This is a genomic window from Flavobacterium sp. LHD-85 (assembly GCF_030929595.1).
Classification (GTDB): Bacteria; Bacteroidota; Bacteroidia; order Flavobacteriales; family Flavobacteriaceae; genus Flavobacterium.
In genome coordinates, this window is sequence record NZ_JAVFVR010000006.1 from 1 (window position 1) to 57,671 (window position 57,671).

The window sequence follows — 57,671 nt, forward strand, 5'->3', positions numbered from 1 at the left end:
GAAACGCTAACCTCAGCCGTTTTTACACCGGCTACAGGAATCCTGACTTACACAGATGAGGATGGTGCTGCAACAGATATGGACCTATCGGTTATGATTCCCAATTTTGAGACCCTGACCTCCATTTCGCAGGACACAGCAGCTGGAACCATTACCTACATTGATGAAAAAGGGGTTTCCACTGTTTTGAATATAGCAGGCCTAATCGCCCAGCATGAAACGCTAACCTCTGCCGTTTTTGTGCCAACGACAGGAATCCTGACTTACACAGATGAGGATGGTGCTGCAACAGATATGGACCTATCGGTTATGATTCCCAATTTTGAGACCCTGACTTCCATTTCTCAGGACACTGCAGCTGGAACCATTACCTACATTGATGAAAAAGGGGTTTCCACTGTTTTGAATATAGCAAGCCTAATCGCACAGCACGAAACGCTAACCTCAGCCGTTTTTACACCGGCTACAGGAATCCTGACTTACACAGATGAGGATGGTGCTGCAACAGATATGGACCTATCGGTTATGATTCCCAATTTTGAGACCCTGACTTCCATTTCTCAGGACACTGCAGCTGGAACCATTACCTACATTGATGAAAAAGGGGTTTCCACTGTTTTGAATATAGCAGGCCTAATCGCCCAGCATGAAACGCTAACCTCTGCCGTTTTTACACCGGCTACAGGAATCCTGACTTACACAGATGAGGATGGTGCTGCAACAGATATGGACCTATCGGTTATGATTCCCAATTTTGAGACCCTGACTTCCATTTCTCAGGACACTGCAGCTGGAACCATTACCTACATTGATGAAAAAGGGGTTTCCACTGTTTTGAATATAGCAAGCCTAATCGCCCAGCATGAAACACTAACCTCTGCCGTTTTTGTGCCAACGACAGGAATCCTGACTTACACAGATGAGGATGGTGCTGCAACAGATATGGACCTATCGGTTATGATTCCCAATTTTGAGACCCTGACTTCCATTTCGCAGGACACTACAGCAGGAACCATTACCTACATTGATGAAAAAGGGGTTTCCACTATTTTGAATATCAGAACATTAATACTAAACACAACTGTTTCAAATGCCTCTCAAGTAAATACAGCCACAGTGACTGTTAACGGAATAACAAGCAGCGGCGCCCCTATTGTAAATTCAAACACATTAACGATAAATAACGGGAATTTATTATCTACAGTAAATGGAATTTCATCAAATCCCGCAGTAGTTATTTTGACTTCTGCAGACAACGGATTAACAGCTGAAGATGGAAATGTCCAATTGGGAGGAAGTTTGCTAAAACCCACTACTATTGGTACTGATAACGTCAATACATTAGCAATAACTGGTTTGCAGACTGGAGCAGTTACCGATAAACTATTAGTTACCGATACGAACGGAATTTTAAAAAACGTTTCCGGAGCTATGCCGAGATTTTTTTATATGCCAGCTGTGACATTTGATACTTCAATCATTTCAACGGGACTGACAAAAAACTTACATCAAGAATACATCAATCAATTTACAAACATTACTGTTAAAAGCGCAGGTGCTCCAGTTGATATCCCTAACGTTCCTTTAAATACAGATCTTTATTATTATGTGACTTATTATGATCCAGCAGTTTTTGCTAATTTAATTATTGATGCACAAGGTATACTAACATACGACATCATCGGATCTGGCACTCCTGTTTCATATATAAATATTGTATTTGTTTTAAAGTAGGTTATAATTCTATGGTTTAATTAAAAAAATAATCGCATTGTTGAATAGAAAAAGTTAGTTATGAACTTTCTATTTTAAATTGACATTAGCATTGTTACATCTTTTTTGGAAATAAGAGAATCACTTATAGTTGAATAATGTTTAAATCTACAAGAATGGTAAATAAAATAAACATCGGAAGAAAAAAAGTGATCAAGTTATTGATGATGCATATCATGATGTTGATTTTCAGTAATGGTGTAAGAGGACAATTTACTTACAAGGATGATTTTAAAAACAGTACAGCTCCAGATCTTATCATGGGTGGTCCAGGCGGAGCTTCGGGGCAGGCATATCTTACATCAGGTATAAATGATCCTAAAGGAGCAGGATGGCTAAGGCTTACTAAGTCTATTGCAAACCAAAGAGGTTATGCCTATATCAATAAATCATTTCCTTCAACTCTCGGTGTATTACTCGATTTTGAATATGCAATGTGGCGGGATGCAACTGATAGTTATAATGGAGCAGATGGTATTGGTGTATTTCTTTTTGATGCGCAGGAAGTAGCTGCAAATGGATTTAGATTAGGCGGATATGGAGGGTCTTTGGGATATGCTCCACATCAAGCAAATGGAACGCCTTTAGGTTTAAGAGGCGGGTATATAGGAATTGGACTGGATGCATATGGTAATTTTTCACAGCCTACAGATGGACCAAAAGCAGGAGGGCCTGGTTTTAGGCCCAATTCGATAGCTCTTAGAGGTCCTACAGATGATTCTACTATTTCTAATAGCAATGTCTTTTTGGCAGGAAAAACAATTTTATCCGCACAAGATATTGTTGATATTAATCAAGTTGGAGATCCTGTAGTCGATGGCGTTGATTATAATATTGTTACTGCTCAAAGACCCACAGATAATTTGTTTTACAGAAGAGTGCAGGTTGAAATTATTCCAGCTTCAACTGGGGGTGTTTATGATATTGTTGCGAGGTGGAAAACGGCTCCGAATGGTGATTTTCAAGAAATATTTCGTTATACGACTACTGAAATTCCGCCCGCCTTATTAGCCGTTGGTTTTGCAGGATCTACAGGAGGAGGGTTTAATTATCATGAGGTTAGAAATGTTTTAATGACAACGCCGGGAAACCTTAGAATAAGCAAACAAGCCAGTAAAGATTATTTGAGAGCCATTACTGGCAGTGGTCTTAATGAGATTACTTATAATATTGAAGTGGTAAATGATACAAATGCTGATTTATCCAATATAACTTTCGAAGATAAAATTACCGATGCACAAGGTAATATTATTGATTCTTCGATGTTTGCAATAACAAGTATTACTAATTCAGGTTTTCTTTCGGGTACAGTATTGCCAACAACATCTTCTTTAAATGAATTTTCGGGGAGTTTAAATCTGGCTGCAAATTCAACAGGGAAAATTATGGTAACTGGACAACTGTCAGCAAATCAGATACCAATTGGGAACATTTTAGTTAACACTGCCACTGCCAATCCACAGGATATAACAGATGAAGATCTTACTAATAATACCTCTTCTGTCTCTACTCCGGTTTTAGCTGAAAATGTAGATCTTATACCTGTAACGATCACACAAAATAAATGCATTGATACATCTAATTCTTTTGAGCTGAATATTGCTAATATTGGCACCCAGAATGCGATTTACAGACGTATTGGGACTACAGGTCAAAGAATGGTTATTACTAAGGTTATCGATCCGGGCTTTATTTATGATGATAGTACTACACCTGGCGGATTTGGTAGCGGAACAGCCAGGTGGACTAGGTACATGCTTACAAATACGCCTGCTGCAGGACAAACAACATACAATTATGTTGCTCGTAATCCAACAGGAAATGCTGATCAGACCCTGAATGGACTTGGAACAGTTTATGAACCTGATTATCCCATACGTTATACCATAACACCTCCTGCAGGAACAAACAGTTATACCGATGTTTCAACAGTAGCATATAGAGCCGCATGCTCTGGTGCTGGATCAGCTAATTGTTATACAGGCAATAATATCGAAATATTAACCCCTACCGATAATACAGCCAATAATACCGTTTCGACAACTTTAAAGCTAACACCAATTGCCCCAACTGTAGTAAGTCCACTAGAATATTGCATGAATGATACTGCTATAGCTCTTAGCGCTACAGCTGATACTGGAAATTCGTTACGCTGGTATACCAATATAGGAGGAATAGCTTCAGACGATGCCTTTATTCCGCTTACGAATGTTTCAGGAGTATATACCTATTATGTAAGTCAAGTTAACGGATCATGTGAAGGTCCCATGGCAGAAATAAGCGTAACAATTCTGCCAACACCAGTCTCCGGTACAATATCAGGCCCGCAGACAGTATGCAGTGGTATTAGTCCCGGACTTATCAGTTCATCAGCTGATGGAACGGGAACGGGAACCATAACTTATCGCTGGGAATCTTCCATAGACAATGCAGCTACATGGCAGACCATTGCAGGTGCAAGTATTGCAACCTACCAGCCACCTCCGCAAACAAAGACTACACAGTATCGCCGTATTACAATTGCCTCCACAACTGCAGGAACAATATGTGAATCGGTCCCAACCACCCCCGCAATTATCACAACAAAAGATTGCAAGGTCGTTTCAAATCCTATGATAAGACAAAGGGTAAAATAAATTTAAAAGAAAAGAAAATGAAACAGATTCAACTCATATTTATTCTCCTAATTATTACCAAACCTCTTTTTGCACAAGATTTGAAAACCGTAAATAAAGGTGTTTTATATGTAAGCCCGAATACACTTATGACTGTTTTGGGTAGTTTTGATAATAAAAATATGGCTCAATATGAAAACAATGGAGAGGTTCTTTTTAAAGGAAACTTCAACAATGACTGGATAACAACTTTTAACACTTCCCTTGAAGGATATACACGTTTTGAAGGTTCAACATCTCAGGAAATAAAAGGCAGTAAAATTATTGATTTAAAAAAAGTAAAGTTTGCTAACAGTAGTACACAGCCTGCCTTTAGACTCTACGGTACAGCAGTTTTTAATGATCAGGTTGATTTTAGCAAAGGAATTCTGAATTCAGATGATTATGGAGGAATGGTTGTTTTTACTCAAAATGCCGCCCACATCAACACATCAAATGACAGTCATGTAGATGGACAGGTATATAAGGACGGAAGTACTGCCTTTTTGTTTCCGGTAGGTGATAAGAATTTTTTCAGGTTTGCCTCCATGTCAGATTCCGGACAGACTACAGCCAGTTATGCCGCTAAATATTACTTTGAAAACTCAGACCCGCTATTTCCACACAGCAGCAAAGCGTCCAATATCGATCTAATAGACAATACGGAATATTGGACTTTTGACAAAATCAACGGAACCGATGTGCTTCTCACTTTAAGCTGGGATGAAAATACAACCCCGTCTTTAATATTAACACAACCATTGGAACTCATACACATTGTAAGATGGGATTCAACACAGCAACAATGGATTGATGAGGGTGGTGCCGTAGACATCAATCAAAAAACAGTAACAACATCTGTTAATGTCTCTGGGTACGGAACTTTTACTTTAGCAAGGATAAAAGACAACAATACTGGTGATTTAATTATATACAATGCCGTTTCTCCTAATGGAGATAATTATAATGAGTACTTTTTTATTGACGGCATTACAAAGTATCCAAACAACAAGGTGACTATTTACAACCGCTGGGGAATTAAAGTTTTTGAAACCGAAAATTACGATTCAAAAGGAAATATTTTTAATGGATACTCACAGGGAAGAGCCACAATAGCTAAGGATAACTCTCTTCCGGATGGTACTTATTTTTATACCCTCGAATATGAAATTCCAAATCTCTCCGGGAACTCTCAATTTATTAAAACTGCAGGATATTTATATTTAACTAAACAGTAGATACTTTATAAAAACTATTTATGTGGCAGACATCTTTTCCATTCTGAACAATGGTCATTACCTGTCAATAAATGTAAAAGTATTGAACAAATTAAGAAACTATGGGAACAAAATTACTACTTTATATTGTACTGCTTGCCGCAATGCAAAGTTATGCTCAGCAGGACGCCCAGTATACGCAGTATATGTATAATACAATCAGTATTAATCCTGCTTATGCAGGATCACGTGGAGCGCTAAGTTTTTTTGGATTGTACCGCACACAATGGGTGGGACTCGATGGTGCGCCGGAAACCAGTAGTTTCTCAATAAACACTCCCATAAACAACAGCAATTTAGGAGTCGGGCTTTCGCTTGTAAATGATAAAATTGGCCCCACTAATGAGAACAATATATCTGCAGATATCTCTTATACCATTCAGGCTTCCGCTGATTCTAAACTGTCATTTGGGATAAAAGGAACCGCCAATATATTTAATCTGGACATCAACAAGCTAAATCCTGCAGACCAGGGAGATCCGCAGTTTCAGGATTTAAACAATAAGTTTTCTCCTAATGTGGGAGCTGGTATTTACTGGCATTCAGACAAAGCCTACATTGGGCTTTCGGTTCCTAATTTTATCGAAACCAACCGATACGATGACAATGATGTGGCAATCTATAAAGACAAAATCAATTATTATTTAATGGGAGGTTACGTTTTTAATCTGGATAAATACCAGTATTATAAATTTAAACCGGCCGTGCTTGCAAAAATGGTCGAAGGAGCACCGCTTCAGATTGACATTTCTGCCAACTTTATGTTCGTTGACAGATTTGTAGTAGGAGTTGCTTACAGATGGAGCGCTTCTGTAAGTGCTATGGCTGGTTTTCAGATCACAGACGGACTTTATTTAGGATACGGTTACGATCGTGAAACCACCAACCTGAACAATTATAATTCAGGATCTCATGAGATATTCCTGCGGTATGAATTCTTCAAAAACAATGGTAAAATGACAACACCCCGTTTCTTCTAAAAACAAGTATTATGAAAAATCACAGACTTTTCTGCTTAATAATTCTAAATGTTTTTTACGGCTATTCACAAGAATCAAAAGTGAAATTGGGTGATAAAAAATACGATGACTATGCCTATATCGACGCCATAAAAACGTACGAAAGAGTGGCCAATAAAGGATACAAGTCTGAAGATTTGTTTAAAAAACTTGGAAACTCTTATTATTTCAATTCTGAGTTTGAAGGAGCTGCCAAATGGTACGGTGAGTTATTTGCCATCAATACCACTCCCGAAGCCGAATACTATTACAGATATGCACAGTCTTTAAAATCAGCAGGGCAGACTGATAAGGCTGCTAAAATTTTGGATGAATTCAGCATCAAATATAAAAACGATTCCAGAGGAAAACTTTACAAGAAAGATATCAATTATCTCGATGGAATTAAAACTAATTCAGGACGTTACAAAATTGAAGATGCCGGCATTAATTCTAAATATTCTGATTACGGAAGTTTTGTTTACGACAACAAAATCTATTTTGCATCTGCCAGAGATACAGGGAATTTTTCTCAAAGGAAACACAAATGGACAGGCGAATATTTTACCAATATTTACAATGCCGATCTTGATACTCAAAGCAACAGCGTATCAAAAGTAAACAAAATAAAATCTGAGATCAATAGGCGTTTTCATGAATCATCACCAGTTTTTACCAAAGACGGAAAAACGGTTTATTTTACAAGAAATAATTATGTGGACGGTAAAAAAGGAAAAGATGCTGATAAAATTACGCTGATAAAAATTTATCAGGCCAGTCTTGAAAACGAAAAATGGACAAAAGTTACTGCCCTTCCTTTTACAAGTGACAACTACAGTACGGGACATCCTGCGTTGAGTCCGGATGAAAAAACTTTATACTTTGCATCTGACATGCCAGGAACCATCGGTCAGTCTGATATCTATAAAGTCATCATCAATGCTGATGGCAGTTTTGGGACTCCGCAAAATCTTGGTGCATCAATTAATACGGAAGGAAAAGAAACTTTCCCCTACATAACTAGTGAAAACGAAATTTATTTTGCCTCAGATGGTTATCCCGGACTTGGCGGACTTGATGTTTTCGTGGGACGGATCCAAGATAACGGAACCATCAGCAGTATTCAGAATTTAGGAAATGACATTAATTCTCCCAAAGACGATTTTGCTTATATCATCGACCCGGTTTCCAGACAAGGTTATTTCAGTTCAAATAAAGACGGTGGACTGGGTTCTGATGATATCTACAAATTTTTAGAAACCAGAAAATTAGAATGTCTACAGGAACTAAACGGAATAATAACAGATTCTGAAACCGGTGTTGTGCTTCCTGGAACAAAAGTTGCTTTATACGAAAATCAAAAAATTAAAAATTCAACAGTTTCCAACAAAACCGGAGAGTATAGTTTTGATGTTGACTGTGGTAAAACCTATAGAGTTAGAGCTGAAAAAACAGGATATGCAACAACAGAAGTTGATATTATTATTGGAAAAGTAACAGGTAAAACCAATCTTCCTATTGGATTGGATAAATCCGTTTGCCAGGTTGCTGTTGGAGATGATTTAGGAAAGTGTTTTGGCATTAAAATGATTTATTTTGATCTGGATAAATCCAACATCCGCACCGAAGCCGCTTTAGATTTAGAAAAAATACTAGATGTTTTAAACCAGCATCCCAATATGAAACTTGATATTCGCTCGTATACTGACTCCAGAGCATCACATCCATACAATCAGGTATTATCTGATCGAAGATCCAAATCAACCATAAACTGGCTTATTAAAAACGGAATCGCAAAAAATCGCTTGACCGGAAAAGGATACGGTGAAAACCAATTGATAAACCTATGTTCTGACGGGGTAAACTGCACTGAAGAGGAACACCAAATGAACCGAAGAAGTCAATTTATAATTATTCATATATAGACATACATTAAAGGAAAATTCTTTGTTTTCACTTCATGATCAACATTTACACTGACATTTTCATAAAGACTTTATCTGCTTATAAAACTATTATTTTATATTGAAAATTTCAAATTCACCTAAAATATCTTTATGATAGATTCTAATAAAAAGAAAATGTTCTGAAAATTCACTTTAAATCTTCCTTTTTTTTTATTCTTCACGCTAACTATGTGTATCGAAGGATCCTTTCTGGATAAACGAACAGTAAATTGAATCTTCTCGCGGAATAATTTTGTAAATTAAATTTGATTTTTAATTAGAAATCATAACATTAAACTTAATATCATACACTGGTAACAATTTGGTAAGACAAACGTCTTACTATAAAACTAACTAAAATATGAAACCAAAAAAAATTGAAACTTCTCCTCAATTTTATGCGAGAATTACAGGACTGTTCTATTTAGTCATTATTCTAACTGGTTTGTTTTCTGAAGTTTTTGTCAGAAATAAATTGTTTGTTTCAGGAGATGCGAATGCTACAGCAAACAATATTATCCATTCTGATTTTTTATGGAGATTGGGTATTAGTGCCGATTTGATTATGCAAATTTGCGATCTGCCTGTGATGATTATACTTTATTATCTTTTTAAGCCGGTAAATAAAGAACTTGCTTTGCTTAATTTGTCTTTTAATTTGATACAGACTGCCGTTTTGGTCGCTAATAAATTAAATCTTCTGGCTGCTTTATTTTTCTTAGGAGATACTGAATATCTAAAATCTTTCAGTCCAGATCAATTGCATACGCTTGCTTATCTTTCTATAAAATTGCATGGCTATGGTTTTGGAGTCGGACTAATCTTTTTTGGTTTTGTCTGTCTGATTGAGGGATATTTAATCTATAAATCAGGATATTTTCCAAAAGTTTTGGGAACTCTAATGACAATTGCCGGTCTTTGTTATTTAGCAAATAGTTTTGCATCAATCCTGGCTCCGGAGTTATCGAGTTTTATATTATTATTTCCGTGTATTGTTGCCGAATTAGGTCTGACTTTATGGCTTATTTTTAAAGGCTTAAACATCACAATATGGAAAGAAAAGGTAAAACAAAGATAATTGTATTGTGGACTTAAGAAAGTAAAAAAATAAAATATCAAATAAGTAAACTATCATGTAAGAATTAAGAAGAAAAAAGCGTCTTTAATAGACGCTTTTAGTTTGTTTTTTGTTTGAAAAATTATTTTAAATCAAATCGATCTAAGTTCATTACTTTACTCCATGCGGCTGTAAAATCTTTTAAGAATTTTTCATTTGCATCATTACTTGCATAAACTTCTGCAATAGCTCTTAATTCCGAATTAGATCCGAAAACAAGATCGGCGCGTGTTCCAATCCACTTAAGCTGGCCACTTTCACGATCGCTTCCCGAGTAAAGTTCTTTATCTTCTGATAAAGCTTTCCACTGAGTCCCCATATCAAGGAGATTTACAAAGAAATCATTGGTAAGCTCTCCCGGACGATTTGTAAATACGCCATTCTTTGTACCATCAGTATTAATTTCCAATACTCTTAATCCTCCCATCAACACCGTTAATTCTGGGGCTGTAAGCGTCAATAAATGAGCTTTATCTATCAAAAGTTCTTCTGTAAAAACCGGGTGTTTTGTTTTACGATAGTTACGGAACCCGTCCACTTTTGGCTCTAGAAAACCTACAGAATCAATATCGGTTTGTTCCTGAGATGCATCCATACGGCCAGGAGAAAACGGAATTGTAATGGACCTTCCTGTTTTTTGGGCCGCTATTTCAACACCTGCTGAACCTGCAAGGACTATTAAGTCGGCCAGAGAAATTTTCTTTTCACTGTTTGAATTGTTAAATTCTGTTTGAATCTGTTCCAGTTTGCTTAATACTTTTTTGAGCTGTTCAGGATTGTTAACTTCCCAGTCTTTTTGAGGAGCCAATCTTATACGGGAGCCATTAGCTCCGCCTCGTTTATCAGATCCTCTATAGGTAGATGCAGAAGCCCAGGCCGTTGCAACTAATTGGGATACACTTAATCCAGAAGTCTTAATTTTTGCCTTTAATGCAGCGGTATCATTGGCATCTATTAGCACATGATCAACTTTAGGTATTGGATCCTGCCAAAGCAGTTCCTCCTGGGGCACATCAGATCCTAGATAACGGGTACGTGGTCCCATGTCACGATGGGTAAGTTTAAACCACGCTCGTGCAAAAGCATCAGCAAATTCATCAGGATTTTCAAAGAAACGACGTGATATTTTTTCATAAACAGGATCAAATCTAAGCGATAAGTCTGTGGTTAACATTGTTGGCAGATGTTTCTTAAAAGTATCGTAGGCATCTGGAATAATAGGCTCTGCATTTTTTGCTATCCATTGATGTGCGCCTGCCGGGCTTTTTGAAAGTTCCCATTCAAAACCAAAAAGGTTCTCAAAGAAATTATTGCTCCATTGCGTTGGTGTTGTGGTCCAAATAACTTCTAATCCACTTGTTATTGCATCTGTTCCCTTACCGGAGCGATATTTATTATTCCAGCCTAGGCCCTGCATTTCCAAATCGGCTGCTTCTGGTTCGTCTCCCACATTGTCTGATGAAGCAGCCCCATGGGTTTTTCCAAATGTATGTCCGCCGGCAATTAGCGCCACAGTTTCCTCGTCATTCATGGCCATACGTCCAAAAGTATCCCGGATATCTTTAACTGCAGCTATAGGATCAGGATTACCGTTCGGTCCTTCAGGATTAACATAAATAAGCCCCATTTGTACAGCCCCTAAAGGGTTTTCTAAATTCCTTGAATGTACTTCATCATTAGCATTATCATCAGATGATACTACACCATGATCTTTGGGAACACCTGAAGAACCTTTTCCATAACGATCGTCGCCTCCCAGCCATACTTTTTCAGATCCCCAATAAACCGCTTCATCTGGCTCCCATACATCTTCACGTCCTCCGGCAAAACCAAATGTTTTAAAACCCATAGATTCCAAAGCTACATTTCCTGTTAATATCATTAAATCAGCCCATGATATTTTTTTTCCATACTTTTGTTTAATAGGCCAAAGTAGCCTACGAGCTTTATCAAGACTTACATTGTCAGGCCAGCTGTTAAGCGGTGCAAAACGTTGCTGTCCAGCCCCTGCACCTCCCCGTCCGTCACCTATACGATAAGTTCCAGCACTGTGCCATGCCATACGAATAAACAATCCACCATAATGACCAAAGTCTGCAGGCCACCAATCTTGTGAATCAGTCATAAGAACATGTAAATCTTTTTTTAATGCATCAAGATCAAGACTATTAAATGCTTCAGCATAATTAAAATCTTCTCCCATAGGATTGGATAAAGCTGAATGCTGCCTCAGCATACTAATTTTTAACTGATTAGGCCACCAGTCACGATTTCTTGTTCCCCCACTTGACGTGTTGCTCAATTGACCATTGTCAAAAGGACATTTGTTGATTTCATCATTTGTGCTATCCATAATTTTAGATTTTAGGTTAATGGTTTTAATATCTTTTCATTCAAAACTACTGGGTAATAGAAGAGAAAATTAAAAACCAAAATGTGAGATATTTCTTATATTGAAATAAAATTTATTAACGGACTCCATTTTAGGTAAATGTTTATATATCACAGGAAGTCCTCTTTATTTCAATATATATAAAACTTTGTTTAACAATCTGAAGACGTTGATTAAAAAGCATTGACCATTAATTAATGCATAAAATATTTTCCTTCCTTCTTGATATTTCACTTGGAGACAAAACTTCATCTTCAATATTGCTTTTCTACTTGATTTGAAAATTGGATTGAATGGTGATAATTATGAGTTTGACTAGAGCCTTGAAATTAACAAATCAATTATAGCAAGTAAAAAAATAGTTATTAATTACACCATAAAGTTAAAAATATTAGATATCTTTAAAATTACAATATCTTTTTACTTACAAAAAATATTAAGAAATTATTTTGGTTTCATCTTATAAAATGAAACATAATTATACTATAATAAGTGTATTATTTTTCTACTGTTTATACGCTTTAAAAGTCAAACAAAAATCTGATAAACATAAAAAAAACACTTCCAAGATAAACTTTTATTGCAATGTTTTTTTATTTCAAAATTTCATATCTTTAAGTTTAAAACTTTCATTCCTAAAAAGTTATGACTATGAAAATAAAAATTTACTTGCTCTCTACCCTGATCACAATATTAATCGTTTCGATTACTTACCGCTACACACGATCAGCTTTTGTACAACAAAGAATAATATCTAGCTCAACAAACTGTACTGTAAATCCAAACAATACGGTATTAACAGCATTTAAAAAAACTATTGAAAATAAGTATAAACCTGCGGGGAAGGCTCCAAAAGGAATGGTTTGGGTTCCTGGCGGCGAATTTTCAATGGGAAGCAATGTTAAAGATGAAAGTCTTTGCAGCATAAAAGGAATCACAAAAGATGCTGCTCCTGTACACAGAGTCTACGTTGATGGTTATTATATGGATGAAACTGAAGTAACTAACGAACAATATGAGCAATTTGTAAGAGCAACCGGTTATATTACAGTTGCAGAACAAAAACCTACTAAGGAAGAATTTCCAACTGCTAATGAAGAAGATTTGGTTACAGGTTCAGTTATTTTTACTCCTACTCGAACTGCCGTCAATTTGAATAATTTTCTGCAATGGTGGCGTTATGAACCTGGTACAGATTGGAAACATCCAAATGGACCACAAAGTAGTATAAAAGGAAAAGAAAAATACCCGGTTGTACATATTACTTATGAAGATGCTACTTTCTATGCAAAATGGGCAGGAAAAAGACTTCCTACAGAAGCAGAATGGGAATTTGCAGCTCGTGGTGGCAAAACAGGAAATTTATATACTTGGGGAAATACTTTAAAACCAAACGGGAAATTCCAGGCGAATATCTATCAGGGGCATTTTCCTATTAAGGATGGAGACACTGGAGAAGATGGCTTTAAAGGTATCGCTCCTACTGCACAATATTCTCCAAATGGATACGGATTGTATGATATGGCCGGAAATGTTTGGGAGTGGACTAGTGATTGGTATAGCATAGATTATTACAAAACATTAAGCGAAAGCGGAATGGTAACTAAAAATCCGCAAGGACCGGATTCTTATAATGACCCTGCTGATCCAAATCAAATAAAAAGAGTACATCGCGGAGGATCCTTTTTATGCACTGATCAATATTGCACACGTTACATGGTTGGAACCAGAGGAAAAGGTGAAGTCAGATCCGCAGCTAATCACCTTGGTTTTAGATGCGTAAAAAGTATATAGAGAAAAATCGATTTCAAAATGAATTATTATTAAAAAATGGTAGAGCAATAATTGTTTACATTAAAAATTCAAGAAATATATTACTGTATCAGCTTCTAAAATAAGTGGGAGTTACTGCACCTGTCTCAAGAGACAGCACGTAATTTTGCAGCCAATTCAAAATTCAGAAGTTTGTCTTAAAAAAACTATGTTATAGAAGGCAGTCGAAATTCTGTCAATACTGTGAAAAAATAAACGTGATTAAGGACACTGATTCTCAAAATGAAGTGACAAATAAAATTTACTACAAATTTATAGTTTTAGCAAATTTCATAGTAAAGTAAACGAAAAAAAAAAGATCTTGTTTACAGCGATTTACAAAGACTGGTTGAATTTTATGATGACCTATATAATATTGAACCAAAATAATGTTCCGGACAATCCAAAACTAGTGATTAAATTATAACGAACAAACATATCCTAAATGACCATATTCCCAGATTAATATCAAATTATTTATGTCTTATAATATACCCAACCATCTAAAAGGTCTTAATAATAACGAGGTGACCGCTTTAAGAAAGAAATATGGCTACAACCAGATAGACGGTATCAATAAAAATGCTGGGCTTGAACTACTAATGGATATACTGAAAGAGCCAATGCTAATGCTCTTGTTTGCTATTTCTATTATTTACCTCATCATAGGTGATTATGGTGAAGCCCTATTTATGTTTCTGTCGATCGCAGTAGTTTCTGCTATTTCATTATATCAGGATACCCGAAGTAAAAAAGCATTAGAGGCATTAGAAAAACTGAATGAACCATTGAGCAAGGTTATCCGAAATGCGCAGGTAATTGAAATTCCAACCCATGAAATTACAGTAGGAGATCTCTGCATTATCGAAGAAGGGAAAATGGTTAACGCAGACGGTGAAATTATACACAGTAACGATTTTTCCGTTAATGAAGCCTCTCTGACTGGTGAAAGTCTTTCTGTATTCAAAAACAGCGAAAGTGAAGACAATAAAGTTTATAGCGGAACTTTAACTGTTTCGGGACTGGCAGTATTTAAAGTAGAAAAAATTGGAAAAGACACCCGCATTGGTAAAATTGGTATTTCTATTTCGGAAATAAAAGAAGAAAACTCGCCTTTACAGCTTCAAATAGGCAGATTTGTAAAGGCAATGGCCATTGTAGGGATTGTTATTTTTGGGATTGTATGCACCGTTAACTACTACCATACGAACAATCTCATTGATAGCCTGCTCAACGGGCTAACACTCGCAATGTCGGTCCTGCCGGAAGAAATTCCCGTAGCATTTACCACATTCATGACATTGGGGGCATGGAAGCTGATGCGTGATGGCATTATTGTCAAACGTAGCAACATCGTGGAAACATTAGGCAGTACAACGGTTATCTGCACCGATAAAACTGGAACTATTACCGAAAACATAATGCAGCTAAAGCATCTTTACAATTACCAGTCTGACACAATTTTCAATGAAACAGATTTCGATAATACCTCACTTTCTCCACTTATTGACTATGCAATGTGGAGCAGTGAGCCTGTACCTTTTGACCCAATGGAAAAAACCTTACACAGTTTGTATACGCAAACAAAAAGAGGCGACCAACAAAAAGAATTTCAAATGATACACGAATATCCGCTGGACGGGAAACCACCAATGATGACACACCTTTTTGAGAATAAGAAAAAGCAACGGATTATCGCAGCAAAAGGGGCACCGGAGGCCATTCTCAATGTTTCAACACTTTCTGGAAATGAAAAAGATAGGGTGCGCAATATTATCAAGACTTTAGGACAGCAGGGATTTCGGATTTTAGGTGTAGCAAAATCAAATTTTGAAGGCAATAATTTTCCTGAAAAACAACAAGATTTCAGGTTTGATTTCCTAGGGTTAGTGGTTTTCTATGACCCACCAAAGAAAAATATACAAGAAGTTTTTCGCCATATTTATGATGCAGGCATCAAAGTAAAAGTAATTACTGGCGATAATATCGATACTACAAGAAGTATCGCTACACAGGCAGGAATTAAGCATACATCTGAAGCCATAGAAGGTAAAGATATCATGGAATACACAGAAGAACAGCTTTTGCAGGCTGCCCAAGAAAAAGTATTATTTACGCGGATGTTTCCCGATGCAAAACTAGCTGTGGTAAATGCACTAAAAAAGAAAGGCGAAGTGGTAGCAATGCTGGGCGATGGTGTAAATGATGGTCCTGCCCTCAAAGCAGCTCATATTGGTGTGGCAATGGGGAGTAAAGGAACAGAAATTGCCAAAGCGGCAGCCGCATTAGTGATTACTAATGATGATTTAGACAAATTGATTACCGGCATTGCATCAGGCAGAAGGATTTATGCCAATATCAAAAAAGCCATTCAGTATATCATTTCCATTCATATTCCAATTGTTCTTACCGTTTCACTTCCGTTGTTTTTAGGATGGAAATTTCCACAAATATTCACACCTGTACACGTTATCTTTTTAGAATTGGTAATGGGTCCTACCTGTTCCATTGTCTATGAAAATGAACCGATGGAGCGAAATACAATGTTGAAAAAGCCACGGAAAATGACTGATACATTCCTCAATTGGAAGGAACTGGTTGTCAGTATAATTCAGGGGTTAGTTATAACGATTGGTGTATTGTTCGTTTATCAATATACAGTACAAAACGGTGGTAGCGAAGAAAAAACAAGAGCAATGGTTTTTACTACATTGATTTTTGCCAATATTTTGTTGAGCCTCGCGAACCGTTCCTTCCATTACAGCCTGTTTGAAAGTTTCAAAAATAAGAATATACTGTTTGTAATAATTAACTTCCTAACTATCATTATGTTATTCGCCATCTTATATATTGGCCCTTTGGCTAATTTCTTCCACTTAACCGGATTAAATATAGCAGAATTAGGTATGGCAGCCATTATCGCTTCCACATCCGTATTATGGTTTGAAGTGTATAAATTGGTTAGACGTCTAAGATAAAAACAACACAGAAATCATAAATGAGCATTTTTTACTCCAAACATTTTTTTCTAAAAGCATAACCAAGATAAAATCAGACTCTCTCTTTGTTAGTGAATACTTATTGACTTAGTTAATAATTATAATCCATAAACGATAGAATTAATTCCAAATTATGAAAACCAATTTAAATTAGATACTGTTGATCAACGCATTTCCAAACTAGCAAATTATACACAAGCATTCGGTTGGCTGACCAATTTTTCCTAAGTAGACCAGAAATTGGAGCTGATAACTTTTGCCCCAAAAAGTTAAGGTTGTAATTTTAAAATAAGCAGCAAAAATTCTGAGCCATTACATCAGATAAGTCTTTATAATTTAAAAAAGCCCTCTTCAGGGCTTTAAATTTGTTGTATAAAACTTAGACTATTTCTACCAAATTACGGTAATCATATTTTTTATACTTCTCAACATTTTTCTTTTCTTTATTTAATTCGATCAACTCATTCTTTATTTGAACTCTATACCAATATTCAGGTTTAGTGTGCGAAAAACAACTTAACTTTAAAACTAACTCTGCATTAAGTTTTCTAACTCCTGTCAAATATTTATGAAGATTACTATCTTCCATTCCAAAATACGTTGCTAGTTCCTTTTTAGTTAATTTAAGGGCTTTCAAATACATTTTAACAAAATCAAGTACCTTTAAAACTTCAATATCATCACTTTCGTTCTGAATATAATCTTCTAATTTATACTGAATAGAAAGCAATTGATTTGTTAATATTCTTTCTTTGGATTGTTTAGAAGAATGCAATAAAATAGTCTGCTTAATATCTTCTCTTTTCTTGTCATTCCAAATATTTTCAAATTTAATTTCTTTATTTTTCATCTTAATTAATCTAAAAACTCGGTTATTAATTTTTGTCCCCCTTCAGGAGGGATAAGCATAGTCGTACTATCTCCTAATCGTACAGCATTATATTTTGTTGAATACACTTTCATTAATTTAGTCTCATCTTCTATATTTTCTTCCAAAACATCAAAAGCCAACCAACCTTGAAAATGGTCTTCACCATTCATAAAACTCAGCCTGCAGGCAAAAGCAATTAAACAACCTGCAACATTATCATATTCTTTTACTGTACCAACATTATGAGGTGCTATTTCAATAAAAGCCATATAAGGCTCAATTTTATCTCTCATTTCAAATGATAGGCAGCCTTCAATTCTTTCAGAAGTTTCCTCAGAAACTAAAACATAAGTTTCAAAGTTTTTTTTCTTTAAATGCTTATGAAAATCAAACCTCCATCCATCAACTACAGAAGGAAGACTCACTTTCAATAGTTTTGCATCTGAAATTCTAGCATTAACTAATGTATTTCCTTCTATTTTTAATATTTTTACATTCATTATTTGAATTGATTCGTTATACAAATATACAATTTTAATTATACAAATTGTATAATTTACTTGCGTTTTTTATTTTAATATTTCTTTTCTAGTATGCAATTTAAATACTTGGAAAATAACGATTAACAAACCAGCACCGTTATGCATTTATCTTAATATTCCTCAATAGTAACCATTTATATCCTGATAACAAGACACAATTAGATATGAATTTAATTGTGCCTTATTAAATTACGATTTTAAACCAAGACTTTTCTTCATTTGAATCAGTTCTTGTTCCATTTTTTCAATTGTTTCTATAGTTACCTTAACAGAATTGCCTTGCTTCTCTTCTAGTCTTTGTTTTAATCCCTGCATCTCACGCCCGATGGTAAGCTCTTCAGTTATAGCATATCCTTCTGTCTGGCTTACAGACTGATGTCCCAGCATTTCCTTTACTACATGAATTGGTACATTATTATTTAACGTAACAGTACTAGCGAAGGTTCTTCTCGCCTTGTGGGTATTTAACACACTTCTTATCCCGCACAAATCAGCAATTTCTTTAAGGTATTCATTCATTTTCTGATTTGAACTTACAGGCAGTACAGAATTTCTCTGTATGCATAAAGGGTGATTTTTGTAACTCTCTATTATTTCAATAGCTTTTGGCAGTAAAGGAACATTTATTGTGCTTTTTGTTTTCTGTCTTGCAGACATTATCCATTTCTCTTGATCAATACCAAACTTTAAGTCAGACTGCTTTAAATTAAATACATCAATATATGCAAGACCAGTATAACACTGAAAGACAAAAACATCTCTTACCACACTGAGACGATCTGTTAAAAATTTATGCTTTTCCAATAGTGACAACTCATGATTAGTTAAAGGCTTTTTAGGCACTTTAATCTTTTTAGATTTAAAACGCTTAAATGGATCTGCAGAAATAATTTCTTTATCAACCCCGATAAGAACAACCTTCTTAAAATTGGAAATATATTTGAGAGCAGTGTTATTGCTTATATTCTTTACTGTTTTAAGATAAAACTCATAATCTTTTACAAATTCAAAATTCAGCTCGCTAAATTCCATATCCCTTAAACCGTATTTATAAAACATAAACTCGGTAACATGTTTTTTTGATATCTCGTAACGCTCATGGGTGCCAATAGCATACTCCTCTTTTTCTACTAAAGCTAACATTTGATCATTGTGGAGCTGAAATTCCTGCAGCACTGTGGACTTTACAGTAGTTTTACCTAAAGCATAGTTAATAAGTTTTACACTGCTGACAATCTCTCGTTTCTCAGAGAGTTCGTCTCTGTATTTGTTTATTTTTAATTCAAGCGAATTCAAAAACAAATTTAAAGCCTTAGCATCTTCTTTATTTCCTGTCGCCCTTGCAGTCTTCTGCTCCCACCGGTTAAAATCCCATTTTCGTTTAGTGGATGTTTCTTTAGGAACTCCATCTACAGTAATTCTCAGATAAATATACTTCTCTTTGGTACTTTTTACGGAACTCTTCAAAAAGAAGGTAATTCCAAAACTGTTTTCTAACATAATTCAACAATTTAATAAGTTAATAAAGGTCGAATTATAATATCTCTAAATCAAGTCGTTAACCAGCTTTACATGTTGATAAACAACACTTTAACTCGTTTTTTGTGGCAATTTTTTTTAGCAGAATAAATTGCCACGAATGTGCCATAAAAATTAGTGAAAGAATGAGCATTTTTGAAACTAGAATGAACAAAAAAAAACCCGCATCTCAGTAAAGATGCGGGTTTTCAACGTTTTGACCGATTCAAAAAATCGGTCTTAGTGATCGCAGAAGGATTCGAACCTTCGACCGCCTGCTTAGAAGGCAGGTGCTCTATCCAGCTGAGCTATGCGACCATTATTTCAATTGTAGTCGGGGTGGCAGGATTCGAACCTGCGGCCTCCTGCTCCCAAAGCAGGCGCGATAACCGGGCTACGCTACACCCCGAGGCAAAATTTAAGCGGAGAGACAGGGACTCGAACCCTGGCGACGGTTACCCGTCGACAGATTAGCAATCTGCTCCATTACCGCTCTGGCACCTCTCCTTGCTAGTGGAATTGCTTCCGTTTTGCGAGTGCAAATGTATAACAACATTCCTTTTCTCACAAGCTTTTTTTTGAGTTTTTTTAGTTTTTTTTCATCTTTTTTCAAAACCACTTCACAATCAAACAAATAGAATTAACAAAAATTTCACCTTAAATTTAAAATCAACCCTATTCAATACAAAATTTGAATTTATTCAAATAAACAGTAAATTTGCTTACTAACTATTATTAAACAGAAAATGAACAAAAGAGTTGTTATCGTTTCTGCCGTTAGAACACCTATCGGAAGTTTCATGGGCGGGTTATCTAGTGTACCTGCACCAAAATTAGGCGCTGCTGCTATAAAAGGAGCCCTTTCAAAAATTAATCTTGACCCAAAATTAGTCGATGAAGTTTTCATGGGGAATGTAATTCAGGCAGGTGTCGGACAAGCGCCAGCACGTCAAGCAGCACTTTTTGCTGGTTTGTCTGAAGAAGTTGCCGCTACAACTGTAAACAAAGTATGTGCTTCTGGGATGAAAGCCGTGATGTTTGCTGCTCAAGCAATCGCATGCGGTGACGCTGAAATCGTAGTAGCAGGCGGAATGGAAAGCATGAGTTTGATTCCTCACTACGTGCAAATGCGTGCTGGAAACAAATTTGGCCCAGCAACTATGCTTGACGGAATGCAAAAAGATGGTTTGACAGATGCTTACGACAATAACGCAATGGGAGTTTGCGCGGATTTATGTGCATCTGAATACAAAATCAGCCGTGAAGAACAAGATGCTTTTGCTATTCAATCTTATGAAAGAAGCGCTAAAGCTTGGGACGCTGGAAAATTCGACAATGAAGTTGTTCCTGTTGAAGTGCCACAAAGACGTGGCGAACCAGTTATATTCTCTAAAGACGAAGAATATACTAATGTGAAATTAGATAAAATTCCATCTTTAGCACCAGTTTTCACAAAAGACGGAACTGTAACTGCTGCAAATGCTTCTACAATCAATGACGGAGCTGCTGCTTTGGTTTTAATGTCTGAAGAAAAAGCAAATGCTTTAGGTTTGAAACCTCTTGCATACATAAAAGGTTACGCAGATGCTGCGCAAGAACCAAAATGGTTTACAACAAGTCCAGCAAAAGCTTTACCAAAAGCTTTAGACAAAGCTGGAATTTCAATCTCAGATGTTGATTTCTTCGAATTTAACGAAGCTTTCTCTGTTGTTGGATTAGCCAATGCAAAAATATTAAATCTTGATAACGACAAAGTAAACGTAAACGGTGGAGCGGTTTCTTTAGGACATCCTCTTGGAGCTTCTGGAGCACGTATTATTGTAACTTTACTAAATGTTTTAGAACAAAACAATGCAAAAACTGGAGCTGCTGCAATTTGCAACGGTGGCGGTGGCGCATCAGCAATTGTTATCGAAAGAGCTTAAAACAATATCACAAAAATCAGGAGTTATATATTTAACTCCTGATTTTCAACTTATAAATTTCCTTAAATGTTTGGAATTTGCAATTTAGCCATAGTACCCGTTCGCGCTGAAGCTAGCGACAGAAGTGAAATTGTTACACAGCTCTTGTTTGGCGAGCATATCGAAATTTTAGAACGCCATAATCAATGGGCACGAATTAGGATTCAGTTTGATGACTATGAAGGCTGGGTAGATTCTAAACAATATCAGGAAATCACCAAGGAACAATTTGATCTTTTGAGCAAAGAATCGATTATTTTAAATGCCGATCTAATTGATTATATCACAGCTCCAAACAATCTCTTACTTCCTATTCCGCTTGGAGCTTCCTTATCTTTTTTAAATAATAGCGAAATCAATATTTCAAATTTTGATTTTGAAGGAACCAAAACTAGTGGCATAAAACCTAAAAGCGCCTTAATTAAAACTGCTTTTATGTACTTGAATGCTCCGTATTTATGGGGCGGAAAAACACCTTTTGGCATCGATTGTTCTGGTTTTACTCAAATGGTTTACAAACTAAACGGCTATAAAATTCATCGTGACGCGTCTCAGCAAGCGCTTGAAGGAGATCCGTTAAGCTTCATCGAAGAATGTGAAGCTGGAGATTTAGCTTTTTTTGATAATGACGAAGGAAATATTACTCACGTAGGCATCATTATGGAAAACAACTACATCATTCACGCAAGTGGAAAAGTACGCATTGACCGTTTGGACCATACAGGAATTTACAATCCTGAATTAAATAAACATACACACAAACTTCGTGTAATCAAGAAAATTATTTAATTAGAACTTTGAGTTAAAGTACACAGATAAAACAGATTCGCTTTGCGAAAACGCGGATTTACACAGATTTTTTATTTTTTCTCTCGCAGATTGAGCAGATTTATTCAGAAATCTTTTTTTAAATCTGCTAAAATCATTTAAAATCTGCGTGAAATAAAAAAATCCTTTTAATCCTTATAATCTGTGGCAAAAAAATTCGTGCTAATTAGTGTAATCCGTGTTTAAGCACTCAATCGAATCGTCTTTCTAAATTCAGACGGACTATACCCTTTTTGCTTTCTAAAAAACTTATTAAAGTGGCTTTCATCTGTGAAGCCAAATTCATACGCAATTTCGTTAATGCGCTTATCACTAAATTGCAAACGGTGTTCAATCAGTTTCGTTTTATAATTACTGATATACTGTTGCATCGTTTCGCTGGCATGTTTCTTAAAATAACGTCCTAAATACGTATTCGAAATCCCGAAATAATCACTAATAGATTCCGCTTTGATTTTTTCAGGATAATAAATATTGTTCTGAATGTATTGCAGAATATCCATTGCTTTGGCTTCCGTATTTATTGTTACTTGCTCAGGAAGATATTTTGCAATATTTCTCGCTACAATAATAATCAGCGTATTCACCAACTGCTGAATCAATTCCTGATTGTAAACATCTTTATCCTGATGCTCACGACAGATTGCTTCAATCATTACTTTCACCAAACATTTATCAGGATCATTTTTAAGAATACAGCCCGGCTGATGATTCGCATTTTGAAGAATATATTCTAATCGCTGAATATTCTCATTTTGCAGACTCGAATTTTTCAAATAAATATCATTAAACCTCAAAAAGAAAAATTTCGTTTTAGTTTCAATGGTAAAATTATGGCAATCCTCAGGCGTCAATAAAAACAAATGCCCTGGATCATATTCAAAAATGTTCTTATTGATACACTGCCTTCCCGTTCCTTCTAAAATATAAACCAGTTCGAAAAAATTATGACGATCTCCAACATCTGGATATTCATTCAGCGTTTCAAAAGAAACCGTAAAAGGTTCGTATAAGTTTTCTTTTTTCATAATCCCATTTATTTGAAGATGCAAATATACCTAAAAAAGACAAATATATACCAAATAAGAATCATAAAAACGGTATAATTTTGCCTCATCAATTTTAAATATAAAAAATCACAATCATGGAATATAGAAAACTAGGCAACTCAGAACTTGAATTATCAGCTATTACTTATGGTGCATTTGCTATCGGCGGAACCATGTGGGGCGGAACTGAAAAGAAAGATTCAATTGAATCTGTTCAGGCTTCAATTGACCACGGCGTTACCACAATCGATACCGCTCCATTTTACGGATTTGGTTTAAGCGAAGAAATGATCGGAGAAGCGATAAAGTCTTATGATCGTTCTAAAGTTCAGTTACTTACAAAATTCGGTTTGGTTTGGGACGGAAGCAATAACGGAAAAGGTGATTTCTTTTTTGACGCAGACGATAATGGAAAAAAAGTTCCGATTTACAAATATTCATCAAAAGCAAACGTAATTAAAGAGGTAGAAGAAAGCTTAAAACGCCTTCAAACCGATTACATCGACTTATTGCAAATTCACTGGCCAGATTCAACAACACCAATTTCCGAAACAATGGAAGCGGCAGAAAGCTTAATTCAGCAAGGAAAAATTAGAACTTTTGGAGTAAGCAATTACAATGTGGCACAAATTAAGGAAGCCCAAAAAACAATTCAAGTAGCTTCAAACCAAGTAGCTTACAGCATGCTGAACCGTAAAATTGAAGAAGAACTGATTCCTTTCACAGTTGCAGAAAATATCGGAATCATTGCTTACAGCCCGATGGAAAGAGGTTTATTGACTGGAAAATATTTCACCGACAGCAAATTAAAAGAAAACGACCATAGAAACGGTTATTTCAATCAGTTTGATCTTCAAAAAGTAAAAACTTTAGTCGAAGAATTAACTTCTTTAGCACATGCAAAAGAAGCAAGCTTATCGCAATTAGTTTTACGTTGGACCTCTTTACAAAAAGGAATTGCGATTGTTTTAGCGGGAGCAAGAAACGCCGAACAAGCTATTTCAAACGCCAAAACAATGAATTTCGATCTATCAGCTTCAGAATTGGAATTTATCAATCAAGCGATTGCTAAAATAAAATAATTCTCTCTTTTAAACACATAGAAACATAGTTTTCATAGCGCACAAAAGGCGTTTCAATTGCATTAACAAACATAGTCAATGTAATTTGTCATTCCGAGGAACGAGGAATCTCCGTAATTAACTCGCCAAAGATTTGCCAACTATGTGTCAGAAACTAGTTTCTTTCCATTCCCTTTTTCAAGAAAGAAAAACCTATGTTTCTATGTGTTTAAAAAAATCTCAAAAAATTAAATAATTAGAATTTGGGCGTGTCCCAAGGGCCGGGCTATCCGCTAAATCTTTTACTTTTTAAAGAAAAAAGTAAAAGGATATCGCTCCTATCCCTCACGCGTCACGTATCCATAACAACATAAAATAAAATGAAGAAGATATTTATAATTAACGGCGGGCAAAAATTTGCTCATTCAGGAGGACAATTCAATAAAACAGTTCAAGACTGGACAACAGAATTTCTTTCTAAAAGCAACGAATACGAAGTAAAAACAACTCACGTAGAAGACAATATCGATCTTGACAAAGAAGTAGAAAAATTTGTTTGGGCAGATGTAATCATCTATCACACACCTGTTTGGTGGTTTCAATTGCCAAACCTTTTCAAAAAATACTTTGACGATGTTTTCACAGCAGGCCACAACAAAGGAATTTATAAAAGTGACGGAAGAAGTCGTGTAAATCCAGACATCAACTACGGAACTGGCGGACTCTTACACGGACGCAAATACATGCTTACCACAAGCTGGAACGCACCTGCAACTGCTTTTACACTTCCAGGAGAATTCTTTGAAGAAACTTCTGTTGATGACGGCGTAATGTTTGGTTTCCATAAAATGAACAAATTTACTGGAATGGAAAAACTAAACGGATTCCATTTTCACGATGTAGAAAAAGGCGCAACACCAGAAAATATTGCTATCTTTAAAGAGAATTACACAAAACATTTAGAGCAAACTTTTAAAAACTTATAATTATGATTTCGATTACAGCAATTTTAAAAAGTAAACCAGAGCATTTAAATGAAGTTCAAAACCTGCTGACACATCTAGTAACTGAAACTAGAAAAGAAGCTGCATGTATTCGTTATGATTTACACACTTCCGAAAACGTATTTATTCTTTGGGAAGAATGGAAAGATCAACCTGGACTAGACCTGCACAACAATCAGTCTTATTTACAAGAATTCATCAAAAAAACAGAAAATCTAGTTTCAAGCCCAATTCAAGTTTACAAAACAGAACAGATTCTCTAAAGGTTTTTCGCCACGAATTCACGAATTTTATTTTTTTAAATCTATACGCAGAGGATTTAAAATAATTTGTGAATTCGTAGCTGTAAAAAACTACTTTACTCCGCCAAAAGCGCCAAAACACATGTTTTTATGTAAAATTTCGACTTTTGAAAAACCTACTTTTTTCATCAAATCCAATTGGTAATTCATCGATCTTGGAGAATCTTCTTTATCGATATAATCCAAAACTTTCTGTCGATATTCTGCCCCTCCTATTCCCTCCAAATACTCACCGTAACGTTGCCAAGTATATTCATTCAACAATTCGGTATCTTGTGTAATTAAATCAGAAATCATCAAACAGCCGCCTGGTTTTAACAATTTAAACAATTTGACAAAAGTGGTTTCCCAATCATTATCATCACGCAAATGATGCAAAACGGCACCAGCCAAAATAATATCAAAACTGTTTTCTTTTAAATCTACTTCGCGAATATCACCTTGCTTTATTTCGACATTTCCGTTTGTTTCTGCCGAAACCCTTTCAAAGGCACGATCCAACATTGGCAAACTCAAATCGACCAAAGTGCAATTTAAATCTCGCACTTTATACAACATTTTCAAGGTGTAATTTCCAGCTCCACAACCCACATCCAAGATACTTTTGGCATTTGGCACAATACGTTTTGAAGCTTCGGTTATTAATTCTAAAGAAATAGTGGCGTCGATTGTTGCTACTTGTCCTGTTTCTAAATTTGAAAATCGCTCGACATCATTGTCAAATCGCTCTTTTATTTCTGCAATAGTTGATTTTTTCATGGTCTTTTGTTTTTTAATCTCTCGCAGATTTTGCTAATCTTTTTGCTATTATAGATTGGAAATATTATGGTTTAGACGATTTTATCTAAATTAATAATCTGCTATATCTGCGAGAGATTTATTTTTTGATTTTTCAAAACTACCTCTTTCATAAATACTTTAAAAATACTATTTTTATCAATAAACAATACTTTAAAAGTATCATGGAATTACGTCATCTAAAATATTTTTTGGCTGTAGCCAAAGAATTGAACTTTACCAAAGCTTCAGAAAAACTATTTATTTCTCAACCTCCATTAAGCAGACAAATTGCAGAACTGGAAGAAGAACTTCAGGCAAAGCTTTTCATTCGAAATAATAAAAAGGTAGAATTGACTGAAGCAGGGAAATATTTTAAGGAAGAAGTTACAGCAATTTTTCAGAATCTAGAACGTATTTCTGTGAAAACAAAAAAGATTGCTGAAAACGTTTCAGGCGAATTTAGAATCGCTTATATCAGTTCAATTTATTCAGCAGTTATTTCAGATTTAATCAAACACCTCAAAGCCCAATTTCCATATGTTAATTTCAAACTTTTTGAAATCTCAACAACCAAACAAATTGATGCTTTAGAACAAGGAAAAATCGAAATGGGAATCATACGATCTCCGATTCATTCACCAAAAATAAAATCACATTTATGGTTTAAAGATGGTTTTTCATTGGTTTACAATAAAAAATTCATTCAGATAAAAACAGAAAATGAAATTGTAAAACTGAAAGACGAAACGTTTGTATTTTTCAATAAAGATTACGCTCCGCATTATCATGAAGTTTTGCTAGAACTTTGCGCATTTTATGGTTTTACGCCAAAGATTATTCATGAAGCAAATAACATCAACTCAATCGTACAATTGGTTAAAAACGGATTGGGGATTTCGATTGTTCCTTCAAACATTGCCAAAAATAATCAAGATTCTGAAATTGGTTTTATTGAATTGAAAAAGGTTAATCTATATACAAATGTCTCGTTAATTACATCAAAAGATGATCATTCAGAAATCACGCAATCTGCTGTTGCCTTTTTATTGCCACAAAGGCGCTAAGACACAAAGTTTTTATTAATCTCGCAAAGTCGCGAAGTCGCAAAGTTTTTTTCTCATTTTTTGTCCTCCTGAGCGAAGTCGAAGGACACGGACTGTATGGATTTAGCATGCGATCCTTCGACTTCGCTCAGGAAGACATACTTAACGTCTACTTTGACAAAAAAACTTTGTGTCCTTGCGTCTTTGCGAGAAATTGATTTCAAAAAAAAAATCGTGTAAATTCGAGAAATTCGTGGCCATAACAAAAATTCGTTACAAATTAGTACAGCAATCCACATCATAAAAAGAGAACTTTTAAATATCTTAGCAAATTCAAATTCTACAATAAAAATTTCAATATAAAATGGCTGAGCAATCTTCAATTCAGTGTCCAAACTGCGGAACTCCGATCGATGTAAATGATGTTTTAAAACATCAGTTGGAAGACAGCATTCGTAAAGAATTTCAACAAAAAGCTACTATTCAAAATAAAGAATTAGAGCTTAAGAACGAACAATTGGATAAAGCCAAAGCCGAATTTGAAGCCAAAAAGAAACAAGAAAACGAACTTTTTGCTGAACGCTTGGAGCGTGAAAGAAAAATTGCGGAAAAAGAAATTTCTGAAAAACTAAAAACAAAACTCGAAGAAGAAAACAAAGACCGTTTGCTTTTAATGGAAAAAGAACTCTCTGAAAAATCGGAAAAGATCAGAGAATTAAATAAAATGGAAGGTGAAATCGCCAAATTACAACGCGAAAAACTGGAAATGAAAGAAGCTATTCAAGCTGAAGCCGAAAAGCAATTGAATGCTCAATTGGCTTTGGAACGTGAAAAAATCAGAAAACAAGAAGACGATAAAAACGAGTTAAAATTTAAAGAACTTCAAAAACAATTAGAAGAACAGAAAAAGCTAACCGAAGAAATGAAACGCAAGCAAGAACAAGGTTCTATGCAATTGCAAGGCGAAATAATGGAATTGGCAATTGAAGAATGGCTTGCAAATAATTTCCCTCTTGACAGCATTGATGAAATTAAAAAAGGCGCAAACGGTGCTGACTGTCTTCAAGTTGTAAATACAAGAGAACACCAAAACTGCGGTTCTATTTATTACGAAAGTAAAAGAACAAAAGCTTTTCAGCCTTCTTGGATCGAGAAATTCAAAAACGATATCAGAATCAAAAGAGCCAATATTGGTGTTTTAGTTACCGAAGTAATGCCAAACGGAATGGAACGAATGGGTATGCGCGACGGAATCTGGATTTGTACCTATGAAGAGTTTAAAGGTTTAAGCGCTGTATTGCGTCAATCTTTAATTCAAATTAATCAAGCGGTTCAAGCACAGGAAAATAAAGGTGATAAAATGTCTATGTTATATGATTTCCTTACAAGCAACGAATTCCGCTTGCAGATTGAAGGAATCGTAGAAGGTTTTACTCAAATGCAAAGCGACTTAGATTCTGAAAAAAGAGCAATGCAGAGAATCTGGAAACAGCGCGAAAAACAAATCGAAAAAGTAGTTCATAATACTTTGGGAATGTATGGTTCGATTCGTGGGATTGCCGGAAATGCGGTTCAAAGCGTAAAGGCTTTGGAATTGGATTTTATTGAAGACGAGCCTGAAGATGAAGAGCCTAAGGAATTAACAGAATAAAAAATATCATTTTAAAAAAGTTCCGTAGGAACAAAATATTGGTAGCAACGGATTTCAATCCGTTGAAGACAAAAAATTCAACACAATATTGTCATCTCGACGAAGGAGAAATCTTCACGAGAAGCTCTACAGAGATTGGCTTCTCTGTACGGAGTTAGTTGCGAAGATTTCTCCTTCGTCGAAATGACAAAAAATGCGTAAAAAGGACATAAAAGTTAATCGACTTTCTTAAAAACAGCCAATTTCCCAGAAGGATTTGACAAAATCAATTGATTATTTCCAATAGAATACGTTGTTGTACTTTGCAACGCTTTAGTAAATTCACTTTCTTTATTTCCAGAAGGACAAGCCATAAGAGTGGAAAGTACTTTTGAAAATCGAAGCAAATCTTTTTCATAAAAAATAGAACCACTTATTGCATTACAGCCTCCATAGCCAGAAAATCTATTCTCAGATGAATTAATTTCAATTCGTGGCATTTCTTTCTGAAAATCTGTCGCAAAAACTTTGTATCCATTTAATTCTTCCAAAACCCAAATATCATGAAGTCTATAATCGGTAATATATTTTCCGCATCCGCTTAATTTCTTCGTTTCTAATTCAGAATTATTTCTAATTTCGACTTTTACGCTATAAGGTGAGATTACTCCCGACATTGAATCCTGGCAATCCAACTGCTGAATCGTAATCGTTGCAGAAGTGGTTTCATTACTTGCCTGATACATTTTCACATTAGCATCCATTGCTCTAATTGCGTCAACGGCAGGAAAAATGATTTTTTCTTTTCCTGGAATTAATGATGTAAAAACGATTTCCTCATTCCCTATTTTAATTCCCCAAAACGGCTCGTTTCCAGTTCCTTTAAAATAATATTTCAAATCTTCTTCTGTAGAAATTACTGAAGCTGTTCCACTAGAATCTTTGCTTGTTACGGTTTTGCATCCTATCATAAAAATTGATATCAGCAATATTAAAAGTATTTTTTTCATGAGATCTCAGTTTAAAAAAGCGCTTCTTTTTCAAAACACCTATAAAATTCTTATGAATTTACGACATTTTTCTGAAATGCTTATTTAGAATCCTTTCAAATTTAAAAAAACTAAGTAAGTCAAAAAACATTGAAAACCCGCACTACGTAAAAGATTAAGACAAAATACGTAGTAATCAAAACATACCCATTACTTAAAAAATAAATATATTACGTATTTTTATAAGTATAAATACTTATATTTGCGTAGTAATACTTAATTAAAGAAATCATGATTAGAGTAATAGTAGTTGGAAACGGCATGGTTGGTTATAAATTTTGCGAAAAGTTTGTTGCAAAATCAGGACAAGAAAAGTATCAAATCACAGTATTTGGAGAAGAACCAAGACGCGCCTACGATCGCGTTCACCTAAGCGAGTACTTTGGAGGAAAGACAGCAGACGATCTATCACTGTCAACAACCAATTGGTACGCAGAAAACAATATTATTCTAAACACATCTGAATTAATTACAGATATTAATCGTGATGTAAAAACAATACACACACACTTAGGCAAAACACATACGTACGACTACTTAGTTTTAGCCACAGGTTCTTCAGCTTTTGTGCCGCCAATTGAAGGTGTAGAAAAAGAAGGTGTTTTTGTTTACAGAACGATCGAAGATCTAGATGCTATTATGGCTTACGCCAAAAAAATAAAACAAAAAGGCGCAACAGAAGCGGCGGTTTTAGGTGGCGGTTTATTAGGATTAGAAGCGGCAAAAGCAGTTCGTGATTTAGGATTGAATCCACATGTGGTGGAATTTGCTCCTCGCTTGATGCCGAGACAATTGGATCAAGGGGCGAGTGATATGCTTCAATCAAAAATAGAAGAATTAAACATCGGAATTCATCTTAACAAAGCAACTCAATATATTGACGGAAAGGAAAGTATAACAGGGATGATGTTTGCAAACGACGAATTGTTAAAAGTAGACATGTTGGTTATATCTGCCGGAATTAAACCTCGCGACGAACTTGCAAGAGTTTCGGGACTTGAAGTTGGCGTACGAGGCGGAATTGTGGTAAACAATCAAATGCGAACATCAGATCCTTCTATTTTTGCAATTGGTGAAGCAGCACTTTACAACCATAACATTTACGGGCTTGTTGCTCCAGGTTACGAAATGGCCGATGTAGCTGCTGAACAAATCTTAAATGGTGATAAAACCATGAGAGAAACCATCGATATGTCAACACAATTGAAATTAATTGGTGTTGAAGTTGCGAGTTTTGGTGACCCTTTTATCGAAAACAATGACGTTACAGCTATTATTTATGAAAATAAATTAAGTGGCGTATACAAAAGAATCAACGTTACTAAGGATTCTAAAAAACTTTTGGGCGGAATTTTAGTTGGAGATTCTAGCGATTACGGTTCGCTTTTCCAGATTTACATCAACGAAATGGCGTTGCCTAAAAACCCAGAAGATTTGATTTTAGGTTCTCGTGACGGTTCTGAAGGTTCTTCTTTAGGAAGCGTAATGGATTTGCCAGACACCGCCGTAATTTGTTCTTGCGAAAATGTTACGAAAGGCGCTATCTGCTGTAAAATTCTAGACGAAAGCTGTTCTTCACTTTCAGATGTGGTTAAAGCAACTAAAGCAACTTCTGGTTGTGGAGGCTGTAAACCAATGGTTTCTGATCTGGTGAAAGCAACACAGAAATCATTAGGAAAAGAGGTAAAAGAAGTGATCTGCGAACATTTCAGCTACACACGTCAAGAATTATTTGATTTGGTAAAAATCAATAAATATGAGAATTTCTACGATGTTTTAGATCATCACGGAAAAGGAGACGGATGTGAGGTTTGCAAGCCAGTTGTAGCTTCTATTTTCTCAAGTATTTACAATGATACTGCTAATAAACACGTAACTACACAAGATACAAACGATAGATTTTTAGCAAACATTCAACGAAACGGAACCTATTCTGTTGTTCCAAGAGTTGCCGGAGGAGAAATTACTGCCGAAAAATTAATTGTAATTGGCGAAGTGGCAAAACAATTCGATTTGTACACTAAAATTACTGGAGCACAAAGAGTAGATTTATTTGGGGCGCATTTAAGCGATTTGCCTAAAATCTGGAAAATTTTAATTGATAATGGTTTTGAAAGCGGTCACGCTTACGGAAAATCACTTCGTGCCGTAAAAAGCTGTGTCGGAAATGCTTGGTGCCGTTACGGAATGGACGACAGCGCCGGATTTGCCATCGAATTGGAAAACAGATATAAAGGAATTCGTTCTCCGCATAAACTAAAAGGTGGTGTTTCTGCCTGCATTCGCGAATGTGCCGAAGCACGCGGAAAAGATTTTGGATTAATTGCCGTTGAAGGCGGATGGAATTTATATATCTGCGGAAACGGAGGAGCGAATCCAAAACACGCCGTTTTATTGGCTGAAAAAATCGACAAAGAAACCGTAATCAAATATATGGATCGTTTCTTAATGTATTACATACGTACTGCTGGTCCGCTAATTAGAACTTCAACTTGGTTGGAAAAACTAGATGGAGGTTTAGAGTATTTGAAACAAGTAATTATCGAAGATAGTTTAGGAATCTGCGAAACGCTTGAAGCTGAAATGCAGACTTTAGTAAACACTTTCGAATGCGAATGGAAACAAGTGCTAGAAAAACCAAGATTATTGAAACGTTTCAATCATTTTATAAACTCAGACGAAAAAGACGATAATGCTGTTTTCGTACCATTAAGAGATCAAAAAATGCCAAAAGCTTGGTCATAAATATTTAAAACTAAACACATAGAGACATAGATTTTGCACCTTAACAAAAAGCAATGTTTCTCCATAACAGGAATAATTTCTTTTGACAATTCTTTTTTCAAACTATTAAGTCTATGTCTCTATGTGGTTAAAACTATAAAGCTCCGAAAAAAAAAAAAAAAATCATTAAACGTTTGCTGTCCTTCTTACCCTCTTTTTTACTGCGCCATCAAATCTCTCTTGATTGTAAAAAGAGGGCTAAGAAACAGGAACCAAAAACTCAATCAAAATGGAAGAAATCTTAAATCAATACGAAACAGTTCACGCGAGCGATGCAACAATTTGGTTCAAAGCAGGTAAAGTAGAAGATTTTCCAACCAACCGAGGAGGCTGCATTAAATACAAAAACAAACAAATTGCGATTTTTAATTTCACACGCCGAAACGAATGGTACGCTTGCCAAAATGCCTGCCCACATAAAATGGAAATGGTGCTTTCAAGAGGAATGACAGGATCTGCAGATGATATTCCGAAAATCGCCTGCCCGATGCATAAAAAAACATTTTCACTTGTTGATGGTTCAAACTTAAACGGCGAAGAATACAGCATTGCAACTTACCCAGTAAAGATTGTTGAAGACGAAGTTTTTGTTGGATTTATGGATTAGACTTTTAAAGAGGCAAGAAGCAAGAGGCAAGACACAAGATGAAACAGTTTTTCAAATCTTGCTTCTTTCATCTCACTTTCAACTTTTGACTTTCGACTTTTCTACTTAATTCCGTATCTTTGAAATTCTATTATCAAACCAAAAAATGACTACACCTTTTCAAAAAGCAAGCGAATGGATTGATGCTGAAAACGCACAAGACCCAAACATCGAATTAGACCAAAACAAAGAATATCCGAAAGAATTGTTGTATTCTGACAGGATGTACAAAAAACTGATGGAATTTGAACCCAATGCATCCGAAGAAGTTCAAATTGCTTCAAAAGCACAACACATCTGCCGATGGAAAGTCGCTCGTGAATCTTACCCAATGGATCGTGTTGGTTATTTGAAATGGAGAGAAGAATTGAAAAAGTTTCACGCAAAAACTACTGCGGGAATTTTAGAAAAAGCAGGATATGATCAAACTTTTATCGATCGTGTCTCTTTTTTAATCGAAAAAAAATTACTTAAAAAAGATGCCGAAACGCAATTATTGGAAGACGTAATTTGTTTGGTATTTTTAGATTATTACTTAGAACCTTTCGTTCACAAGCACGACGAAGAAAAGCTTAAAAATATCATCAAGAAAACCTGGGATAAAATGTCGGACAAAGGACATCAGGAAGCTTTAAAAATCAAGTATTCTGAAGAAAATTTAAACCTAATAAAAGCTTCTTTAGGATTGTAAAAAAGATATGAAGAAAAGCAATCAGGAAGCTGCAGAAAAAATCACTTTCAAAAATTTACGCCGTCTGTATTTTTTTGCGCTTCTTACTATTGCCTTAACTATAATTATCAGTCAGTTTTTAGTACAATACAATCTTAATCAGCAGTTAAGCGATTCTAAAATCATTAATTTTTCTGGTAAGCAAAGAATGCTGAGCCAGAAAATTGTCAAAGAAGTCCTCATTTTACATTACGTTTCTGATTCGGCTACAGCCAAAAAAACTTCACATTTAAAAGAGGTTTTAGAACTTTGGAAAAAGAATCAAAATGCGTTGGAAAATGGCAGTGACAGCTTAGCTTTTCCAAAGGAAAAATCAGAAACGCTTTCTAAATTATATCTGGAAATCAATCCGATTTTTAATAAAATTGCAGAGACAACAGATTCTTTTTTGTTGAATTTGCAACAGCAAAAATCAGTTTCTGAAAATCAAAAATTGGTTCAGATTATTTTAGAAAACGAAGGCATTTTCCTTTCGAAAATGAATCAGATTGTAACCCAATACGATCTTGAAGCACATGAAAAAGTAACCGAACAACGCCGAATCGAATATTGGATTTTTGGCTTTACACTTTTGGTTCTTCTTCTAGAATTCTTCTTCATTTTCAAACCAACCAACAAGAAAATCGAAAGGTTAATTGCCCAGCTTTTATCTTCTGAAAAGAAAGCGTTGAAACTAGCCTACGACACCGAAATCATAAGTGAAATCAAAGAAAACTCGGTAAAAGAATTAAAATCGCTCAATTATGCGATGGAAAACACTTTATTGTATTGCCGAATTTCACCAGATGGTTCGATCATCCACATCGGAGAAAAATTTGCTAAACTTCTCAATTACACTAAGTTTTCATCTAACAAAAAATTCTCTGAAGTACTTACTGAAGACGAAAAAGAACAAGTAAATTTTGACCGTTTAATTTTCGAAAAACAGCGCAGTGGCTGGCAAGGCGAAATCAAAATTATAAATAAAGACGAAAAAGAAATCTGGCTCGATTTATCGATGGTTCCCGTAATGATCAAAAAAGACGAATTGGAACTTTTGATTGTTTGTTTCAACATCACCGAACGCAAAAAAGCGCAACGCGAAGTTGAACGTTTGAACCTTGAAAACACCACTGAAAAAATCAATCAGCAAAAGATTATTTCGAGTAAAATTGTTGAAAATCAAGAAAACGAACAAAACCGAATCGCCAAAGAAATTCACGATGGAATCGGCCAAATGCTTACGGGCTTAAAGTTCAGTTTAGAAAGCATCAATCTCGATGACAGAGAAAAATCAGAACAAAAAATTGAGTATTTAAAGAAACTTTCTTTGGACATTATAAAAGGTGTCCGTACGGCAACTTTCAACTTAATGCCACCAGAATTAAGTGATCATGGAATCGTTTCATCACTTTCAAAACTCACGCAGGAACTTTCGAAATTAACTGGAAAAGAAATCCTTTTTTACAACAAAACCGATTTTGACCAGCGTTTAGATTCGTTAATTGAAATCAATATTTATCGATTAACACAAGAAGCGATCAACAACGCAATCAAATACGCTGAATCATCGCATATTATTGTACAGCTTTCGCACAGTGAAACACTTCTAAGCATCATAGTAGACGATAACGGAAAAGGGTTTGACGTGAATTCAGTTGATAAAAAACGTAACAGCGAATCCGGAATGGGACTTTTATTTATGAAAGAAAGAATCCAATACATCAACGGGCGCGTTTTCATGAACTCGATTCCAGGCGAAGGGACCAGAATTACGTTCAATATCCCGATCTTAAAGTAATGTGACAATGTGCCATTAGAAAATTAGATAATTATTTAACACATTCATAAGAATTATCTAATTGACACATTAACTCATTATCTAATTATCATGGCGAGCCAGTATTAGAAAAAGTGGGCAAACAAACTTTATCTATATTCGCCCACTTTCCCTAATACTGTCGGGCTATCCGGTCCGCCGCGGCGGATTCCTCCTATCTCTCTCGCGCGCATCGTTTTCAAAAAATGATTTAAGTTTACCAGAGAATTAAAAAGCAAAAAAATCAATTGCCACCAGCTTTAGCTGAAGGTATACAAATAAGTATTAAAAAGGCTTTAGCCAAATGCATAAGTTTGGCTAAAGCCCCTCTCTTGCATCTACAAAAACCTCCAGCTAAAGCTGGAGGCAATCGAAAATCAAACTTTGACAAAGTTCACCGCATTCAAGTTTGAAATTTAAAATTTCCAATATTAGAATTTTTAATATTGGATTTTAAAATCTAAAAAATTACGTATATTAGCGTCTTCTTTTTAGATGAATATACGTAAAAATCCAGAATCAAAATTAAGTAAACTATGAGCAATATCATTCGAGTAGTACTGGCAGATGACCATGTTTTTGTTAGAGACGGAATCAAATCCTTACTGGAAAATGAAGCAAACATCGAGGTTGTAGGTGAAGCAATTGATGGTGCGGATGCTCTGGAAGTAGTTGCTGCAACACAACCAGATTTACTTATAGTAGATATTCGTATGCCTAACTTAACTGGTATCGAAGTAGTAGAAAAACTTAGAAGCGAGAATAACAACGTAAAAATCATCATGCTTTCTATGCACGAATCGGAAGAATATGTACTGAAATCTATAAAAGCTGGAGCCGATGGTTATTTACTAAAAGGTTCAAGCAAAGAAGAATTTTTAAAAGCATTGCATAGCGTTTCTTCTGGAGGAAAATATTTCAGTGGCGATATTTCTTCTATTTTAATCAGTCAATTGACAAATTCCCCAGTATCATTAGAACCTAAGCAAACTTTAGGCGAAGAAATGATGATTACAAAAAGAGAAAAAGAAATACTTACACTTCTTTTATCTGGTAAAGGAAACAAAGAAATTGCCGAAGCTTTAGATATCAGTAAACGTACAGCAGAAGTACACCGTTTTAACTTAATGAAAAAATTGAAAGTGAAAAACCTTATGGAACTTTCTAATAAAGCGGCCGAGTATTCTTTAATTTAAAAAAATACGTATAAATACGTAATTATTTTTCAAAAACTGCGTTTTAGCAGGTTTTAACTAAGTTATAGTACTTACTTTTACATAAAAATAATAAGTACTATGAAAAATACAAACTCACTATCGCAGTCACACAAAATTTTATTTTTGAACACATTGGCATTTACAGTGTGTTTTGCCTGTTGGACATTAAATGGGGTTCTAGTAACCTTTTTAGTTGATAATGGAATTTTCCATTGGGATGTTATTCAAGTCGGATGGCTATTAGGTATTCCAATCTTAACTGGATCAATCATGCGTTTGCCAATCGGAATCTTGACGGATAAATTTGGCGGAAAATATGTTTTTTCACTTTTATTATTGTTAAGTTCAATTCCATTGTTTCTTCTTCCTTATGCTGACAGCTTTTTCATGTTTGCCGTACTTAGTTTCTTCTTCGGAATGGTTGGGACGAGTTTTGCAGTAGGAATTGGTTATACTTCAATCTGGTATCCAAAAGAATGGCAAGGACGTGCTTTGGGAATTTTCGGAATGGGAAATGCCGGCGCAGCTATTACAACGTTTTTAGCACCTTCATTATTAAATCATTTCTCTATTGATGATCCGCAAAATGGCTGGAAAGTTCTTCCTGTTATTTACGCGATTTCATTGGTCGTAATTGGTGTTGCTTTTTTAATTTTCGCTCAAAACAAAAAATTAGAAAGTAATGGCAAAACCGTTTCACAAATGCTTACTCCTCTAAAATCAGAAAGAGTTTGGCGTTTTGGAGCTTATTACTTCTTAGTTTTCGGATGTTTTGTAGCTTATTCTCAATGGTTATTGCCAAATTTCATGAACGTATACCAAACAAGTTTAGTTATGGGAGGTTTATTTGCCACTATGTTTAGTTTACCTTCTGGCGTCATTAGAGCTTTTGGAGGATATTTGTCTGATAAATTTGGAGCGAGAAAAGTAATGTATTGGGTTTTGAGTTCTTCCGTTATTTTAAGTGCTTTATTAGCAATCCCAAAAATGGAAATTACGACTTCTGGTCCAGGAATCTTAGCTGCTAAAAAAGGTGTTGTTAACGAAATTAGTGACAAAACCGTGAAAATTGGAGATAAAGAGTATCCAATAGCTCAAAAAACCGCCAATACAAATGAAAACGCTATTTTTCCAACTTCTACTAGCTGGCAAAATGTTGTTGTTGCGCACAATCAAAGCGTTGCAAAAAAAGAATTGATAGCCAAAGGTGTTACCGTTATTAAGTTTGATGCCAATATGTGGGTGTTTCTGGTTTTAGTAATCCTAATCGGAATTTCTTGGGGAATCGGAAAAGCAGCAGTTTACAAACATATTCCAGAATATTTTCCAAATGAAGTTGGTGTCGTGGGCGGAATGGTCGGAATGATTGGCGGTTTAGGCGGATTCTTTGGGCCAATTATCTTCGGATATTTATTAACTGCAACCGGAATCTGGTCAAGTTCATGGATTTTTATTCTAATCTTTTCAACTGTTTGCCTAGTTTGGATGCATTATACTATTACACAACTATCTAAGAAAAAAGAAGTTAAAGTAAGCAAAGCAAAACTAGAGCCTGCCTATTAGACCTAGATTAAAAAAAAATTAGAAATATGACTATAATCATATTACAATGACGGCATTTTCTTATAAATTTACCTCCGATAAAAACACAAGAATTTTATGAAAAAACTTAAACTAATTTTAATACTTATCGTAGGATTAAGTTTTGAAATCCAAGCACAGGAATTAGATGTTAATCTTCAAATTAGACCGCGTTTTGAATATCGTAACGGTTACAAAACCCTTCTTCCTGAAGGACAAAAAGGAACTTCGCAAATTTCGCAGCGTTCTCGTATAAACTTTAATTATAAACAAGAAGATTTAATTGTAAAATTAACTTTCCAAAATACAAGAACATGGGGAGATGTGCCTCCTGCAACTGTTGCAGATAAAAATGGAGTTGCTGTTTTTGAAGCTTGGGCGCAATACAATTTCACTGAAAAATGGAGCGCTAGAATGGGACGTCAGGTTCTTTCTTATGACAACCAGCGTATTTTGGGCGAAATGGACTGGGCACAACAAGGTCAAAGCCATGATGCTTTAACGGTTACTTATCATACCGAAAAACAAAAATTAGATTTTGGTGGAGCTTATAATTCAACAGCAGAAAATGTTTTTCAAACACCGTATACAGTTGCCAATTATAAAGCAATGCAGTACGCTTGGTATCATAACCAATTTAGCACTGACTTAGGAGCAAGTTTATTATTTCTTAATACTGGTTACGAATATTCTACTAATACAACTGATCCAACCAAAGATTTAAAAGTTGATTATAAACAGACTTTCGGTACGTATGTAACTTACAAGAAAAATAAAATTGACAGCAATTTCTGGCTGTACGGCCAGACCGGAAAAAGTGCTAATCAAGAAGTAAGCGCTTGGAATGCCGCAGCCAATTTTGCATATAACATTACTGATGCTTTCAAAGCAGGTTTAGGTTACGAGTACTTATCTGGAAAAGCTTCAAATGATGGAAGCACAGTAATTAAATCGTTCAACCCTATTTTTGGAACCAACCACGGATTTAACGGTTATATGGATTATTTCTATGTTGGAAATCACTTAAATAGTGTTGGTTTACAAGACGCTTTCATAAAATTGAATTACAATGTAAACAAATGGCAATTTGCTTTGATTCCTCATGTATTTTTATCTGCTGCTGATGTAGTGAATGTTCCTCTTAACGAAAAAATGGATTCTTACTTAGGAACAGAGATTGACGCCACTTTTGGATATAATTTCAAAAAAAACATAACAGTTTCTGGAGGTTATTCTCAAATGTTTGGATCTAAAACAATGGAATTTATTAAAAACGGAGATGCTAACCATACTAATAATTGGGCTTGGTTAATGATATCTGTTGATCCTAAAATTTTTAGCTGGAAAAAATAATTTTTCTTCAAAACTAACTAGAATATTTTACCCTTTTCCCATTTCGGAAAAGGGTAATTTTTTTTTAACATTCGAGAGTGCATTTATATGTTTTAATAGTTATATTTGAGGCGATTATGAACCCCCAATTCTATCCTAATGAAACCATTTCTAAAATTATCTTTGCTGACTTTTATTGTCACGCAAACAGGCATTGCTCAAAAATATAATGACGCCTTAATTTCGAAAAACTCAGAAATAAATTTTGCTAAAACGCAAAAAAGAGGCATTAAGAAAAACAACATTGTTTACTATGTTGAAAATGATTTACAAACCATTTCTGCCTATAAAAGAAAGAAATTGAAATGGCAGACCAATGTAATTTCTGTTTGCGGAAAACCAAAAAAGGGACAGCCAGAAATTAGATATGTTGGTTATAATTCAGACAAACTGCTTATCGTGATGGGAAAACATCATTTTGCAGAAATTGACATTAATTGTGGCACAACAAGACTTGTTGGTTAATCTCATAAAAACATTACTTAAAATATAATATACCTTACCCTTTTTCAGTTTCGGAAAAGGGTATTTTTTTTGCAAAATCACAGAAACAACATTATGCTTTAATTTGTACTTTCGTTAGCAACAAAAACTTTTCTAATTAATCAATCTGAAAACAAACAACTTTGAAAAGACTAAAATATTCGTTAGTATTAGGATTAAGTACAAGTATCTTTTTAGCTCTTTATATTAATTATAAAGGAAAATATAATTCTAATGTTATCCTTTTTACTGCTGTTTTTATGTTTATTTTTATGACATTAATATCTTATTTTAAGATGTTTGCTCATATAAACAATAAAGAAATTAATTTTCAAGAATTAAAAAATATAATCTATTCTGGAAGAGCAAATCATTACTTAAACGGAATCGCAGTTGGTGGTAATCTATACTTAACAGATAATCAACTAATCTTTCAAACCAATATTCTTAATTTGCTACAAAAACACGAATGTATAATTAATTTAAAGGATATTACTCAAATAGAATTTGAAAAAACTTTAGGAATGGTCAACAACGGATTATTAATAAGAACCGAAAATGGTTTAAAAGAACAATTTGTTGTAACGAACAGAGAAAATTGGAAAAATGAAATTGTAAAAAAGCAAAACATAGAATTATAAAATCAATTTAAATTCATTACAATAATGAAATTAATCGCTTGGAATTGCAACATGGCATTCAGAAAAAAAGCAGAATTCATTCTCGCTTACCATCCTGATATTGCTGTAATTTCAGAATGTGAAAATCCTGAAAAACTAAAATTTACAGACGAAACAAAATTACCTTCGGATATTCTTTGGTTTGGTACAAATCCGCATAAAGGGCTTGGAGTTTTTTCTTATAGCGATTATCGTTTTCAACTTCTTGATTGTCATAATCCTGATTTCAAAAATATTTTGCCAATTGCCGTTACTAATGGGAAAGTCGATTTTATTTTGTTTGCAATCTGGGCAAATAATCCCAGTGATAAAGACGGCGCTTATGTAACTCAGATCTGGAAAGCAATTCATTTTTATGAAGATTTGATCAAAGAAACCAAAACCATCTTAATTGGAGATTTTAACAGTAATGCCATTTGGGACAAACCACGAAGAGAAGGCAATCATACAACAGTTGTAAATAAATTAGCCGAAAAAAAGATTTTCAGCACGTATCATAAATATTTTAATCAAATTCAAGGCAAAGAAGAGCATCCAACTTGGTATTTGTATCGTCATGAAAACAAACCTTATCATCTTGATTATTGTTTTGCCTCAAATGATTTTATAGAAGTTTTAGAAAGTGTCGAAGTTGGTACTTACAAAGATTGGACATTATACAGCGATCACAAACCTTTAGTAATTAAATTCAATATATAAACCATGAACAACTGGACTCAGCGTTGGGACGACCGTTACAAAACCGAAGAATTTGCATACGGCGAAGAACCCAACAATTACCTTAAAGAACAAATTGAAAAATTAGAAACAGGCACCATTCTTTTTCCTGCCGAAGGTGAAGGAAGAAATGCCATTTTTGCGGCAAAACTAGACTGGGAAGTTTCCGCTTTTGACATTAGCGAAGAAGGAAGAAATAAAGCTTTAAAACTTGCAGAGGCAAATGGTGTTTCTATTGATTATCAAGTTGGCGAATTGGAAACTTTAGATTTTCAAGAAGAACAATTTGATGCGATTGCCCTGATTTATGCACATTTTCCAGCGGCGATAAAATCGGAGATTCACAAACAGCTGAATCAACTTTTACGAAAAAATGGTATTATAATTTTTGAAGCTTTCAGTAAAAAGCATTTAGAATATGTTACCAAAAATGAAAAAGTTGGTGGGCCAAAAGACATCGAATCTCTTTTTTCAATAGAAGAAATCAAAGCTGATTTTCCAAATTATGAAATCATTGAATTGGAAGAAAAAGAAATCGAACTCAACGAAGGCTTATTCCATAACGGAACAGCTTCTGTAATCCGATTTGTGGGAAGAAAAAAATAAATATTTGTACGCAATCATTTTTAACACATAGAAACATAGATTATAACACACGTAAAGGCGTTTCACTTTCATCAATACACATAGCTATGTGTAAAAATCTAGATTTTTAAAACCATCTTTTCAACAGATTTAAAATTCTATGTTTCTATGTGTTAGAAAACCTAAAAATACTTATGCTCCATAATTTCAGATTTCAGTTCTGAAATTCCTAAAATCCCAACACGCTTTCCTTCCGTTTTAATCAATGCTTCTTTTTTAAGGCTTGATAAAATACGAATTGCTTGTTCTTCTGTAGTTCCCGCAAAATCGGCAATTTCTTTTCGCGAAAGCTCAATATCTATCAAACCATTTGTCTGTCCGAATTTGCGATGAATATAAAGCAGCAAATCAATTACACGTTCACGAACATTCATGTGCGCAATCTTGCGGATGTTATTTTCACTTTTGTTCAATTCTTCGGCATAAAACAACATTAAAGCATACGTAAATTCAGGAACATGCTGTAAAATTTCCTGCATGGTTTCGTTACTGAAATTACATAAAACAGTATCTTCGAGCGCATAAGCACCAATTAAATAACGTTTGCTCGTTCCAAATCCACGAAAGCCAATAATGTCTCCATTCTTGGTTAAACGAACGATTTGTTCACGACCGTTAATTCCCGTTTTTACCGTTTTGGCTTTTCCTTTACAAATAAAATAGAGTCCTTGCAAAGGCGCACCTTCCGTAATAAACTGATCCGATTTTTTACAGATTATATTCTGTTTTTTAGAAATATAATGTGTCATCTGCTCTAAATGCAGGTGTTTCTTGATAAAACAATTCTCATTTGTACAGGAATAACATACAGCTTGCTCTTCTTTCATGAGTTCTAATTTTTAGCACATTAAAAACTAATTTGTTGTTCCTCATTTATTTTCATCAAAAATAAAAAAATAAATTCAAAAATTAAGTATTAATACGTAAAAAGTACTTATTTTTGCATAAGTACTTATCTAAAGTCATAACATTCAATAAAAGTAGTATCTCTAAATAGAACACTAAATGCAAACTACTAAGATCAAAACTACCTGTTCCTACTGCGGCGTCGGCTGTGGTATAATCGTGACCAACGATGCTAAAAATGGCGTAATGGTCGAAGGCGACAAAGATCATCCTGTAAACAAAGGAATGTTATGTTCTAAAGGAATGAACTTGCATTACGTAGTAAATGATACATCTGACAGGATTTTATATCCAGAAATGCGCGGAAGCAAAAATTATCCATTAGAACGTGTTAGCTGGGATACTGCTCTCGATCGAGCCGCTGCGGTTTTTTCTTCTATCATAAAAAAACATGGTCCCGATAGTGTTGGATTTTATATTTCTGGACAATGTCTAACAGAAGAATATTATCTGGTAAACAAACTCGTTAAAGGTTTTTTAAAAACTAACAATATCGACACCAATTCAAGACTTTGTATGAGTTCTGCGGTTGTCGGGTATAAAAAAACTTTCGGAGAAGATTCTGTGCCAATTGCTTATGATGATATTGAATTGGCAGACACTTTTTTAATTACGGGAGCAAATCCTGCTTGGTGCCACCCTATTCTTTTTAGAAGATTAGAGAAACACAAAGAGAGAAATCCGAAAACAAAAATAATTTGCATCGATCCTAGACGAACAGATACTGCTGCTTTCGCCGATTTACATTTGCAGATTATTCCCGGTTCGGATATTATTTTATATCATGCGATTGCGAGACGAATTATCGAAAAAGGCCACGTCGATCATGATTTTGTAAAAAACCACGCTGAGAATTTCAAACAATATAAAGACTTAGTTTTAGGAACTTCTCTTGAAAAAGCTTCTAAACTTTGCGGAATTTCGGTAAACGATATCAAACTTGCCGCCGATATTATTGGTAAAGCAAAAGGCTTTATCTCGCTTTGGGCGATGGGATTAAATCAAAGTGCTGTTGGTGTTGATAAAAATACAGCTTTGCTGAATTTATCTTTACTGACTGGACAAGTTGGAAAACCTGGTTCTGGACCATTTTCATTAACAGGTCAGCCTAACGCAATGGGCGGACGAGAAGTGGGCGGAATGGCAACGCTTTTGGCCGCACATAAAGATATTGCAAACCCAACACATCGAAAAGAAGTAGCGGATTTTTGGGGTGTCGATGAGATTTCAGATAAACCGGGCTTAACCGCCACAGAAATGTTTGAAGCCTTAGAATCTGGAAAAATGAAAGCCGTTTGGATTATCTGCACCAATCCGTTAGTAAGTTTGCCAGATTCACGCAGGGCTGAAAAAGCGCTTCAAAATGCTAAATTTGTAGTCGTTCAAGACATTTCGCATAATGCTGATACAGCCAAATTTGCCGATTTATTGTTGCCTGCTGCGGGTTGGCTAGAAAAAGAAGGAACGATGACCAATTCGGAACGTCGTATCTCTTATCTGCCAAAAGGAATCAACACGCCAGGAGAAGCACTTCCAGATATTGAAATTTTAATTCGTTTTGCTAAAAAAATGAATTTCAATGGATTCAATTTCAACAGTGCCGAAGAAATTTACAAAGAACATTGTGCACTTACCAAAAATACCAATATTGATATTTCATTTTTAAATTATAATCGTTTAAAAACTGAGGGCACTTTTCAATGGCCAGTTCCTGATTATAATCACCCAGGAACTCCGAGATTATTTACAGACAAAAAATTCTATACGCCTTCTGGAAAAGCGATTTTTAATCTGCCCGTTTCTATCGAAAACACGTCGGTACAGCCAAATGACGAATTCCCTTTTATTTTGACAACTGGAAGAATTCGCGATCAATGGCATACGATGACAAAGACTGGAAAAGTTTCACGTTTGTTAACGCATATCCCAAGTCCAGTTTTAGAAATAAATCCGATTGATGCTTTTAAAAACGATATTAAAAATGGTGATATTGTTACCGTAAGCAGTAAAAACGGAGAAGTTCGTGTAAAAGCAAAAGTTACAGATTCAATCAAAGAAAAAGTCGTTTTTCTGCCGATGCACTGGGGAAAACAACTCGAAAATGATTTAAACAGAACAAATAATTTAACGAATACTGTTGTCGATCCAATTTCAAAAGAACCTGATTTTAAGTTCACAACCGTTTCGATAAAAAAATATGTAAAACCATTTCAGAAAATTGCGATTATTGGCGCTGGAGCGGCTTCTTTCCGATTCATCCAAAACTATCGCGAATTCAATTCAACCGATGAAATTATTGTTTTTTCTAATGAAATGAATCCGTTTTATAATAGAGTTTTGCTTCCAGAATACATGACGGGAGAATTCAGCTGGGAACAACTTTTGAAAGTAAAAGACGGAGAAGCTTTCAGTAAGTTGAAAATCACAATGAAAGCTGGAGTGGCAATTGAAAAATTAGATCCAAAACAAAAAACAATTATAGATAGCCAAGGCGAAATTCACACTTTCGATTCTTTGATCATGGCAACCGGAAGCCGTCCTTTCGTTCCAGAAAATGCACAGCTTCATCTTCCTGGCCGTTTTACCGTTAGAAGAAAAGAAGATGCTGATCGTTTGAAAAAACACTTAGACAACACTAATCTTCCGCCAGAAGAACAGCATGTTGTCATTATCGGCGGCGGATTGTTAGGGTTAGAATTGGCTGCCGCATTAAAACATAAAAAAGTAAAAACCACGATCGTTCAAAGAGCTTCTCGCTTAATGGAGCGTCAATTGGATTTAATTTCAAGCAAATTATTGGCCGAAGAAGTACAGCTTCGTGACATTCAGATTTATTTTGATAATGAGGTCAGCACCGTTTTTGAAACCGATAATCCGAATGAAATTGAGATTGCTTTAAAAAGCGGAAAAATCATTACAGCAAATGCAATTGTATATACCATTGGAACTATTCCGAATATCGAAATTGCTCGCGAAAGCGGACTTTCATGCGGTCGCGGTGTAAGAGTAAATCAATATTTACAGACTTCAAATCCAGATATTTTTGCGATTGGAGAAATAGCAGAATTTGACAATCAATTATTCGGAATTACTTCTGCCGCTGAAGAACAAGCTGATATTCTGGCAAACTTTCTAGCGGGCGATATTAGCAGTTATTACAAAGGTTCGATTTTAATGAACATTCTAAAATTAGAAGACATTAACCTTTGCAGCATTGGCGATATTAATATTCCAGAAAATGACGATTCGTATGAAGAAATTGTTTTTGCTGATTTGAAAAAACGTTATTACAAAAAATGTATTGTCAAAGATGATCTTTTGGTTGGCGCAATTTTAATGGGAGATAAAAACGAATTTGCTGAATTTAAAACGATGATTGAAAGCAAAATCGAATTATCTGATAAACGAAATACGCTTTTAAGAGGAAGTTCAAATGCAAAACCGGTTTTAGGAAAATTAGTCTGCTCGTGCAGTCAAGTCGGAGCTGGAAACATCGAAGAAACGATTAAAAGTGGTGTAAATGATTTTACGGATTTATGTAAAAATACAGGTGCTGGTTTAGGGTGCGGAAGCTGCAAAACAGAAGTTAAAGAGATTCTTGCGAAGTGTAAATAGTTTTCAGTCGCAGTCGCAGTTTTCAGTTTATACTGTGATCAAGACTGAGACTGAAAACTGAGACTGAAAACTGAAACTGAAAACTGAAAACTGAAAACTGAAAAAAAATGGAACTAACAAGATTAATAGTAAAAGGAGGCGTTATTTCGCCAGGGGAATTGCAAGAAGTTGTAAATATTGCTTTGGAAGAAGGATTGGATTCGATTTCGTTTGGTTCCAGACAGGATATTATTTTTCCTAAAGGATTTAAATCTTTGGATAAAACCACTTTAGGAAAACATCATTTTGTTTATCCCGATCAAAAAAGCGGTAACAATATTGTATCTTCTTATGTTTCAACAGACATTTTCAGAAATACTAATTGGCTAACTGGAAATCGTTTTTTGTATATTTTAGAAGAATTTAAAGAACAGCCAAAACTTAAAGTCAACATAACCGATCCGAAGCAGCAATTAGTTCCTTTGTTTACAGGACATTTAAACTTTATAGCTTCAGAGCACGAAGATTATTGGTACTTATACATTCGTCTTCCAAAATGGGAAAAAATAGAAGTTTATCCTGTTTTGCTTTACAGCTGGGATTTAGCTAAAATTTATTACGAAATCGAAAAAATATCCGAAGAAGATTCAGTTGATATTGAAACACTTTTCGCTTTGGTAAGTGAAGCTTTAGATACTAACAATCGAACAATCGACAAACCATTAAATATTCCATTTTATCCATTTCCTTATTACGAAGGAATGAATAGAATGGGAATTGATCAATATTGGCTTGGATTATACTGGAGAAACAATTTATACGATTTAGATTTCTTGAAAGAAATGTGTGATCTGTGTTTTGAATGCAAAATCGGAAAAATATGCATTACGCCTTGGAAATCTTTCATTATCAAAGGAATTCCAAAAGATCGAAAACTGGAATGGGAAAAATTCTTAGGAAAACGCGGTATTAACGTTCGCCATTCGCTATTAGAATTAAACTGGCATTTGCCAGTTGCAATGGAATGGGCTTTAAATCTTAAAACTTTCTTGGTTCGAACTTTAGATCAATTTGATATCAGTACTTACGGATTGAATTTCGGGATTTCAGAATACAATCGCGATGGACATTATTTTACTTCGATTGTTATCGAAAAAAATGAACTTCCGGCAGCTTTAGAATCGATTAAAATCAGAGATACCTATAATGTATTGTTCGCAAAAAATTTCGATCCGAATACTCGCGAATATATCGTGCATTCACAAGATATTGATAAACTAGAGCTTCCAACAATTTTAATTGAGTTAAGCCGAAAATATTTCGATGAACTCGGAAATTCGACTTCCAAGACAACTGAAAATCCGCAAAAAAAAGAAAAACCACAGTTAGACATTTATCAATGCCAAGAGTGCTTAACGCTTTATAATTCAGAATACGGAGACGAAACGCAAGGAGTTCCAAAAGGTATTTTATTTGAAAATCTACCTGAAAATTATTGCTGTTCTCTTTGTGAAGCGCCAAAAAGTAATTTTAGAATTTTAGAAGCCGTTGAAAATTAGCGAGTTCTATTATTTCTGTATTCAAAAATTGCGTATATTTAACTTAACTAAGAATTTACATTAAAGCATGATACTTCAAAAGCTTTAAAACCACTTGGTTAAGATCTATTTATTCAATAAAAAATACTGTTATGATAAAAAGAACAACACCATCTTCTGCCGAAAAAGCTACGGATATTCCGGCAGAAACAGCTGTAGAAAGCACTACAGAGATACAACCAGAAACTAAGACAACAATTAAAAGGACTACTAGAACAGCCGTAAAACCAACTACTGCAAAGACACCAGCAGCAAAAACAGCCAGTACTAGAACGGCGACTGCAAAAGCACCTGCTGCGACTGTCAAAACTGCTGCAAAAACACCTGTAAGAGCAGCTTCTAAAACAACTCCGAGCGCAACTGTAAAAAAAACAGCAACACCCCCTGCGAAAAAAGAAGCTATAATTTCTGAAATTGTAGAAATTAAGACTAATGATGTTGCAGAAAACAAACCTGTTGTAACTGTTGAAAAAATTGGCAAAGAGAAAAACGATATAAAGTCAAAGCTTAAAGCTAAACTGAAAGCCAAAAAAGAGAAAGAAAAGAAAAGGGAAAAAGCGATTAAAGCTGTTATTAAAAAGTTAGAAAAAGCGAAAAAAGCAAAACTAAAAGCAGCAGAAAAGAAAAAAGAAAAGGCTAAAAAAGCGAAAGAGAAAGCGAAAGCTAAGAAAATTGCGGAGAAAAAAGCTAAAGCTCAAAAAAAGGCAAAGGCTAAGAAGAAAAAATAATATTCTAAGAAAGGTTTGACTTTGAAAAAGTTAAACCTTTTTTTATTCACAGCAGTAAGTCATTGCGAGGAATGAAGCAACCGCACTAACAAAAGCAACGTTGCAAATAGTCCTGTGATTGCTTCATTTCTCGCAATGACAAACTATGCGAATTAGGCTTCGACTCCGCTCAGCCAGACAAACTTTGTGTTATCACAAGAAGCTTAATTATTTATAAAGTAACTCATTCACAATTTACAATTAACCATTCACAATTAACATTACCCCCCAATCGCTATCATACTTCGATTGTCAAAATGTTTTTTAGGATCGTCCATTTCATTCATCGTAACCATTCCAGCGCGAACTTTCTTTTTACTCAGAATTGATTCTGAAATCAAATCCGTAATAGATTCTCCGTTTCTATAAGCAGTTAATAAGTCCGTTTCTGAATTAGAGAAAAGGCAGTTTTTTATTTTTCCGTCAGCCGTCAAGCGGATGCGGTTGCAGCTGTCACAAAACGGGTTTGTTATAGAACTTATGATTCCGAAATCACCTTGAAAACCTTTTATTTTATGGTTTCGAGAAGTAAAGTTTTTTTCATCTTCTAATTTCAGAATTTCTTCTGAAGAAAATTGAGCTCCAACTAAAGATAAAATTTCTTGCTGCGAAACCATTTTGCTTCTGTCCCACTCGTTTCCAGCAAATGGCATGAATTCGATAAAACGAACAGAAATAGGCAGAAACTGCGTTAATTTTACAAAATCAACAATTTCGTTATCATTGAAGCCTTTCATCAAAACGACATTTACTTTTACGTGAAAATCATGATTCAAAAGCAAATGCAGATTATCAATTACTTTCTCAAACTGATTTCTAAGCGTTATCGTATGAAATTTAGATGAAACCAAAGTATCTAAACTCAAATTGATTTTTTTGACATTAAATTGCTTTAAAACCTCAATATGACGATCAATTAAAATTCCATTTGTGGTAATGGAAAGTGAAATATCTAGCTGCGATAGTTTAGAAACTATTTCTGGAAAATCTTTTCTCAGCAAAGGTTCACCGCCCGTTAATCTTATTTTATCAACACCATTTTTCACGAAAGTTTCAGCAATTGCAAAAATCTCATCAGCCGTCATTAAACTGGCTTTTGGAGATAATGCGATTCCATCCGCTGGCATACAATACGTACAACGCAGGTTGCATTTTTCCAGCAGCGAAATGCGCAAATAATTATGTTTGCGCCCAAAACCATCCGTCAAAATAGTGTTAGAGGCTGTCATGATTTTTTCCTTTTAAAATATGAAAAACGTGTAGTAAATGAGGGAAAACAGCGTCCATCGATTCTCTTACTCCGTTTGTTGAACCCGGCAAAGCCAAAACCAGACTTTTCCCTAAAGTTCCCGCTACACTTCTGGAAAGCATTGCATACGGCATTCTTTGCTGGCCATAACTTCGAATGGCTTCTTCGATTCCAGGAATTCTACTTTCTAATAATGGTTCTAAAGCTTCTGGCGTAACGTCTCTTGGTGATAAACCTGTTCCGCCTGTAAAAATCACCAACTGATTTTCTCTGGCGAAAGTCTTCGTTTTTTCCTGAATAATATCTAATTCGTCTGGAATAATTTCGTAATGAGAAGTTTCAACTCCGTATGAATCCAGTTTTTCTACAATCGTTTTACCAGAACGATCTTCTTTGTCTCCTGCAAAAATCGAATCAGAACAAACGAAAACTGCTGCTTTGATTACATTCGGGAATTTATTTTTGAAAGACGATTTTCCGCCTTCTTTATTGATTAATTTAATTGTTGAAATTTCGATTTCTTTATCAATCGGTTTTAGCATATCGTACATGGTCAATGCCACAATTGATGCGCCATGCATGGCTTCAACCTCAACTCCCGTTTTGTAAACGGTTTTTACTTTGAAAATAATATGAATATCTAAACCTTCGATATTGTATTCTACAGAAGTAAATTCAATTGGAAGCGGATGACAATCTGGAATGGACAAATGCGTATTTTTTACCGCAAACAGTCCAGCCGTTTTAGCCATTTCAAACACGTTTCCTTTTGGCACTAAATTATTGACAACAGCATCAATTGTTTCCTGCTTGCTGACTTTGACAATTGCCGTTGCGGTTGCTACTCTTAAAGTGCTTATTTTATGCGTAATATCTACCATTATAGTTTCTTAGGTATTTTGTTTCCAAGTGAATGTATCGTTTTCAAACATTTCTTTGCCAAAAATCGGCACATCAGTTTTGATCCAGTTCACAATCGCTTCAGTAGCTTCATAAACCTGTTTGCGACGTGTTGCCGAAACAAAAACAAACAAACAGATTTCGCCTGCTTTTACAACGCCCAAACTATGGTAAATGTGCATGCAGGTTAAATCGAATTTAGCGAAAGCTTTTTCTCGAATTGCGTACAACGCTTCATTCGCCATGTCTTTATATGCCGAATAATCAATTGCTACGACAGTATTATCGTGAATCACATCGGCACGAACTTGTCCCAGAAAAATATTATGCGCTCCAATCGTATGTTTGGATTGGTGTTTGGCGATCGATTCAGCAATAAATTCTGGAGAAATCGGTCCTTCTACAAATACATTTTTACTCATTTTTTATGTTTTTTTGATAGCCACGACCCGAGCGATAGCGAATAGGCGAAGCAATTCACGAATTTTAAAATTTTTTTTCTTTTGTCAGGCTGAGCGAAGTCGAAGCCCACGTCCAATTGGAACGCCCTTCGACTTCGCTCAGGGTGACATGCTAACTTATAATCCTTTTTAATCCTTAAAATCTGTGGCTATAAATTTATCTCTGTTGCTAATAACTGCTTCATTGCCAAAGCACCTCCAGCAATACTTTTAATATTTTTAAATTGATGCTTTTGAAGCAATTCGACTGCTATTTTACTTCTAATTCCAGATTGACAGAAAATATAAATCTGCTGGTTTTTATTTAGCTTTTTTATTTCATTTTCTAAATGAATCAGCGGAATTTGAATGCTATTTTTCAATTTGATTTTTGGCGCTTCATCTTCATTTCGAACATCTAAAAAAAGAACCTCATTGTTTTCTATTTCATCCAAAAGAAGTTCAAATTTTATTTCTTCTATTTGATTTTCATCTGAATTATATTTTCGTTCAAAATCCTCTTTTGTTATTTCAAGATTTGAATTCTTTTCAAAATCGTATTTCTGCTGTTCATTCTTTAAAACATTGTAAACCAATATTTTTCCACTTAAAACTTCTCCAATTCCGAGAATCATTTTTATGACTTCATTGGCCTGAAACATTCCAATAATTCCAACAGAAATTCCAATTACCCCTGCATCTTCACAATTTAAAGCATTTGAATTCTCATCTGGATACAAACATCGATATGTTGGTCCATTTTGATAATTAAAAACTGAAACTTGCCCCTGAAATCTAAAAATTGACCCATAAACCATTGGTTTATTGGTTACAAGACAAGCATCATTAATTAAATATTTAATCGAAATATTATCTGTTGCGTCAACAATGATATCGTATTTTTCAAATAATGAAAGTGCATTAATTCCGGATAATTTTTCAGAGAAAGCCTTAATTTTTATTTCTGGATTTAATTCTGAAATCATCGTTTTAGCTTCTATAGCTTTGGATTTTCCAACAGCCGAAGTTTTATAAATAACCTGACGATGAAGATTCGAAACATCAATTACATCTTCATCAACAATTCCAATTTCGCCAACTCCCGCACCAGCCAAATAAGGCAAAACTGCGGCACCCAAACCACCCGCACCAATCACCAAAACTTTCGCTTTCGATAATTTATACTGGCCTTCCTCTCCTATTTCAGGAAGAATTGTCTGTCGGTTATATCGTGTTGATTCTTTCATTATTTTTTAATTAACCTCCCGCAAATGGCGGCAATAAAGCCACAATATCGCAAGTCTGTAAAGTATAATCTGAAATTTTAGAAACTATTTTCTGATTTACTGCAACACTGAAAGTCAGTGATTCGAAATCATATTTTCCATTTAAATCCTGCAACAATTTTTGCAATGACAATTCTTCAGAAAAAGATAGTTTTTCGAATTCACATTTTGTTTTTTCAGCAACAGCTCCAAAATACTTAACTTCTATCATTTTTATAAATTTAAATTTTGGAAAATGAATTCGTCTTCAAAGTGTTCTTGAAAATACGAAATCCAACTCGATGTATTTCTTACTACTTCACCAATCACGATAATGGCTGGTGATGATATATTTTTTTCTGTTACCAATTTAGTAATTGTATTGATAGTTCCAATTACTTTTTGTTCTGAGTTTTTCGTTCCGTTTTGAATAATCGCAATTGGCAGATCATCATTTCTATTTTCTTGATAAATCAAAATGATTTCGTCTAATTTATGCATTCCCATTAAAATCACAACAGTCGCTGCCGATTTTGAAGCCAAATGGACATCTTTCGACAATTCATGAGATGAAGTTGTTCCAGTGATAACCCAGAAACTTTCAGCCACTTTGCGCTGTGTCAAACTAATTCCTACCGAAGCAGGAACTCCTAAAGCCGATGAAATTCCAGGAACAATAGCTGTTTCTATTCCAAAATCTTCTGCAAATTCAATTTCTTCACTTCCCCTTCCAAAAACAAACGGATCACCTCCTTTTAAACGAACTACATGTCCGTGAGTTTTTGCCATTGAAACAATCAATTCGTTTATCTGGTCTTGTGTATAAGCATGGCAACCCAAACGTTTTCCCACAAAAACAATTTCTGCATTTGATGCATATGCTAGTAATTCTTCGTTTACCAAAGCATCATACAAAACTACATCGGCGCTTTCTAAAGCCTTAATAGCTTTTAGCGTGATCAATTCAACGTCGCCTGGACCTGCGCCTACAATCGTTAATTTTGGTGTTTTTAAATTTCGCATAGTCTTTTAAGTTAAATTGATATTCAGGTCGTTTAACTCGTCAGCCGAATTAATATTGGTTAAATGAAAGTTCTCGCTTTCTTCTATGTTGATAATCTGATGCGGTAATTTCGCTAGCAAATCCATCATTTTTAATTCATTCGAATCAATTGCTTCTTTAATAACGGGAACGATACTTTTTGAATAAATCCCTATTAAAGGATGTGTTTTACTTTCTGATGCAAAAACTGTAATTCCAGCTTCTTGTGTATGTTTTGAAATTAATTCCTGTAATAATTCGGTCGAAATTAACGGAATATCACAGCTTAAAATCAAATTGAATTCTGTTTCAGAATACGATAATGCAGTGTAAATTCCGCCCAGTGGACCTTTATCTACAATTAAATCTGGAATTTTTTCGTATTCCAAATAATCATATTCTTTTGATGCCGTAATCAGTTTAATTTGATCTGTTATGGGTAAAATCGCCTGAATGATATGCTCAATAAATGGCTTATCTTGAAACAAAACCAATCCTTTTTCTGACTGCATTCTGGTGCTTTTTCCTCCGCAAAGAATAAATACTGTTAGTGTTTCCATGATTATTTTTTTATTTCAGGTTGAAATGTGAAAAAATTTTACCGCAAAGTGCGCTAAGTTTTTTTACACATTTAGTATGCTATGCTTTTAATTAAGTCCGCAAAGCTTTGGGAACTTAATTTTACTATTTCTATAAACCGCTTTTACAAAACCTTGTGTACTTTGCGGTCAATTCTAATTTAATATTTTCAAGGAAAAATCAATTTAACGCTTGCCATTAAAATCACTGTTCCTAATACCATTTTTAATGTTCTGTTAGAAAAAGAACCACTTCCGTAAAATCCTCCTAACATTCCTCCTACAACCGCAATTGGAACTAAGTAAAAACTTTCCATCGGGATTGTTTTTCCTCCTAAAAAAAATCCTAACATTCCAGCGAAAGAGTTTACAAAAATGAATAAACTCGAAATCGCTGCCGATTCTTTTACCGAAGCCCATCCTAAAAACAATAAAATTGGACTTAGAATAATTCCTCCACCAATTCCCAGCATTCCAGATAATAATCCGATGGTAAAGCCAATTGTAAGAGCAAACGGAAGATTTATTTTTACCTCTTCTTTTTCTTTAAAATTAAATACTCCAAACAACCTCAGCGCCGCAAAAACCAGCACAATTCCTAAAACAATTTTATAAATCGCATTGTCTAAAGTAATAAAACCACCAACAAACGCTGCCGGAATCGACGCAATTGCAAACGGATAAAAGAGCTTTGGCTTGAAATAATTATTCTTATAATAAAACAAAAACGAAATACTCGAAACAAACAAATTCAACAATAAAGCCGATGGTTTCATAACCGAAACCGGGAAAGCAAAAATGCTCATTAATGCCAAATATCCCGAAGCTCCGCCGTGCCCAACGCTTGAATATAAAAATGCAATTACAATTAAGGCAAAACTGAATAATACTATATTTTCGGAACTTAATAGGTTCATTGTTTGTTTTTGTTTCAAGTTTCAGGTTTCAAGTTTTTTACAATATGTTTTATATTACACACTGCCTTACATCCTTAATACCAAAAATCAATTCTCTATACTCTTTATTCTATTTTCTTTCTAAAATTCTAATCAATTGGCAATAATGTTACCAATTCTCCTTTTTTGTATTCTTCGACATTTTCAGGAACAATTAATAAACTGTTGGCTACAGCAAAAGTATTAAGCATTGCAGAACTTTGCCCGTCTAAAACTGTAACATTCGTTTCGTCGTATTTTGCTTTTAGAAACAATGTTTTTCCTGTGCTATTTTTAATTTCAGAATTTAGCTTTCGAATTACTTTTGTTTTATGAATTTCAGAAAAACCTACTTTATTTTTTATCGCTGGCTGCACATAAATATAAAAGTTTGTTAACGATGACGCTGGATTACCAGGTAATGCAAAAACCATTGTCTCATCTTTAGATCCAAAAAACATAGGTTTTCCTGGCTTTTGATTAATTTTATAAAAAAGCTCTTTAACACCATTCTGCAATAATGCTTCTTTGACAAAATCGTAATCTCCTACTGAAATACCTCCTGAAATTAAAACAATATCATTTTCTTTCAGAATACTTTTTAATGCTTTTTTAGTCGCTTTTAAATTATCTTTTACTCTGTAATTTTTTGTTTTTTGTATTCCGATAGTTTGCAGTGCAGCTTGAAGCATAACTGAATTACTTTCGAAAATTTTTCCTTTTTTTAATTTTTTGCCCGGCTGCACTAGTTCATTTCCTGTTACTAAAATGGCCACTTTGGGCTTTTTATAAACTTCAATTTCTGCAATTCCCAGACTTGCCAAAAATCCAATCCCTGCTGGAGTAATTAAAGTATTGGCTTCAAAAACGACCTCATCTTTAGCAATCTGTTCCCCTTTCGGACGAACATTTGATAACTTTTCAGGCATTGTGGCAATCAAAATTGAATCTTTATTGGCCATTACATGTTCCTGCATCACTACCGTATCAGCGTCATCGGGTACATAAGCACCGGTAAATATTCTGATTGCTTCAGTTGATTTCAGCTTTGTATTTGAATGATCTCCAGCCTGAGAAATCCCAACAACGTCATACTGATGCCGAATGCTGTGAAT

The 57,671-nt window shown here is 34.9% G+C and carries 45 protein-coding genes, 3 tRNA genes and 1 pseudogene (1 of these 49 running past the window's edge); 29 read left to right on the top strand and 20 right to left on the bottom strand.

Features of this window, described 5'->3' with window-relative positions:
* From RB618_RS11715 to RB618_RS11740, 6 genes and pseudogenes are all read left to right on the top strand, one after another.
* A pseudogene (locus RB618_RS11715) lies at positions 1-1,734 on the top strand (hypothetical protein); the annotation flags it as partial.
* A gap of 155 nt (positions 1,735-1,889) precedes the next feature.
* Positions 1,890-4,409 carry a hypothetical protein gene (locus RB618_RS11720; RefSeq protein ID WP_308068882.1) on the top strand — a complete coding sequence of 840 codons (2,520 nt, stop codon included), beginning with the start codon at positions 1,890-1,892 and terminating at the stop codon, positions 4,407-4,409.
* A 17-nt stretch (positions 4,410-4,426) separates the two neighbouring features.
* Positions 4,427-5,665, top strand: coding sequence for a gliding motility-associated C-terminal domain-containing protein (locus RB618_RS11725; protein WP_308068883.1), 1,239 nt, complete (start codon positions 4,427-4,429; stop codon positions 5,663-5,665).
* A 101-nt stretch (positions 5,666-5,766) separates the two neighbouring features.
* Complete coding sequence (locus RB618_RS11730; RefSeq protein ID WP_308068884.1) at positions 5,767-6,684, top strand: type IX secretion system membrane protein PorP/SprF; 918 nt, start codon at positions 5,767-5,769, stop codon at positions 6,682-6,684.
* 11 nt (positions 6,685-6,695) lie between these two features.
* Complete coding sequence (locus tag RB618_RS11735; RefSeq protein ID WP_308068885.1) at positions 6,696-8,627, top strand: OmpA family protein; 1,932 nt, start codon at positions 6,696-6,698, stop codon at positions 8,625-8,627.
* A 382-nt stretch (positions 8,628-9,009) separates the two neighbouring features.
* A complete protein-coding gene (locus RB618_RS11740) occupies positions 9,010-9,726 on the top strand; it encodes a DUF4386 domain-containing protein (protein WP_308068886.1) in 717 nt (238 codons plus the stop codon).
* A gap of 121 nt (positions 9,727-9,847) precedes the next feature.
* On the opposite strand, the gene katG is transcribed toward RB618_RS11740, so the two are convergent.
* Entirely contained in the window at positions 9,848-12,118 is a 2,271-nt protein-coding gene (gene katG, locus RB618_RS11745; RefSeq protein ID WP_308068887.1) for a catalase/peroxidase HPI, read from the bottom strand.
* 690 nt (positions 12,119-12,808) lie between these two features.
* Here katG and RB618_RS11750 point away from each other — a divergent pair.
* Together RB618_RS11750 and RB618_RS11755 are read left to right on the top strand one after the other, a co-directional pair.
* Entirely contained in the window at positions 12,809-13,951 is a 1,143-nt protein-coding gene (locus RB618_RS11750; RefSeq protein ID WP_308068889.1) for a formylglycine-generating enzyme family protein, read from the top strand.
* Positions 13,952-14,448: 497 nt separating this feature from the next.
* Positions 14,449-16,947: a cation-translocating P-type ATPase gene (locus RB618_RS11755; RefSeq protein WP_308068890.1), complete on the top strand. Its 2,499-nt coding sequence runs from the start codon at positions 14,449-14,451 to the stop codon at positions 16,945-16,947.
* Positions 16,948-17,347: 400 nt separating this feature from the next.
* Here RB618_RS11755 and RB618_RS11760 read toward each other — a convergent pair whose 3' ends face one another.
* The 6 genes from RB618_RS11760 to RB618_RS11785 form a co-directional block, all read right to left on the bottom strand.
* On the bottom strand, positions 17,348-17,818 hold the full coding sequence (locus RB618_RS11760; RefSeq protein WP_308068891.1) for a helix-turn-helix domain-containing protein: 471 nt from the start codon (positions 17,816-17,818) through the stop codon (positions 17,348-17,350).
* Positions 17,819-17,823: 5 nt separating this feature from the next.
* Positions 17,824-18,339 carry a hypothetical protein gene (locus RB618_RS11765; RefSeq protein ID WP_308068892.1) on the bottom strand — a complete coding sequence of 172 codons (516 nt, stop codon included), beginning with the start codon at positions 18,337-18,339 and terminating at the stop codon, positions 17,824-17,826.
* Between the two features lie 231 nt (positions 18,340-18,570).
* On the bottom strand, positions 18,571-19,881 hold the full coding sequence (locus RB618_RS11770; protein ID WP_308068893.1) for a site-specific integrase: 1,311 nt from the start codon (positions 19,879-19,881) through the stop codon (positions 18,571-18,573).
* A gap of 262 nt (positions 19,882-20,143) precedes the next feature.
* A tRNA-Arg gene (locus RB618_RS11775) sits at positions 20,144-20,217 on the bottom strand.
* A 16-nt stretch (positions 20,218-20,233) separates the two neighbouring features.
* A tRNA-Pro gene (locus RB618_RS11780) sits at positions 20,234-20,308 on the bottom strand.
* Between the two features lie 14 nt (positions 20,309-20,322).
* Positions 20,323-20,406 (bottom strand) — tRNA-Ser (locus RB618_RS11785).
* Between the two features lie 239 nt (positions 20,407-20,645).
* On the opposite strand from RB618_RS11785, the gene RB618_RS11790 reads away from it, so the two are divergent.
* Together RB618_RS11790 and RB618_RS11795 are read left to right on the top strand one after the other, a co-directional pair.
* Positions 20,646-21,824: an acetyl-CoA C-acyltransferase gene (locus RB618_RS11790; RefSeq protein ID WP_274257806.1), complete on the top strand. Its 1,179-nt coding sequence runs from the start codon at positions 20,646-20,648 to the stop codon at positions 21,822-21,824.
* 66 nt (positions 21,825-21,890) lie between these two features.
* Complete coding sequence (locus RB618_RS11795; protein ID WP_308068894.1) at positions 21,891-22,652, top strand: C40 family peptidase; 762 nt, start codon at positions 21,891-21,893, stop codon at positions 22,650-22,652.
* A gap of 221 nt (positions 22,653-22,873) precedes the next feature.
* Here the strand turns inward: RB618_RS11795 and RB618_RS11800 are convergent, their stop codons facing one another.
* Complete coding sequence (locus RB618_RS11800) at positions 22,874-23,719, bottom strand: AraC family transcriptional regulator (RefSeq protein ID WP_263521564.1); 846 nt, start codon at positions 23,717-23,719, stop codon at positions 22,874-22,876.
* 116 nt (positions 23,720-23,835) lie between these two features.
* On the opposite strand from RB618_RS11800, the gene RB618_RS11805 reads away from it, so the two are divergent.
* The 3 genes from RB618_RS11805 (at position 23,836) to RB618_RS11815 (ending at position 26,068) form a co-directional block, all read left to right on the top strand.
* Positions 23,836-24,822, top strand: coding sequence for an aldo/keto reductase (locus tag RB618_RS11805; protein ID WP_308068895.1), 987 nt, complete (start codon positions 23,836-23,838; stop codon positions 24,820-24,822).
* A 359-nt stretch (positions 24,823-25,181) separates the two neighbouring features.
* Positions 25,182-25,787 (top strand): NAD(P)H-dependent oxidoreductase, encoded by a 606-nt coding sequence (locus RB618_RS11810; protein WP_308068896.1) that lies wholly within the window; start codon positions 25,182-25,184, stop codon positions 25,785-25,787.
* A 2-nt stretch (positions 25,788-25,789) separates the two neighbouring features.
* On the top strand, positions 25,790-26,068 hold the full coding sequence (locus RB618_RS11815; RefSeq protein WP_308068897.1) for a putative quinol monooxygenase: 279 nt from the start codon (positions 25,790-25,792) through the stop codon (positions 26,066-26,068).
* Between the two features lie 90 nt (positions 26,069-26,158).
* Here RB618_RS11815 and RB618_RS11820 read toward each other — a convergent pair whose 3' ends face one another.
* Entirely contained in the window at positions 26,159-26,866 is a 708-nt protein-coding gene (locus RB618_RS11820; RefSeq protein ID WP_308068898.1) for a methyltransferase domain-containing protein, read from the bottom strand.
* Positions 26,867-27,069: 203 nt separating this feature from the next.
* On the opposite strand from RB618_RS11820, the gene RB618_RS11825 reads away from it, so the two are divergent.
* Entirely contained in the window at positions 27,070-27,951 is an 882-nt protein-coding gene (locus RB618_RS11825) for a LysR family transcriptional regulator (protein WP_308068899.1), read from the top strand.
* A 343-nt stretch (positions 27,952-28,294) separates the two neighbouring features.
* The gene (locus tag RB618_RS11830; protein WP_308068900.1) at positions 28,295-29,581 is read left to right on the top strand and encodes a DUF2130 domain-containing protein; all 1,287 of its coding nucleotides are present in this window, start codon (positions 28,295-28,297) and stop codon (positions 29,579-29,581) included.
* A gap of 215 nt (positions 29,582-29,796) precedes the next feature.
* Here the strand turns inward: RB618_RS11830 and RB618_RS11835 are convergent, their stop codons facing one another.
* The gene (locus tag RB618_RS11835) at positions 29,797-30,570 is read right to left on the bottom strand and encodes an META domain-containing protein (RefSeq protein ID WP_308068901.1); all 774 of its coding nucleotides are present in this window, start codon (positions 30,568-30,570) and stop codon (positions 29,797-29,799) included.
* A gap of 270 nt (positions 30,571-30,840) precedes the next feature.
* On the opposite strand from RB618_RS11835, the gene nirB reads away from it, so the two are divergent.
* The 11 genes from nirB to RB618_RS11890 all read left to right on the top strand — a co-directional run bounded on the left by nirB (position 30,841) and on the right by RB618_RS11890 (position 43,243).
* On the top strand, positions 30,841-33,354 hold the full coding sequence (gene nirB, locus RB618_RS11840; RefSeq protein ID WP_308068902.1) for a nitrite reductase large subunit NirB: 2,514 nt from the start codon (positions 30,841-30,843) through the stop codon (positions 33,352-33,354).
* A gap of 268 nt (positions 33,355-33,622) precedes the next feature.
* Entirely contained in the window at positions 33,623-34,000 is a 378-nt protein-coding gene (gene nirD, locus RB618_RS11845; RefSeq protein ID WP_308068903.1) for a nitrite reductase small subunit NirD, read from the top strand.
* A gap of 145 nt (positions 34,001-34,145) precedes the next feature.
* Positions 34,146-34,730: a DUF4202 domain-containing protein gene (locus RB618_RS11850; RefSeq protein WP_308068904.1), complete on the top strand. Its 585-nt coding sequence runs from the start codon at positions 34,146-34,148 to the stop codon at positions 34,728-34,730.
* Between the two features lie 7 nt (positions 34,731-34,737).
* On the top strand, positions 34,738-36,549 hold the full coding sequence (locus RB618_RS11855; protein WP_308068905.1) for an ATP-binding protein: 1,812 nt from the start codon (positions 34,738-34,740) through the stop codon (positions 36,547-36,549).
* A gap of 554 nt (positions 36,550-37,103) precedes the next feature.
* The gene (locus RB618_RS11860; protein ID WP_308068906.1) at positions 37,104-37,763 is read left to right on the top strand and encodes a response regulator transcription factor; all 660 of its coding nucleotides are present in this window, start codon (positions 37,104-37,106) and stop codon (positions 37,761-37,763) included.
* 99 nt (positions 37,764-37,862) lie between these two features.
* Positions 37,863-39,347: an MFS transporter gene (locus RB618_RS11865; protein ID WP_308068907.1), complete on the top strand. Its 1,485-nt coding sequence runs from the start codon at positions 37,863-37,865 to the stop codon at positions 39,345-39,347.
* Between the two features lie 96 nt (positions 39,348-39,443).
* Complete coding sequence (locus RB618_RS11870; protein ID WP_308068908.1) at positions 39,444-40,718, top strand: alginate export family protein; 1,275 nt, start codon at positions 39,444-39,446, stop codon at positions 40,716-40,718.
* A 138-nt stretch (positions 40,719-40,856) separates the two neighbouring features.
* Entirely contained in the window at positions 40,857-41,222 is a 366-nt protein-coding gene (locus RB618_RS11875) for a hypothetical protein (protein ID WP_308068909.1), read from the top strand.
* Between the two features lie 161 nt (positions 41,223-41,383).
* Positions 41,384-41,881 carry a GRAM domain-containing protein gene (locus RB618_RS11880; RefSeq protein ID WP_308068910.1) on the top strand — a complete coding sequence of 166 codons (498 nt, stop codon included), beginning with the start codon at positions 41,384-41,386 and terminating at the stop codon, positions 41,879-41,881.
* A gap of 24 nt (positions 41,882-41,905) precedes the next feature.
* Entirely contained in the window at positions 41,906-42,619 is a 714-nt protein-coding gene (locus tag RB618_RS11885; protein ID WP_308068911.1) for an endonuclease/exonuclease/phosphatase family protein, read from the top strand.
* A gap of 3 nt (positions 42,620-42,622) precedes the next feature.
* On the top strand, positions 42,623-43,243 hold the full coding sequence (locus RB618_RS11890; protein ID WP_308068912.1) for a class I SAM-dependent methyltransferase: 621 nt from the start codon (positions 42,623-42,625) through the stop codon (positions 43,241-43,243).
* A gap of 161 nt (positions 43,244-43,404) precedes the next feature.
* Here the strand turns inward: RB618_RS11890 and RB618_RS11895 are convergent, their stop codons facing one another.
* Complete coding sequence (locus tag RB618_RS11895) at positions 43,405-44,109, bottom strand: Crp/Fnr family transcriptional regulator (RefSeq protein WP_308068913.1); 705 nt, start codon at positions 44,107-44,109, stop codon at positions 43,405-43,407.
* Positions 44,110-44,287: 178 nt separating this feature from the next.
* Between RB618_RS11895 and RB618_RS11900 the strand changes: the two genes are divergently transcribed.
* The 3 genes from RB618_RS11900 (at position 44,288) to RB618_RS11910 (ending at position 50,108) form a co-directional block, all read left to right on the top strand.
* Positions 44,288-47,803: a molybdopterin-dependent oxidoreductase gene (locus RB618_RS11900; protein WP_308068914.1), complete on the top strand. Its 3,516-nt coding sequence runs from the start codon at positions 44,288-44,290 to the stop codon at positions 47,801-47,803.
* A 107-nt stretch (positions 47,804-47,910) separates the two neighbouring features.
* A complete protein-coding gene (locus RB618_RS11905) occupies positions 47,911-49,341 on the top strand; it encodes a rubredoxin (protein ID WP_308068915.1) in 1,431 nt (476 codons plus the stop codon).
* A 131-nt stretch (positions 49,342-49,472) separates the two neighbouring features.
* Positions 49,473-50,108, top strand: coding sequence for a hypothetical protein (locus RB618_RS11910; protein WP_308068916.1), 636 nt, complete (start codon positions 49,473-49,475; stop codon positions 50,106-50,108).
* 260 nt (positions 50,109-50,368) lie between these two features.
* Here the strand turns inward: RB618_RS11910 and moaA are convergent, their stop codons facing one another.
* From moaA to glp, 9 genes are all read right to left on the bottom strand, one after another.
* Entirely contained in the window at positions 50,369-51,376 is a 1,008-nt protein-coding gene (gene moaA, locus RB618_RS11915) for a GTP 3',8-cyclase MoaA (RefSeq protein WP_308068917.1), read from the bottom strand.
* Positions 51,363-52,277 (bottom strand): bifunctional molybdenum cofactor biosynthesis protein MoaC/MoaB, encoded by a 915-nt coding sequence (gene moaCB / locus RB618_RS11920; RefSeq protein WP_308068918.1) that lies wholly within the window; start codon positions 52,275-52,277, stop codon positions 51,363-51,365. Before moaCB ends, moaA begins: the two co-directional genes overlap by 14 nt.
* 9 nt (positions 52,278-52,286) lie before the next feature.
* A complete protein-coding gene (locus RB618_RS11925) occupies positions 52,287-52,718 on the bottom strand; it encodes a molybdenum cofactor biosynthesis protein MoaE (RefSeq protein WP_066034044.1) in 432 nt (143 codons plus the stop codon).
* A gap of 188 nt (positions 52,719-52,906) precedes the next feature.
* A complete protein-coding gene (locus RB618_RS11930) occupies positions 52,907-53,983 on the bottom strand; it encodes a HesA/MoeB/ThiF family protein (RefSeq protein ID WP_308068919.1) in 1,077 nt (358 codons plus the stop codon).
* A 10-nt stretch (positions 53,984-53,993) separates the two neighbouring features.
* Positions 53,994-54,233: a MoaD/ThiS family protein gene (locus RB618_RS11935; protein WP_308068920.1), complete on the bottom strand. Its 240-nt coding sequence runs from the start codon at positions 54,231-54,233 to the stop codon at positions 53,994-53,996.
* Between the two features lie 2 nt (positions 54,234-54,235).
* Complete coding sequence (gene cobA, locus RB618_RS11940) at positions 54,236-55,024, bottom strand: uroporphyrinogen-III C-methyltransferase (RefSeq protein ID WP_308068921.1); 789 nt, start codon at positions 55,022-55,024, stop codon at positions 54,236-54,238.
* Between the two features lie 6 nt (positions 55,025-55,030).
* On the bottom strand, positions 55,031-55,603 hold the full coding sequence (locus RB618_RS11945; protein ID WP_308068922.1) for a molybdenum cofactor guanylyltransferase: 573 nt from the start codon (positions 55,601-55,603) through the stop codon (positions 55,031-55,033).
* Between the two features lie 188 nt (positions 55,604-55,791).
* Positions 55,792-56,538: a sulfite exporter TauE/SafE family protein gene (locus RB618_RS11950; protein ID WP_308068923.1), complete on the bottom strand. Its 747-nt coding sequence runs from the start codon at positions 56,536-56,538 to the stop codon at positions 55,792-55,794.
* A gap of 128 nt (positions 56,539-56,666) precedes the next feature.
* Positions 56,667-57,671, bottom strand: the 3' portion of a protein-coding gene (gene glp, locus RB618_RS11955; RefSeq protein WP_308068924.1) for a gephyrin-like molybdotransferase Glp. Its footprint extends 168 nt past the window's final position; only the last 1,005 of its 1,173 coding nucleotides appear in the window; the start codon falls outside the window, past its right edge; it ends in the stop codon at positions 56,667-56,669.

Coding starts and splice junctions, on each gene's coding strand:
- cobA (WP_308068921.1), bottom strand. CDS start 55,024: ATGCGAAATTTAAAAACACCAAAATTAACGATTGTAGGCGCAGGTCCA.
- RB618_RS11820 (WP_308068898.1), bottom strand. CDS start 26,866: ATGAAAAAATCAACTATTGCAGAAATAAAAGAGCGATTTGACAATGAT.
- RB618_RS11720 (WP_308068882.1), top strand. CDS start 1,890: ATGGTAAATAAAATAAACATCGGAAGAAAAAAAGTGATCAAGTTATTG.
- RB618_RS11835 (WP_308068901.1), bottom strand. CDS start 30,570: ATGAAAAAAATACTTTTAATATTGCTGATATCAATTTTTATGATAGGA.
- RB618_RS11855 (WP_308068905.1), top strand. CDS start 34,738: ATGAAGAAAAGCAATCAGGAAGCTGCAGAAAAAATCACTTTCAAAAAT.
- nirB (WP_308068902.1), top strand. CDS start 30,841: ATGATTAGAGTAATAGTAGTTGGAAACGGCATGGTTGGTTATAAATTT.
- RB618_RS11885 (WP_308068911.1), top strand. CDS start 41,906: ATGAAATTAATCGCTTGGAATTGCAACATGGCATTCAGAAAAAAAGCA.
- RB618_RS11870 (WP_308068908.1), top strand. CDS start 39,444: ATGAAAAAACTTAAACTAATTTTAATACTTATCGTAGGATTAAGTTTT.
- nirD (WP_308068903.1), top strand. CDS start 33,623: ATGGAAGAAATCTTAAATCAATACGAAACAGTTCACGCGAGCGATGCA.
- RB618_RS11850 (WP_308068904.1), top strand. CDS start 34,146: ATGACTACACCTTTTCAAAAAGCAAGCGAATGGATTGATGCTGAAAAC.
- RB618_RS11740 (WP_308068886.1), top strand. CDS start 9,010: ATGAAACCAAAAAAAATTGAAACTTCTCCTCAATTTTATGCGAGAATT.
- RB618_RS11950 (WP_308068923.1), bottom strand. CDS start 56,538: ATGAACCTATTAAGTTCCGAAAATATAGTATTATTCAGTTTTGCCTTA.
- RB618_RS11825 (WP_308068899.1), top strand. CDS start 27,070: ATGGAATTACGTCATCTAAAATATTTTTTGGCTGTAGCCAAAGAATTG.
- RB618_RS11765 (WP_308068892.1), bottom strand. CDS start 18,339: ATGAATGTAAAAATATTAAAAATAGAAGGAAATACATTAGTTAATGCT.
- RB618_RS11795 (WP_308068894.1), top strand. CDS start 21,891: ATGTTTGGAATTTGCAATTTAGCCATAGTACCCGTTCGCGCTGAAGCT.
- RB618_RS11925 (WP_066034044.1), bottom strand. CDS start 52,718: ATGAGTAAAAATGTATTTGTAGAAGGACCGATTTCTCCAGAATTTATT.
- RB618_RS11930 (WP_308068919.1), bottom strand. CDS start 53,983: ATGAAAGAATCAACACGATATAACCGACAGACAATTCTTCCTGAAATA.
- RB618_RS11760 (WP_308068891.1), bottom strand. CDS start 17,818: ATGAAAAATAAAGAAATTAAATTTGAAAATATTTGGAATGACAAGAAA.
- RB618_RS11910 (WP_308068916.1), top strand. CDS start 49,473: ATGATAAAAAGAACAACACCATCTTCTGCCGAAAAAGCTACGGATATT.
- katG (WP_308068887.1), bottom strand. CDS start 12,118: ATGGATAGCACAAATGATGAAATCAACAAATGTCCTTTTGACAATGGT.
- RB618_RS11730 (WP_308068884.1), top strand. CDS start 5,767: ATGGGAACAAAATTACTACTTTATATTGTACTGCTTGCCGCAATGCAA.
- RB618_RS11755 (WP_308068890.1), top strand. CDS start 14,449: ATGTCTTATAATATACCCAACCATCTAAAAGGTCTTAATAATAACGAG.
- RB618_RS11750 (WP_308068889.1), top strand. CDS start 12,809: ATGAAAATAAAAATTTACTTGCTCTCTACCCTGATCACAATATTAATC.
- RB618_RS11735 (WP_308068885.1), top strand. CDS start 6,696: ATGAAAAATCACAGACTTTTCTGCTTAATAATTCTAAATGTTTTTTAC.
- RB618_RS11865 (WP_308068907.1), top strand. CDS start 37,863: ATGAAAAATACAAACTCACTATCGCAGTCACACAAAATTTTATTTTTG.
- moaA (WP_308068917.1), bottom strand. CDS start 51,376: ATGACAGCCTCTAACACTATTTTGACGGATGGTTTTGGGCGCAAACAT.
- RB618_RS11790 (WP_274257806.1), top strand. CDS start 20,646: ATGAACAAAAGAGTTGTTATCGTTTCTGCCGTTAGAACACCTATCGGA.
- RB618_RS11800 (WP_263521564.1), bottom strand. CDS start 23,719: ATGAAAAAAGAAAACTTATACGAACCTTTTACGGTTTCTTTTGAAACG.
- RB618_RS11945 (WP_308068922.1), bottom strand. CDS start 55,603: ATGGAAACACTAACAGTATTTATTCTTTGCGGAGGAAAAAGCACCAGA.
- RB618_RS11905 (WP_308068915.1), top strand. CDS start 47,911: ATGGAACTAACAAGATTAATAGTAAAAGGAGGCGTTATTTCGCCAGGG.
- RB618_RS11860 (WP_308068906.1), top strand. CDS start 37,104: ATGAGCAATATCATTCGAGTAGTACTGGCAGATGACCATGTTTTTGTT.
- moaCB (WP_308068918.1), bottom strand. CDS start 52,277: ATGGTAGATATTACGCATAAAATAAGCACTTTAAGAGTAGCAACCGCA.
- RB618_RS11935 (WP_308068920.1), bottom strand. CDS start 54,233: ATGATAGAAGTTAAGTATTTTGGAGCTGTTGCTGAAAAAACAAAATGT.
- RB618_RS11895 (WP_308068913.1), bottom strand. CDS start 44,109: ATGAAAGAAGAGCAAGCTGTATGTTATTCCTGTACAAATGAGAATTGT.
- RB618_RS11810 (WP_308068896.1), top strand. CDS start 25,182: ATGAAGAAGATATTTATAATTAACGGCGGGCAAAAATTTGCTCATTCA.
- RB618_RS11890 (WP_308068912.1), top strand. CDS start 42,623: ATGAACAACTGGACTCAGCGTTGGGACGACCGTTACAAAACCGAAGAA.
- RB618_RS11875 (WP_308068909.1), top strand. CDS start 40,857: ATGAAACCATTTCTAAAATTATCTTTGCTGACTTTTATTGTCACGCAA.
- RB618_RS11805 (WP_308068895.1), top strand. CDS start 23,836: ATGGAATATAGAAAACTAGGCAACTCAGAACTTGAATTATCAGCTATT.
- RB618_RS11815 (WP_308068897.1), top strand. CDS start 25,790: ATGATTTCGATTACAGCAATTTTAAAAAGTAAACCAGAGCATTTAAAT.
- RB618_RS11830 (WP_308068900.1), top strand. CDS start 28,295: ATGGCTGAGCAATCTTCAATTCAGTGTCCAAACTGCGGAACTCCGATC.
- RB618_RS11725 (WP_308068883.1), top strand. CDS start 4,427: ATGAAACAGATTCAACTCATATTTATTCTCCTAATTATTACCAAACCT.
- RB618_RS11770 (WP_308068893.1), bottom strand. CDS start 19,881: ATGTTAGAAAACAGTTTTGGAATTACCTTCTTTTTGAAGAGTTCCGTA.
- RB618_RS11900 (WP_308068914.1), top strand. CDS start 44,288: ATGCAAACTACTAAGATCAAAACTACCTGTTCCTACTGCGGCGTCGGC.